Genomic DNA, 57,671 nt, shown 5'->3' with positions numbered 1-57,671 from the left:
ATTGATTTTGCAGGTGGAATGGTTCAAGCAATTGAAAAGACTAAAAAATATCTAAAGGATACACATAGAGACTTGAAAATTATTGTGGAGGCTCGTGATTTAGAAGAGGTTTCTCAAATCTTATCTTGTGGTGGTATACACCGAATTCTATTGGATAATTTTGACTATAACACCACTAAAAAGGCTGTAGAGATGATTGGTGATGCTTGTGAGACAGAATCTTCAGGTAATATTGATCAGACTACGGTTAGAAATTATGCTTTGTGTGGGGTTGATTATGTTTCTTCAGGGGCTTTAACTCATTCGGTTCATAATCTTGATTTGAGTTTAAAGGCGGTGGTTTAATTTTTGTTTTCATGTTTAATTAACAAGATGAAAATAGTTTGATAAAGTGATATAACATATTGTTGTTCATTACATAGAAATAATCAATACCGTTATATGTCAAAAGAGATAGAGGATAAATTAGATAAAATTCCAATTGTAAGCAGTTTGGTTGTTTTAGTGAAAAAAGTCAAACTACCTAAGTTTGAGGGCTATTCATTATACGACCTTTTGGAGTTGTATATTATTGGGATTGTAAAAGGAGCTTTTTCTTATCGAGCGGGCTCTATTGCATTTAGTTTCTTTATGGCTCTTTTTCCTTTTGCCTTATTTGTTTTGAACTTAATTCCTTATATTCCGATTGAAGGGTTTCAAGAAGATTTTATGCGCTTTATTGCAGATTCTGTTCCTCCAAATACCTATGGGGCAATTGAGTCTATTCTAGAAGATATTATGAACAATAGTTATAGATCGTTATTGTCTTCTGGGTTTTTATTATCGGTATTCTTAATGGCTAATGGGGTTTTTGCTATTATAGGCGGATTTGAGTCGGCTTATCATATCACAATTTCCAGAAGTCTTTTTCGTCAATATTTGGTGGCCGTAGCTCTCTCTGTTTTAATGGCAGTTATGTTGATTATTTCTGTGGCTGTATTTGTAACATTTGAGGTGCTTATTCATCAATTGGCGGTTATGGAGATTTGGGTTCAATGGGCTCGGAATATCTTTTTGCTTTTTATGATATTGATGGTTACTTCTACTTTGTATAAGTTTGGAGCAAAGGAAACCAAGCAAGTACCTTTCATTTCGAATGGTTCTATTTTTACTACAATTCTCTATGTTTTAACTTCTTATTTGTTTGGTATTTATGTGTTGAGGTTTGCTCGTTATAACGAGTTATATGGTTCTATTGGGACTTTGTTGGTTTTGATGTTTTACATTTGGATTAACTGTATGATTTTGCTTTTAGGTTTTGAATTAAATGTTGCAATTAGTAAATTGAAGAGGAAAAATCGATATATTTGAGTAACCCAAAAAAATAAATATGAAAAGTAAATTGTTAATTTTGTTGTTTTTTCTAGGAGGAATGGCGACAATTCATGCGCAAAGCATGGTAGGGAGATGGAAGACCATTGATGATAGAACAGGAATAGAAAAGTCTATTGTTGAGATTTTTGAAAAGGACGGAAAGTATTTTGGCAAAGTTCTGAAAATATTAAATCCAGAAAAAGCGAAAGGAACATGCGATAAATGTCCTGGTGTAGATAAGGGAAAACCAATTCAAGGTTTGGTGATTATCAGAGATATGAAAAAAGACGGAAACGAGCTGAGTGGAGGTAGAATTATTGATCCAGAATCTGGAAAGGAATACAAGTGTCACATTAAGTTGAATGGAAGTAATAAACTTGATGTTCGAGGATTTCTTGGGATTTCCTTAGTAGGCAGAACCCAAACTTGGATAAGAGCTTAAATAGAAATATAGAAATAGAATAAGCACCCTATGTTCAGTTAGAATCTGAAGGTAGGGTGCTTTTTTAGTTTAAAGCTAGTATATTTGTTCTTATAAATAGGTTGTAAGATGTATTGTTTTATTGAGGTTGTAGTGCCATTGGCACTAGATGCTACTTTTACTTATCTCGTTTCGGAAACAGAGTTTGATTACCTACAAGTGGGTATGCGCGTAGCGGTACCTTTTGGTAAATCAAAAGTGTATACGGCTTTGGTAATAGAAAAACATCATCGCAAACCTGAGTTATATAAAGCCAAAGAGATTCAAGAAATTTTAGATGGCGGTGTAGTTGTTACTCCTATTCAGATTGAACATTGGAAATGGATTTCTAATTATTATATGTGCTCTATAGGGGAAGTGTATCGTGCAGCCATGCCTTCTCGTTTGTTGTTGGAAAGTGAAACGCTTATTCATTTTAATACAGCTACAACCGTTGATCCAAAAGAACTAAGTGATCAGGAGTTTTTGGTGTATGAGGCCTTGCAGTTTCAAGCTATCTTAAAAGTTGAAGAGATTGTAGCGGTGCTCAACAAAAAAACAGTTTTTCCTATTATTCAATCGCTATTGGAAAAAGGTGTGGTTTATCTTCACGAAGAGCTCATCGAAAGATATAAACCAAAGCAGTTGCGATATATACGACTAACGGAAGCTTATGAAGGTGATGAAGGATTAGCTTCACTGTTAGAGATTGTTTCCCGGGCTGCTAAACAACGAGAGTTTGTCTTGAAGTATTTTCAATTACAAGCTACTTATAAAAAACCTATTTCAGTAAAGGAGTTACAAGAGGAAACGGGAGTTACTCCAAGTGTTATTAAAGCCTTGGTAGATAAAGGGGTTTTTGAGGAGTATTATTTGAATCAAGACAGAGTTGTTTTTCAAGAAGACGAACAAGCGAGTTTTGTTCTCAGTGAGGCTCAACAAGAAGCGATGAGTGAAATTGAAGAACAGTTCGAAAGTAAAGACGTTGTCCTTTTGTATGGGGTAACTGCTTCTGGAAAAACCGAAGTTTATATAAAGCTGATTGAGGAAATTTTAAAACAAGGAGGTCAAAGTCTATTTTTGGTTCCAGAAATTGGATTAACAGCACAATTGGTTTCTAGATTGGTGGCTTATTTTGGAAATCAAGTAGCGGTCTATCATTCTAAATATTCGCAAAATGAACGTGTTGAGGTTTGGGGGCAAATATTGGCTGATTCTGAAAAAGCGCAGGTTATTATAGGAACTAGATCGGCTTTGTTTTTGCCATTTGCCAATCTTAAATTGATTGTTGTAGATGAGGAGCACGAAGCTTCTTATAAACAACAAGACCCTGCTCCTCGTTATCACGCTCGTGATGCAGCGGTGGTTTTGGCAATGCAAAGTAAGGCTAAGGTTTTGTTAGGTTCTGCGACTCCAAGTTTAGAAACGTATTATAATGCGTTTCAATCTAAATATGGTTTGGTTAAATTGACTACGCGTTTTAGCAATGTGATATTGCCTGATGTTGTTTTAGTGGATTTAAAGGAGAAGTACAAGCGCAAGGAAATGACGGGACATTTTTCAGATGTGATGGTCTCTGAAATCAATCAGGCTCTTTCTTTAGGGGAGCAAGTGATACTTTTTCAAAATAGAAGAGGATTTTCACCTGTGGTGGAATGTATGACTTGCGGTGCTGTACCTGAATGTCCGCATTGTGATGTAAGTCTTACCTATCATAAATATAGAAATGAATTGCGATGTCATTATTGTGGTTACGCGAGTGCGATGCCAAAACAGTGCTATCGCTGTCATAGTGTAGATTTGGATACTAGGGGTTTTGGAACAGAACAGGTGGAGGAAGAGCTGTTCTCGCTTTTTCCAAACAAGAAAATAGCCCGTATGGATCAAGATACCACACGGGGTAAATATGGTTTTGAAAAATTGTTAGACGCTTTTCAAAAAAGAGAAATCGACATCATGGTAGGAACTCAAATGCTGGCAAAGGGATTGGATTTCGACAATGTAAATCTCGTTGGGGTACTGAATGCTGACAATAGTTTGTATCATCCTGATTTTCGTGCTCATGAAAGGGCTTATCAGATGTTGACGCAGCTAGGCGGTAGAGCAGGAAGAAAGGAAAAGAAAGGAAGGGTTATTATTCAAACGTATAATCCTTATCACAACATTATACAGCAGGTGACTAATAATGATTATGAAGGGATGTATAAAGAACAAATGTATGAGAGGTATATTTTTAAGTATCCTCCTTTTTATAGGTTGGTGCGCTTAAATTTAAGGCATAGGGAATTTGAAAAATTGAAAGATGCTTCGTTATGGTTGTATAATAATTTAAGAGATCAATTGGCTGTTCCTGTTTTAGGACCAGAAGAACCTGCTATTAACCGTATTCGCAATCAATACATTCGTGTGATATTGATTAAAATACCACAAGACAAACCTTTGGTCTCTACTAAAAAACAAATTCAAAGAATATTGAAGAGCTTTGAAGCTATTGGAGGATACAGATCAGTTAAGGTGACTATTAATGTTGATTTTTATTAAAAATGGTATTTAGTTGATAGGGCATAATATTGTGTGTGAGACTTGTAATGAAGGTTTAGTAGTAAAAAAGGTGATAAAGGTTTTGTATACTATAAATAAAAACGTATTTTTGCACCCAATTTTATAACAAATAAAATATTTTATTTATGAATCATTATGAAACTGTTTTCATCTTGAATCCCGTTTTATCTGAAACTCAGGTAAAGGAAACAGTACAGAAATTTGAGGAATTTCTTACTTCTAGAGGAGCACAGATGGTATCAAAAGAGGATTGGGGCTTGAAAAAATTAGCTTACGAAATCCAAAACAAGAAAAGTGGTTTTTATCATTTATTCGAATACACTGTTCCAGGAGAGGTTATCCTTCCATTGGAAACGGAATTCCGTCGTGATGAAAGAATCATGCGTTTCTTAACTGTAAGTTTAGATAAACATGCTATTTCTTGGGCTGAAAGAAGAAGAGATAAATTAAAATCTAAAAAAGCTTAATTATGGCAAGTGTTGAGCAATCTGCAAAAGGAAAAAAAGACGGAGATATTAGATATCTAACGCCTTTGAATATAGAGACGAACAAAGCAAAAAAATATTGTCGTTTCAAAAAATCTGGAATTAAATATATCGATTATAAAGATCCAGATTTCTTATTGAAATTCGTAAACGAACAAGGGAAATTACTTCCTCGTCGTTTAACAGGTACTTCTTTGAAATATCAAAGAAAAGTTTCTGTTGCGGTTAAAAGAGCGCGTCACTTAGCGTTAATGCCGTACGTAGCTGACTTAATGAAATAATATAATAAATAATTAGAGTTGTTGGTTTTCATCGATGAAACCTAACTTCTTATAAAAAAGGACAACAACATGGAACTTATTTTAAAACAAGACGTTCAAAAATTAGGATTTAAAGACGATATCGTAAATGTTAAACCAGGATACGGTCGTAACTTTTTAATTCCTCAAGGTTTTGCTGTTTTAGCTACTCCTTCTGCAAAGAAAGTATTGGCTGAAAACTTGAAACAAAGAGCGCACAAAGAAGCTAAAGTAATCGCTGATGCAAATGTAATTGCTGATGCATTAAGAGCTTTGGATATTAAAATCACTGTTAAAGCAGGTGGTGAAAAATTATTTGGTTCTGTTACTAATATTAACTTAGCTGAAGAGTTGAGTAAATTAGGACAAAACATCGATAAAAAATTCATTACTTCTGGTGTGATCAAACGTATTGGAAAATATGAGGCTTCTATTCGCTTACATAGAGATGTAATCGTTGAATTACCTTATGAAGTTATTGCAGAGCAAGCGTAAGCTACCCTGTAATTATTTAATATTGAAAAGGGCTAACTCTAACAAGAGTTAGCCCTTTTTTTGTTGTGTACAGATGGGAGTGTTGTAGCTCTTGTTTTTTTTGAACATGCTTTTGCTAAAGCTGTCTAAATCTTTATTGAATTAAGGTTAAACTATTGTATTTTTGGTTTTTTTAAAAGCATATATAATGAAATATACGAGGCTTACAAAGGAGCAGTTTGAAGAATTGCATACAGAGTTTACGAATTTTTTAGCGAGTCAGCAAATTGATAAAGCAGAGTGGGAGATTATTAAGGCAGAGAAACCTCACGTGATGGAAGAGGAATTGGATGTTTTTTCTGATTTGATTTGGGAAGGAGCTTTGAAGAAAGCTAGCTATATGGAGCATTACTCTACTACCCATATTTTTTTATTTTATTTTGATAATGACGCTATAAATACTATTGTGATTAAAAGTTTGAATAGTGGGATTGATTTTATGACGGTTGAAGGTTTACGTTGGTTAAGTGATTCTGTTTTTACTGATGAGGTCGAAATTAAGCATGGAGGGCGTCCTTTTGTGAATGATAGAAATACAGAAGTATTTGAGATTATTAGGCAAGGTGCTATTTTAAGTGATGGAGCTTTGTATGAGCAGTTTAAAGAGATGTTAAAGCTATAAGTTCTAATATATGAATATAGGTGAGGTTATTGAAAAATTAAGGGAAGAGTTGCATGCGCATAATTACAATTATTACGCGTTGGATAATCCTACTATTTCGGACTTTGAGTTTGATCAAAAGTTGAAGGAACTGGAGCGTTTAGAGTTGGAGAACCCTGAGTTTTATGATGAGAATTCACCTACTCAAAGAGTGGGTGGAGTGATAGTGAAGAACTTCGAGACAGTGCCTCATCGTTATAGAATGTATTCGTTGGATAATTCCTATTCTAAGGAAGATTTATTGGAGTGGGAGCAGCGTATTCAAAAGGTTTTGGGAGATGTTGATGTTGAATATGTATGTGAGTTAAAATATGATGGAGCGTCTATAAGTATAACTTATGAAAATGGTGTTATTAAGCAAGCGTTAACTCGTGGTGATGGTTTTCAAGGGGATGATGTTACGCATAATATTAAAACTATAAAGTCGGTTCCTATAAAATTGAAAGGTGATTATCCTGCTATTTTTGAGATTAGAGGTGAGATTGTTTTGCCTTTCAAAGGGTTTGAGCAGATGAATCAAGATTTAATCGAAATAGGTGAAGTGCCTTATTCAAATCCTCGTAACACGGCCTCGGGTAGTTTGAAGTTGCAGGATAGCTCTGAGGTTGCGAAACGTCCTTTGGAGTGTTTGTTGTATAATGTTGTAGGGGTGAATGAGTTGATGGAAAGTCAGTTTTCAAGTTTGGAAAAAGCTCGTTCTTGGGGGTTTAAGGTGCCTAAGGAAGCTGTTTTGGTTAAGAGTATTGAGGAGGTTTTTGATTTTATTAACTATTGGGATGCTCATAGAGTTGGATTGCCTTATGAGACGGATGGCGTTGTTGTTAAGGTGAATTCTTTGTATCAACAAGAGGAGTTGGGATATACATCTAAGTCACCTCGTTGGGCAATGGCTTATAAGTTTCAAGCTGAGCAAGTAGAAACGATTTTAGAGTCGATTTCATATCAGGTTGGGCGTACTGGTGCTATTACTCCAGTTGCTAATTTAAAAGCGGTGCAATTGGCAGGTACGGTTGTTAGACGTGCTTCTTTACATAACGCGGACCAGATTGAAAAGCTTGATATTCGAGTGGGAGATGTGGTTTATGTGGAAAAAGGAGGGGAGATTATTCCTAAGATTGTGGGGGTGAATTTAGAGGCTAGACCTGAGGATTCAGAACCTACGGTTTATATAGATACTTGCCCAGAATGCGGAACTGATTTAGTTCGAAAAGAAGGAGAGGTACAACATTATTGTCCGAATTTTTATGGGTGTGCTCCTCAGATAGTGGGGCGTATACAGCATTTTATTTCACGTAAAGCGATGGATGTTGCAGGTTTAGGAGAAGAGACAGTGAGTTTGTTGTATCAGAGTGGATTGGTGACAACGTACGCCGATTTGTATGAGTTAAAAAAAGAAGAGATTGTACCATTAGAGAGAATGGCGGATAAGTCTGCAGAGAATTTGATTAACGGTATTGAAGAGTCTAAGAAAATACCTTTTGAGCGTGTATTGTATGCTTTGGGAATACGATTTGTTGGTGAAACAGTAGCGAAAAAATTGGCATTTCATTATAAGAATATAGATGCTTTGAGAATGGCTCCTTTAGAAGATTTGATAGAGGTAGATGAGATAGGTGATAAAATTGCACAAAGTGTTATTGCTTTTTTTGAGAATGAGGTTAATATTCAGGTGATTGAGCGTTTGAAAGGATATGGTGTTCAGCTAGAAGTAGTAGAGAAAGAGATGATTGTTCATTCTAATACTTTTGAGGGCAAGACTGTTGTTGTTTCAGGAGTTTTTACTACATTTACTCGTGATGAGATAAAGGTGGCTATTGAAGAGCACGGAGGTAAGGTAGGGAGTTCTATTTCTGCTAAAACTGGTTTCGTGGTTGCGGGTGACAAAATGGGGCCTTCTAAGTTGGAAAAAGCCCAAAAACTTCAGATACCTATTTTAGATGAGATGTCGTTTTTAAAGATGATAGGAGTCAATAGGGATTAATCTAAAAAGAAATACGTGTTTTTAAATATCATAAAATACAAATCATTAAAAAAAGCTGTTAATAAAGCAGTTCAAGCTTCTTTGTCCCAAGTGGACTTTGGGGATGTGCGTACAGTTGGTTTTGTTTTGGATAAAAAAGACTTTAGTAGTATTCATCTTCTGGAGAATGAATTGGTTAAAAAAGGTATCAAAAAGAATAATATTTTCTTTTTAATTTATAGTCGAGAGAAAGGGATTGATGCGGAACGAGAGGTGTTTATGAGAGATAGTGATTTTACTACCTCTGGGGACCTTAAGAATGAGAAAATTGAAATGTTTATCAATAGACCTTTTGACTTGCTGATAAATTACTATGATGTAGAAAGTTTGGTTTTGTTGTGGGCTAGTAGTCATTCTGTAGCGAAGTTTAAGGTTGGATTTAGTTCGATTAAAACACATATTAATAACTTTTCTATTGCTCTAACTACTGATAGGTATAAAGAGTTTATAGATGAGTTGTTCAGGTATTTACAATTGTTTAAAAAATAATTTTATAACATGCATTCATTTAAAGGTACAGGGGTGGCATTGGTTACTCCATTTAAAAAAGATTTGACTGTTGACGTAGAAGCGTTACAGCGTTTGGTATCATTCGTTATTGATGGTGGGGTTGAATATTTAGTGGTGTTGGGTACTACTGCTGAATCTGCGACTTTGAACAAAGAAGAGAAGGAGTTAGTGAAGCGTACGGTTGTAGATGCAAATAATGGTCGCTTACCTTTGGTTTTAGGTTTAGGTGGTAATAATACAATGGAGTTGGTTGAAGAGTGTAAAAACGGTAATTTTGACGGTTTTGATGCAATTTTATCTGTTTCTCCATATTATAATAAACCTACACAAGAAGGGATTTATCAGCATTTCAAACTGATTGCTCAAAATTCTCCATTGCCTATTATATTGTATAATGTACCAGGACGTACAGCAAGTAATATGTTGCCAGCAACAGTTGTTCGTTTAGCAAATGAGTTTTCTAATATTATTGGAATTAAAGAAGCTGCGGGTGATTTAGTGCAAGGAATGGAACTGATTAGACAAAATAGAAAAGACTTTTTGGTAATTTCTGGCGATGATATTATTGCGTTGCCATTAGTGTTAGCGGGTGGTGCAGGTGTAATATCTGTAATAGGACAAGGTATTCCTCAGCTTTTCACAGATATGATTCGCTTTGGATTGAAGGGAGAAGTGAATGCTGCTTTTGAAAATCAATATCAGTTAATGACCATGATTGATTTAATTTTTGAGCAAGGGAATCCTGCTGGAATTAAAGAGGTTTTGAGAAAAGCGGGTGTGTGTGAAGACAATGTTCGCTTGCCATTGGTTAATGTTAACGAAGATTTAGCAAAAAGGATTCAGTTAGAGTACGATAAAATTTTAAATTAGCTTAAAAGGAAAAATTATGTTGTCAATTGATTTACAGGCTGCTTTAAATAAGCAGATAAAAATAGAAGGTGATTCTTCGCAGATTTATTTAGAGATGGCTTCTTGGGCTGAGATTCAGGGGTTTGAGGGTATCTCTGCTTTTATGTATGCGCAATCTGATGAAGAGCGTCAACATATGCTGCGTTTAGTAAAGTATATTAATCAAAGAGGAGGTAAAGCAGAAATTCCTGCAATTACTCAACCTGAACTTGATCATTCTTCTTTCAAGACTTTATTTAAACAGTTGTTTGAACATGAGGTGTTTGTTTCTCAAAGTATTAATGATTTGGTACATATCGCTTTAACTGAAAGAGATTATGCAACTCATAATTTCTTACAATGGTATGTTGCAGAACAAATTGAAGAAGAAGCTACTGCTAGAACAATCTTAGATAAAATCAATCTAATTGGTGATGATAAAGGTGGATTGTATTTGTTTGATAATGATATTAAGAACTTCATACAAACAGATGCTGGAGCATCAACTATTTAATAGATTTAAAAGATTTTGTATAGCTGGTTTAATCTAGTGATTTAAAGAAAGATGTTTATTAAAGGCATCTTTTCTTTTTCGATTGAAAAAAGGTTTTTGTATAAGATTAATTATGCCTAAATTTGCATTTGCTTTTATTGAACTATTTGGTAAAGCTTTTGTTTAAAAATATTATATATGAGAAAATATATCGGATTATCTCTTTTAGCTATTGCAGTAGTAGGCTGTAGCCCACTGCAAAAGGCTCTGAAATCTGAAGATTTAGAATACAAAAAGGAGGTAGCTCAAAATTTATACGAACAAAAGAAGTATAGAAAAGCAATTCGATTATACGAACAGCTTGAAACACCATTTAGAGCACAGCCAACTGCAGAAAATATGTTTTTTGATTTTGCTGAGGCGACTTATCAAGTAAAGGATTATGAATTGTCATCTCATAGATTTAAACTTTTTGCATCGACATATCCTCGTAGTGAGCGTCATGAAGAAGCATTGCTTAAAGAGGTGAAGTCTATAGTAAATACTTTGTTACCATATTCATTGGATCAGGGGAACACGTATATTGCTATTGATAAGTTACAAGCTTTTATAGATCAATACCCAACTTCTTCATTTGCTATTGAAGCGAATAATATTATGGGGGATTTGAATAGAAGATTGGAGAAAAAGGCTTTTGAAAACGCAAAACAATTGAATACAATTGGTGGATGGACTAGAAATTATAATGCAGCCATTGTAGCGTTAGATAATTTTATATATGATTACCCTGGTACTTCTTATAAAGAGGAAGCTTTGTATTATAAGTTAGATTCAGCTTATAAACTGGCTATGAATAGTGTTTATTCTAAAATGGAAGAGCGATTAATTAATGCGAAGACTATGTATGATGCACTGATTCGTTTTAAAGAGGATACCAAATACAAACAAGAAGCCGACCTGATGTTGGCAGATATAAATAAGGAATTACAACAATTTTCTAAATAAGAAATCGAAATGGATTTAAGAAACACAAAAGCTCCAGTTAATACAGTTACTTACGATAAGAGTAAAATCGAAGAGCCTACAGGTAATGTTTACGAAGCTATTACTATTATGGCTAAAAGAGCAAACCAAATCAATATGGAAATCAAAACAGAATTGATTGACAAATTGGAGGAATTCGCTACGTATACAGATAGTTTGGATGAAGTTTTTGAAAACAAAGAGCAAATCGAAGTGTCTAAATTTTACGAAAGATTGCCAAAAGCTCCAGCTTTAGCTGTGGAGGAATGGTTGAATGGAGATATTACTTATAAAGAAGTTGTGAAATAAATTTTACTAGCATGTCTGTTTTAAGCGGGAAGAAAATAATACTGGGAATAACTGGTGGAATTGCCGCGTACAAAACGGCAAGTTTAGTTAGATTACTTATAAAAGCAGGTGCCGAAGTCCAAGTGATTATGACACCTGCTTCTCATCATTTTATTACTCCTTATACTTTATCGACTTTGTCGAAAAAACCTGTGTATACTCAGTTTTTTAACTCGAGTGATCAGGGTGGTACTTGGAATAATCATGTAGATTTGGCCATGTGGGCTGATTTTATATTGATAGCTCCAGCTACTGCAAATACACTCGCCAAGATGACTACTGGCTTGTGTGATAATTTATTACAAGCTGTTTATCTTTCAGCAGACTGTCCTGTTTTTATTGCACCTGCAATGGATTTGGATATGTATAAACATCCTTCTACCTTACATAATTTAAGACAATTAGAGTCTTTTGGAAATCATATTATTCCTGCTGAAAGTGGTGAACTCGCTAGTGGTTTGGAAGGTTATGGGCGTATGGCTGAACCTGAGAATATTCTTTCATTTTTGGAATCAAAGTTTAGTAAGACTCAGCTTTTAATTAAGAAAAAAATATTAATTACCGCTGGTCCAACATACGAAGCGATAGATCCTGTTCGTTTTATTGGTAATCACTCTTCTGGTAAGATGGGATTTGATATTGCTTTAGCAGCAGCAGAGAATGGTGCGGAAGTGATATTGGTGAGCGGACCCAGTAGTTTAAGTATTAGTCATCCTAATGTTCGATTAATTCGCGTGCAAACGGCTGTTGAAATGTTTGATGCTTGTGATAGCGTTTTTGATTCTGTTGATGTGTTGGTTGGTGCTGCCGCTGTTGCGGATTATAGACCAAAGCATGTCGCTGATGAGAAAATTAAAAAGGATGCTGATAGTTTTGTTATAGAACTTGAGAAAAATCCTGATATTTTAGCAACTTTAGGTAATAAGAAAAAAGAGCAGTTTATTGTTGGTTTTGCATTGGAGACTACAAACGAAATTGAACACGCTAAACAAAAAATTGTAAAGAAAAATTTAGATTTGATCGTGCTTAATTCTTTGAAAGATGAAGGTGCAGGTTTTGGTAAACCAACTAATAAGGTTACATTTATAACTAAGAATTTCGATATCGAATCAATGCCTCTTAAAACAAAAGAAGCTGTTGCTAGCGATATAGTAAATAAAATTATTGAACACTATGCGTAAGATCTTTTTTCTGATTTGTTTTATTTTTTCTTCTGCTACTAGTATATCACAAGAATTAAATGCTGTGGTTTCTATTAACCATAGTCAAATTGGAAATAGTAATCAAGCGTACTTTAAAACATTACAAACGGCTTTAACCGAGTTTATTAATAATACTCGTTGGACTACAAAAAATGTATCTAGTCTTGAGAAAATAGATTGTGTGTTTTATTTAAATGTAAATTCCTACGAGTCAAACGCTGTATCAGGTTCTTTGCAGGTTCAATCTTCGAGAGTGGTTTATAATTCTACTTATAACGCTCCTATATTTAATTTTAATGATCGTGATGTGAGTTTTTCTTACACTGAGTTTGAAAATTTGTATTATAATCCAAATAGTTTTGACTCTAATTTAACTTCACTAATTGCTTTTTACGTCAACATAATATTAGGGTTAGATGCGGATTCTTTTGCTAAAAATGGTGGTACTGAGTTTTTTCAGAACGCTTCTAATATTACTTCTTTAGCACAACAATCTGGTTATAAGGGATGGAAACAAGGAGACGGAAATAATAATCGATACTTTTTAGTAAATGATATATTGTCTTCTGCTAACAAATCTTTTAGAGATGCAATCTATGAATATCATAGATTGGGATTAGATGAGATGGCTGATAATTTACAAAAAGGTAAAGATGGAGTTTATTCAAGTTTGAATACTTTATCAGAACTTCATAAAAATAGACCTAATGCTTTTTTAACTCGTGTATTTTTCGACGCGAAAACCGACGAATTGGTTTCAATGTATGGTGGTGTAATGGATTCTAATAAGAAGAAAGTTGTTGAAATATTGAATAAAATCTCACCACTTAATGCTTCTAAGTGGAATAATTTATAAATCTATAACTGATTAGTAAAACTATGTTACGTGCTTTATCAATAAAGAATTTTGCTTTAATTGAAACCTTGGATATGGATTTTTCTGAGGGTTTTTCTATTATTACAGGTGAAACTGGAGCTGGGAAATCTATACTATTAGGTGCACTTGGTTTGCTTCAAGGTAAAAGAGCTGATTTGGGTTCTTTGAAAAATAATACCGAAAAATGTGTAATTGAAGGGCATTTTGTTATTGATAAATACGATTTGAATTCTTTATTCGAACAGTTGGATATAGATTATGAACCTACTACTATAATACGTCGTGAGATTTTACCTTCTGGTAAATCTAGAGCATTTGTAAATGATAGTCCCGTAAACCTTTCCACATTGCAAGAGTTGAGTATGTCATTGATTGATATTCATTCACAGCATCAAACTCAAGAACTTTCGGATGAGAGTTATCAAATTGCTATTATTGATGCAATTGCTGCTAATTCCAAACTTCTGATTGTTTATCAAGAGCAGTTGAAGCTTTTTAAAAAGAACAAATCAGTTTTAAAGAGTTACATCGAAGAGCAAGTCGAGCTTTTAAAAGAGCAGGATTATAATAATTTTTTATTAGAAGAACTTGAAAATGCCAAACTTCAGAATGTTAGTCAAGAGGATTTGGAGTCGGAATATGAGAAGTTGAATAATGTTGAATTTGTAAAAGAGCATTTTAGTCATTCTTGGGCATTGTTGAATGGAGAACATGGTGGTGTGATTCAAAGTTTAAAGGAGGCAAAGGCTGCATTACAAAAGACGATGTCAATTTCTAAAGATTATGAGGGTCTTTTTGAACGTATCTCTAGTTCTGAAATTGAATTGGTTGACATTGCAAATGAAATTGAAGAACAGTTGGAACGAGTTGTACTTGATCCAGAACAACTACAATTAATTCACGAACAATTACAGTTAATATACAATCTGCAAAAGAAGCATCAAGTAAATACTGTTGCTGAATTATTGGTAATAGAAGAAGGGTTAAGTCAGAAGGTCTTTATGGCGACTGATTTAGATGATAAGATTGAAAGAATGCAAAAAGAGTTAGTAGTTCAAGAAGAACAATTGTTGATTCAATGTATTGCGATTCGTGAAAAACGATTGGAAGCTATTCCAAAGCTTCAAAATCAATTGATTGAGATTTTGAGTTTATTGGGAATGCCAAATGCTACTTTTAAAATAGAACTTAAGGACGCTACTGCTTTTACAGCTAGCGGTAAAGATGAAGTAGAACTGTTATTTTCAGCTAATAAAGGTATGAGTTTTGGCTTGTTGAAAAAAGTTGCTTCAGGTGGTGAATTGTCTCGTATAATGCTTGCAATAAAAGCAATTCTAGCTCGTTACTCTAACTTGCCAACTATTATTTTTGATGAAATAGATACTGGGGTTTCCGGTGAAGTTGCTGATAAGATGGGGGATATTATGAAGGAAATGAGTAATCGTATGCAAGTGTTTGCTATTACACATCTACCTCAGATTGCTTCTAAAGGACATCAACACTACAAAGTTTTTAAAACTTCTGATGATGAAACTACAACATCTCAACTAATTCTTTTAGACCGAGATTCTAGAATTAAAGAAATAGCTCAGATGCTCTCTGGAAAAGATATTACGGAATCTGCTTTACAACATGCAGAGGCTTTGTTGAACTGATATTAAACTTTATATTTGTCCCTTCAACTGAATTTAAAATATTAGACATTAAAATCTACCTACTGTAGGTAAATAAATCGATATAGATATGATTATAGAACCAAGAATGCGAGGATTCATTTGTTTGACGGCTCATCCAGAAGGGTGTAGACAAAATGTGAAAAATCAAATTGCATATATACAGTCTAAAGGAACTATTCAAGGAGCTAAGAAAGTTTTGGTAATTGGTGCCTCAACTGGTTTTGGATTAGCTTCTAGAATTACGAGTGCTTTTGGATCTGGTGCTGCTACCATTGGTGTGTTTTTTGAAAAAGAACCTAGTGCTGGTAAAACGGCTACACCAGGATGGTATAATAGTGCTGCATTTGAAGAAGAGGCTCAGAAAGCTGGCTTATATGCAAAAAGTATCAATGGAGATGCATTCTCAAATGAAGTAAAACACGAGGTTGTGGATATGATCAGGGCTGATTTAGGTCAGGTTGATTTAGTAATTTATAGTTTGGCTTCTCCTGTTAGAAAGGATCCTAACTCGGGTGAATTATTTCGTTCAGTTTTAAAACCTATTGGTTCTACTTTTACAAATAAAACGGTTGATTTCCATACTGGAAAAGTATCTGAGATTTCTATTGAACCATGTAGCGGTGATGATATCGAAAATACAATTAAAGTAATGGGTGGTGAAGATTGGGCTATGTGGATGGATGCATTGAAAGAGGCTGGAGTATTAGCTCCAAATGCTTTAACAGTTGCTTATTCTTACATAGGACCTGAATTGACTGAAGCGGTTTACAGAAAAGGTACTATTGGTCGTGCTAAAGATCATTTAGAGGCTACTGCTTTTGAAATTACTGAAAGCTTGAAAGACTTAGGTGGAAAAGCATATGTTTCTGTGAATAAAGCATTGGTTACTCAAGCTAGTTCTGCTATTCCTGTAATTCCGTTGTATATCTCTTTGTTGTATAAAACAATGAAAGAAAAGGGAATACACGAAGGATGTATTGAACAAATTCAACGTTTGTTTTCAGAGCGTTTATATACAGAAGGGCTTGTTGCTACTGATGAGAAAGGTAGAATCCGTATAGATGATCTAGAAATGCGTGAGGATGTTCAAGCTAAAGTAACCGAATTATGGAAAGATGCGACTACTGAAACTTTAGCTGCTCTTGGAGATTTAGAGGGTTATCGTACTGATTTTTACCAATTGTTTGGTTTCGATGTGGCTGATGTTAATTACGATGCCGATACAGAAGAAGTGGTGAAAATTAATAGTATAGGTTAATTATAGTAAGTTCTTAAATATAGACTGTATGTATAATTTATTGAAAGGTAAGAGAGGTATTATTTTTGGAGCTTTGGATGAGAATTCAATCGCTTGGAAAACAGCAGAACGCGTACATGAAGAAGGAGGGACATTTGTTTTAACGAATGCACCTATAGCCATGAGAATGGGTACTATTGATGTATTGGCTCAGAAAACTGGTTCACAAATCATTCCTGCTGATGCTACTTCTTTGGAAGATTTAGAAAACTTGGTAGATCAAGCAGTTGAAATTCTTGGCGGTAAGATTGATTTTGTATTGCATTCTATTGGGATGTCTGTAAATGTTCGTAAGAATATTAACTATACGGATAATAAGTACGATTTTACTCAAAAGGGATGGGATGTTTCAGCGGTTTCCTTTCATAAAGTAATGCAGGTTCTTTATAAAAAGGATGCTATGAGTGAGTGGGGAAGTATTATTGCATTGACTTATATGGCAGCACAACGTGTTTTTCCAGATTATAATGATATGGCCGACAATAAGGCTTATTTAGAGTCTATTGCTCGTAGTTTTGGATACTTCTTCGGAAAGGATAAGAAAGTGCGTGTAAATACGATTTCTCAGTCTCCTACGGCTACTACTGCAGGGCAAGGAGTTAAAGGATTCTCTGGATTTATTGCTTATGCTGATAAAATGTCTCCATTAGGGAATGCTACAGCTGGAGAATGTGCAGATTACGTAGTAACGATGTTTTCTGATTTAACCAAGAAGGTGACACTTCAAAATTTATATCACGATGGTGGATTCTCTAATATGGGGGTTAGTCAAGAAGTGATGGAGGCTTTCGAAAGAGGTTTAGAAGAAGAGAACTAAATAAGTTCGATTGATATATAAAAAAACAGGCTATTCAATTTGAATAGCCTGTTTTTTTATGTCTTTAATATTCTGTAAAATACTTTTGTATCTCTTTGTAATCATTGGTTTTGGTTAATGCTAGCATTAATAGAATGCGCGCTTTTTGTGGGGAAAGAAACCAAGAGGTTGTGAATCCTAATTTGTCGTCATCAATTTCATCCCATTGGGTTGTTGGTCCTAATGGTAATCTAGAAGAGCGTACAACACTTAACTGACGATCTTGGACAGCTTTCGATAATGTATTGATAACCTTGGTCGACATGTTTCCATTGCCTACACCTGCATATATAATACCTTCTATTTTGTGTTCTAATGCTGCTTTAATAAACATATCATCTGCATCTGCATAGCCCATTAAAATTGCTACTTTGGGTAATTGTTTTATATTCTTTACATCAAAGATACTTTCCGTGGTGTGTTTCTTTAACGATTGTCTAAAGAACATGGGTTGCTCGTTATACATTATGCCCAGTGGACCAAAGTTCGGGTTACTGAATGACCCCATCGTTAAGGTGTGGGATTTTTGTATATCATCTGCACCTAAGATAAAGTCATCCATTACAATCATGACTCCTTTTGCTTTTGAAGTTGGAGATGCAGCACAGGCAACGGCATTGAAAAGATTTCGTGGACCATCTGCACTTAATGCATTGGAAGGACGCATGGCTCCTGTTAAAACAACGGGTTTGTCTGTTTTAATTGTTAAGTTTAGAAAATAAGCTGTTTCATCTTGAGTATCTGTTCCATGTGTAATAACAAATCCGGTAATATCTGGGTTTTTAGCTAAATCATTAATGCGGTTCGTCAATTGTAACCAAATTTCTTGGTTCATGTCTTGACTTCCAATATTTGCTATTTGTTCACTTTTAATATTTGCTATTTTATCAATAGCTGGAACTGCCTGAATCAATTGATCAGCGGTTAAACCACCTGCTGTATATGTAGAAGAAGTTTCTGATGTTCCAGATCCTGCAATGGTTCCGCCTGTTGCTAATACATAGATAGTTGGTTTATTTTGCCCCATCATTACTAACGGAGTGAAGAGGCAAATTAAAAGCAATGATATATACTTCATAATTTTTAGTAAAAAAGGTCGTTGTTAAAAGTTCTCTTTTTTCTGAGGGTAAATCATATGTTCTGGTGACAAGATAGTGTCTAATTGTTCTTTAGTTAGAATATTGCGTTCTAAGATTAGGTCATACACGGATCGATTCTTTTCTAAAGCTTCTTTAGCGATTGTTGTACTGTTTTCATAACCGATATAAGGATTCAAAGCAGTGACTATACCAATGCTATTGAGAACAAGTTCTTTTGAGTGTGCTTCGTTAACTGTTATTCCATCAATACAATGTATGCGTAAGCCGTCTAATGCATTACCTAATATCGTTACAGATTCCAAAATGCTGTAAAGTATGATTGGTTCCATTACATTTAATTGTAGTTGACCAGCTTCGGATGCTAGAGTAACTGCTAAATCATTTCCTATTACTTTAAAGCAAACTTGATTTACAGATTCTGGCATTACTGGGTTCACTTTTCCAGGCATAATAGAGGAACCTGGTTGAACACCTGGTAAATTGATTTCATTAAGTCCACATCTAGGTCCTGATGACAACATTCGAAGATCATTCATGAGTCTTGATAATTTTGTTGCCAGTCTTTTAACTGCTGAAGAGTAGCTTACAAAACCAGATGTGTCTGGGGTTGACTCAATAAAGTTCTTAGCTTGTTTTATTGGTAAACCGGTAATTTGAGCCATTTTTTTGGTACATAATTCTGCATATCCAGGTATAGCATTTATTCCTGTTCCAATTGCTGTTGCTCCCATACTAACTTCTAAACAACTTGTTGCTATGGCTTTTAAATTAGCTATTTCAATATCTAAAGTGTCTGCATAGGCATCAAACATTTGACCAAAGGACATAGGTACGGCGTCTTGAAGATGGGTTCTTCCCATTTTTAATACATCGCGGTAAGTGTTTGCTTTTGCTCTGAACGAATTCGAAAGAGATTTTAATTGGTCTACTAGTTTCTCATTGGAGAAATAGATTGCTAAAACTATCGCCGCAGGATATGCGTCATTGGTAGATTGAGAGCAGTTTAATACATCGTGTGGAGAACAATACTGGTAAGCTCCTTTAGGATGCCCCATTTTTTCCAATGCAATATTTGCAATTACTTCATTGGCATTCATATTGGTTGATGTTCCTGCACCTCCTTGAATCATATCAACTGGAAATTGATTGTCATAGGTTCCAGTTAATACTTCTTTACATGCTTCTACTACAGCCGCAACTACTTCTTTGGAGATTAATTCTAGTTCACCATTTGCCTCTACAGCTGCCCATTTTACATAGGCTAGCCCTTTTATGATAGTTGGATAGTTGTATAGTTTTACACCAGAAATATTAAAGTTATTAATACCTCTTTGTGTTTGAATGCCATAATAGGCTTCTGCTGGAATATTTAACTCTCCGATTAAATCGCTTTCTATTCTATACATGTCTTATACTTTTATCAAGATAGTAATCTTTGTTATCAATTTTCCTTCGATGAATTATAATAAAATATCTATTCATCTAATTATTGCAATGCAATTAAGGTTCTTCTATTACAAAGTTACAGTTTCTCAAAATGGAGCAGTGTTGTGTTCTGCTATAATTTTTTGTTAATTCAATGTAGGTATTTTAAGAAATACTTTGAAAAAAGTTCTGGAATGGAATTTCTCTTTGTGAATAAAGTATAATTTATGGTTTAGATTCTAACATTATTTGTCTGAGATCTCCTGTTCATATATGATGTGACTAAGAGTGTGTTTTTTAGTAATTCTGAAATAACCTAAAGCTGGCTTATCTGGATTTGTGGTATTTAGTACATTTCCCTTTATTTTTCCGACTGGTACTTGGAAAGGTCCTCCGCCATTGTTGATAGATTCTATTATCATTCTCAAATAGTGAAAATTGGTCTTGGAAATTTTATAATGATTAAAACGTATGGTGTCATTTACTTTTGAGTCTTCGTCTAAATAAATGCTTTTTAAAGTATTGCCTTTAGTGAGATCATTGTTTTGTATGTGTATTTGAGATTTTGTGTCATTTCTTTTGCGTTCTACCAAATAGTAGTTCAATGATTTATCATTGTTTGAGTCGTCTATAGAATCTTTAAAGTTTAGTGTTACTTCATAGTATTCTTCACCAAATAATGCTTTTTTATTTTGGGTAATAGAAAAGGGGGTAGAATTATTAGGAATATAAGTTTCTATGGCTTTATAAGACTCTCCATTGTATTCAATGTGTAGAGTTAGCTTGTCAAATGGTTGTATTAAAGGTATATCTTTACCTTTATAGATTCCTGTTTCTCCCTCTTCTTCAAAATTGATTATCCCAAATTGTTCATGTTCAATATACACTTTAGCATTAGTAGCTGGATGTATTAGTGCATCGTAAAATGATCCACTCTTTGTGAGTTTAAATTCAAAGTCTTGAGGTTGGTCTGAATCAGAGTCGTAATCTAAGTTAGCTTCAACGACTAGTCTGGGTTCTTTAGAGGGTAAGTCTAAGTCAATGACTTCTTCACATGAAACCAGTGTTAGTATAGATAAGCTAAGGATATATTTGAAAATATTTTTCATGATTTAAAATTTAAAGTTGTAAGAAACACTAGGAATGATTCCGAAGATCGAAAGCTTTACTGCTTCGTTTTGACCTATTATATCACTTTCTCTAAAGCTGATAGAAGCCGCATTTTTTCTATTGTAAATGTTGTAAATACTAAATACCCATTCTCCTTTCCATTTCCTTTCTTGTGCTTTGGTAGGTATATATGTGGCTGAAATATCTAAATGATGAAAAAATGGTAGACTGTATTGATTTCTGTCTCCAAAAAATGGTACCCTGTCTTCAAGGTATTCAAATTGTCCTTCTGGATAAGATACTGGTCTTCCTGATTGTAATGCAAACCCAGCTCCAAAGCTCCATTTTTTATTTAATTCATAGTTAGCCACTATTGAAAGGTCGTGTGTTTTGTCGTAGGGTGTTCTATACCAATTACCATTGTTAATGCCTGATTCAAATTCGTTTCTACCAGGTGTTCTTTGTTCTGATTTCGAGAGTGTATAGGCAATCCAACCATTGAACTTACCAGTGTTTTTTCTTAAAAGAAGTTCTAATCCATAGGCTCTAGATTCCCCTGTTAAAAGAACTGTTTCTAAAGCGTCGTTAGCTATAAGGTCTGCACCATCTATATAGTCTACCGTGTTTTTTCCTTTCTTATAATAACTTTCAGCTTCTAATGTATAAGCACCTTCTTTAAAGTTTTTAAAATAACCAACCGCCCATTGGTTTACTTTTTCAGGTTTTAAATATGGTCCACTAGGTGTCCATATGTCTAAAGGGGTAGGGGCAGCAGTATTTGAAATAAGGTGTAAATATTGGGTCATTTGAGTGAAACTAGCCTTGATAGATTGCTCATTATCTATTGCGTAAGAGGCAGAAATCCTAGGCTCCCAATCGTTGAATGTTGTTATAGACTTTCCTTTTTTATAGATTGTTTCTCCAATTGATGTACCAGGGGTGTAAATTCCTAATTCACTATTGTAATCGACAGCTTGGTTATTTTGATATGTTTGAATTTTTTCAGGACCATAACGATAAAAGGATGAATAGCGAATACCATAGTTAAAGGTTAGTTTAGGTGTTAGTTGCTGTTCAGCTTCAATGTAAATACCATTTTCTAAGGCTTTTTTACCTTGTAGTTTTTTATAGTTAATAAAGGAATCGTCACCAATAGGTTCCAATTCTCCTGGATTAAAAGTATGCTGTATGCTACTAACTCCATATTTTAGAGCAAAACGCTCATTGATATAGTGTGATATGTCGTATTTTAAGTTAATGCTTTTGATGTCTGACTTCCAATTGAATTTTACAAAATCTAACATTAATTCATAGAAGTAATTGGTGTAAGATAGCGTTGCTTTAGCAGTAATGTTGTCGTTAAATTCTCTATCCCAGTTAAGGTTAAAAGCGGTATTTCCAAACTGATTGTTTAAGGCATCTTTAAAATTGAAAACGTCACGACCAAAATAACCTGAGAAACCCAATTCATTTTTGTTATCAATAGTGTAAGAAAGCTTTGTGTTTAAATCATAAAAATATGCTGCATTATCGTTGTTTGATAATTTTAAAAATAGGTGAGCGTAAGATGCTCTTCCTGCTAATAGGAAAGATACTTTGTCTTTAACAATAGGTCCTTCTAGGCTTAGTCTTGAAGAAATAAGACCTATCCCTCCAGTTGCCTTAAAGGTAGTCTTATCTCCATTTCTTTGATTTACTTCTAAAACTGAAGAGGCTCTACTTCCATATCTTGAGGGAATTCCTCCTTTGTAAAGCTTGATGTCTTTGATAACATCTGCGTTAAAAACAGAAAAGAAACCAAATAGATGAGAAGAGCTAAATATAGATATGTCATCTAATAAGACTAAATTTTGTCCTGCCGAACCTCCTCTGACATTAAATCCAGAGGCTCCTTCTCCTGCATTGGTAACACCTGGTAGTTGAAGTATGGATTTTAAAACATCGACTTCTCCCATTACAGCGGGCATTTTTTTGATTTCTTGAGCGGATAATTTATTTACGCTCATTTCAGGTTTTTTAATATCGAGTTTTTTACTGTTTTGAACGATAACAAGTTCATTTAGTAATTCCGTTTGGCTTTCTAGGTAGTTTTTCTGCTGTATGTCACTAGTAACAGTGATTGAGTTAGACTGAGATTTATAGCCTATATATTCGAATTGAAGTGTGTATTTACCTTTTGGTATTTGTTGAAAACTATATTTACCATCAACATCTGTATTGGTGGCTTTGTCTAGTTCGCTAATGTATATAGTGGCTCCTATTAAAGGTTGAGAGTTCTTTTTGTCAAGTAATTGACCTGTGATTTTAAAAACCTCTTGAGCATAGTTTGTTGATGACAGGAGGAGAATAGGTAATATAAATAGTCCCCGAATTACTTTTGATATTTTATTTTTCATTATGGTTTTTGATACCTGTTTAGAATGATGTATTAAGTCTGATATTAATTGGGATTAATATTATGAATAATCCACCGGACTGTGAAATATATTGCTTGTTTTTTTAAGTATAGAACGAAATGAAATGTTAATTAGTATAAAAAAAGGCTGTTTCAGATTTAATGAAACAGCCTTTCGAATATAATATGCTAATTTAGATTACACTAGTGTATCTAAAATAGTGTTTAAAGTTGCACTTGGACGCATTGCTTTTGATGTTAAGTTAGCGTCTGGTTGATAATAACCCTTAATGTCTTGTGCTTTTCCTTGAGCACCAATTAATTCTGCGTTAATTTGATTTTCTTCTTTTATCATAGAAGCTGCAACTGGAGTAAAAATAGCTTTTAATTCAGCATCTTTATTTTGTGAAGCTAGTGCTTCAGCCCAATACATCGCTAGATAAAAATGAGAACCACGATTGTCTATAGAACCAATTTTACGCGCTGGTGATTTATCGTTGTCTAAGAATTTAGCAGTAGCTTCATCTAGAGTTTCTGATAAAATAAGTGCTTTAGCATTATCTTGAGTTTGGCTTAAATGTTCAAATGAGGCACCTAAAGCTAAGAATTCTCCTAGTGAGTCCCAACGTAAATAACCTTCTTCAATAAATTGCTCAATATGTTTTGGAGCAGATCCTCCAGCACCAGTTTCAAATAAACCTCCACCATTCATTAAAGGAACAATTGAAAGCATTTTTGCTGAAGTTCCTAATTCTAAGATTGGGAATAAGTCAGTTAAATAGTCACGTAATACGTTTCCTGTTACTGAAATTGTATCTTCACCTTTTCTAATGCGTTCTAAAGTAAACGTTGTTGCTTCGATTGGGTCAAGAATACGGATATCCAATCCTGTTAAATCGTAATCTTTAAGATACATATTAACTTTCTTAATCATTTCTCTGTCATGCGCTCTGTTTTTGTCTAACCAGAATACAGCAGGAGTTTCTGATAACTTAGCACGTGTTACAGCTAATTTAACCCAATCTTGAATTGGTGCATCTTTTGCTTGGCACATTCTAAAGATATCTCCTGTTTGTACTTTTTGATCAAATAGAACAGTTCCTTCTGAATCAGTTACAATAATAGAACCGTCAGCTTCTGCTTGGAAAGTTTTATCATGAGAACCATATTCTTCTGCTTTTTGGGCCATTAACCCAACGTTTGGTACAGAACCCATTGTAGTAGGATCAAAAGCACCATGTATTTTACAGTCTTCTATAGTTGCAGTATAAACACCAGCATAACAACGGTCTGGTATGATAGCAAAAGTATCTTGTGGTTTACCTTCCTTATTCCACATTTGTCCTGATGTACGAATCATTGCTGGCATTGAAGCATCAACGATAACATCAGAAGGTACGTGTAAGTTTGTAATTCCTTTATCTGAATTTACCATAGCAATTGCTGGACCATTTTCCATAGCAGTTGCTAGTGCATTTTTAATTTCTTCTTCTTGACTGTGTCCTGATATCTTAGCGTATAAATCACCTAAACCATTGTTCGGGCTAATTCCTAATTCTTGGAAAACAGTTGCGTATTTCTCAAAAACGTCTTTAAAGTATACTTCTACTATTGCTCCAAAAATGATAGGGTCAGAAACCTTCATCATGGTTGCTTTTAAGTGAGCTGATAATAATACTCCTGCTGCTTTAGCTTCTTCTTTAACTTGCGAAACAAAAGCTTTTAAAGCATTTAAATTTAATACAGATGAGTCTACAACTTCTCCTGCTAATAGAGGAGCAAAGTTTTTAAGAAGCTTTACTTCTCCATTTGTATTTTTGAATTCAATTTTGAATTGAGTGTCTTTTCCAATAGTTAAAGATTGTTCTGTTGCGTAGAAATCACCTTCAGACATTGAAACAACTTTTGTTTTTGAGTCTTTACTCCATGCTCCCATTGAGTGTGGGTGTTTTTTAGCGTAATTTTTAACCGCTTTAGGTGCTCTACGGTCTGAGTTTCCTTCACGTAGAACTGGATTTACAGCAGAACCTAATACTTTTGCATAAGCTGCTTTTATCTCTTTTTCTTCTTCCGTTTTTGGATCAGCTGGGTAATTTGGAACAGCATAACCATGAGCTTGAAGTTCTTTTATAGCTTCGTTTAATTGTGGTAAAGAAGCAGAGATGTTTGGTAGTTTTATAATGTTTGCTTCTGGTGTTTTTGCTAAATCACCTAACTCAGTAAGAGCATCTCCAATTTTTTGTTCTTCTTTAAGAAACTGTGGGAAGTTAGCTAATATACGTGCTGCTAATGAAATGTTTCTTGTTTCAACTTCAATAGCCGCAGTTTTAGCAAACGCTTGCACAATTGGTAAAAAGGAATATGTTGCTAACATTGGAGCTTCGTCCGTAAGCGTGTAAATGATTTTAGAATTTTTTGTCATTTCGTTGTAGATTTTAAATAAAAACAATCGTTATTCTTGTGTATTGATAAGACTTAAAAGAATAATAGAGCAAATATAGTAAATATAATGCAGTAGAATTGTCTTAAGCTTGCTTCTGTTGCATAATTGTCAAAATGATAGAATGCCTTTGAAATATTGTTATAATGTTATTTTAACCCTCAATTTTTTATCAATTCAACGTAAAAAAAAACAGGTCCCCAATTAAGAAAACCTGTAGATTTATTATTTCATGTTCAAAAGCTTTTTCCACCATGGACGTTTGTCTTTTTCCATGTGTACTCCATAGCCATATCCGTATCCATAACCATATCCATATCCTTTTGTAGTGTCTGTGTCATTTAAAACAATAGACATATTAGGGAGTTTTCCTTGCGTGTATAGGTCATTAGGTAATTTAAGCATTCTCTTATCTAGGAAGTTCGCACGAGCTACATAAATAAAGGTATGTGCATGTTTAGCTATTAACAGAGTATCTGTCACTAAACTAACTGGTGCAGTATCCACGATGATGTAATCATACTCCTTCTTCAATCTGTTAAACAAATCGTCAACTTTCGTACCCATTAGTAATTCTGCCGGATTAGGAGGGATGGTTCCTGCTTGTAGCACATAGAAGTTTGAATAACCGTCAATCTTCTGAATGAATGGATCTATAGAAGCTTCTTTTCCTACTAAATAATCTGAAACTCCTCGACTTGGTAATTGTAAATAATCATCCAAACGCGGATTTCTTAAATCCATTCCTATCAATAATGTTCTTTTGTTTGAAAGTGCTATTGTACCAGCGATGTTTACTGATGTAAATGTCTTACCTTCTTTAGGGAACGTAGATGTTAAGAATATTGTTTTAGCTTCACCTTCTGGCGAATTGTTTAACATGAATTCTAGATTCGTTCTTATAATACGAACTGCTTCAGCAGAACTTGATCGACTGCTTATATCTATGATGCGATCATGTGAATCGGAATGTGGGATATCTCCCAAAAATGGAATATTGGTATTATTCTCAATGTCAAAACGATTCTTAATCTTAGTGTCTAATAGGTTTTTAAGATAGATGATAGCAAAAGGAATTAATCCACCTAATATCAAAGCGGCTAATAAAATGATGCTCTTCTTTGGAGAAACAGGAATTTCTCCTGCTCTTGCTTCGTCTACTACTTTTGCGTTTTGATCAGTAGCTGCTAATGCAATAGCTGTCTCTTCTCTCTTCTGAAATAGGTATAAATAGATAGCTTCTTTTACTTTTTGCTGTCTATCTATTATTCTAAATTCACGCTCTTGCCTTGGGACTTGTGCTAATTTTGATTGTAATTCTTTTTCTTTAGACTCTAATTCTCTTTGGGTAATCTCTAGAGAGCTTTTTAAGCGTGTTAAACTCTCTCTCACTGAATTCTTCATAGACGCTATTTGATCGTCTAATTTAATGACAGCAGGGTTGTTTTCTGTTGAGCTTGCTCTAATTCTATTTCGATCTAAAATCAGTGTATTAAACTGCGTAATTAAACTTGATGAACTAGCATCTGATGAAATTATATTCCCTGGTAATAGCTCATTTGGTTTGCTGTTTTTTAAGAATTCAATCATAGAAATGATAACCTTTAACTCAGTCTCATTTTCGATAATACTCTTTTCATATACGCTTGCATTTTGAAGGTATAGTCCAACCTCCGTAGAAATGTCAGTTAATTTATGTAGGTTTTTATATCCTTCAACTGTTTTTTCTACATCTCCTAATTCCTCTGTTATAAGTGCTAGACGTTTTTCAATAAATTCCGAGGTTTTTTCTGAAACAAATCGTTTGTCTGCAACTGCTTCTTCATTATAAACTGAAATTAAATTGTTCAGGTAGTCTACACCTTTTTTAGGGGTTGGGTCTATTAACGAAAGATCGATAACACTTGAAAACTTATCTGTTGGTGTTACCTGTAGATTTTTCTGAAAATAGGTTACGACCTGATTTACTGGGAAGATTTCGATTATTAAATCTTGACTCTTGTCTGTTTCCTCACTATCTTCAATTTCTGGAGCAATTGTAGGTCTTTGTTTTAATTCGTTTTTAGTTACGATTAATGTACCTAAAAGTGTAGGTATTGAATCTCCATACGCAAACGTTCCAAGTGATTCATCTTTCGAAACTAGTTCAAAAGAAGTATCAGATATGTTTTTTGCATTGAAAGTATAACGAATATTGTCAAAGTCGAATACGCGCTCAACAAAGTTAAAACGTATTGGACTTTCATCATATAATTCACTTTTTTTAACTCGACCTTCATTTATGTAGGCAATGTTAAGTTGTAAACGTCTAACGATTTTTTCAGATATGGTTCTGGATTTTAGTACTTGTGTCTCATTTTCAACATTACTTTTTCCTCCAGAGAACATTCCTAAATCTGAAAAGGCAGCCATTTCGGAAGCTAAACCCCCTCCACGACGTTCATCTTTTACAATTATAGTAGTATTGATTTGATATGTTTTTTCTGCATATCTTAAATAGATGAAAGCTAAAGTAACTATTAATACTATACTGACGAAGAACCATCTCCAATGTATTATGTATTTTTCTAATTCCTCTCGAATGTTGATGTTCGAGTTGTCATTTTGATCAAATTGCTTTTCCATAGAAATTATTTGCGAATCGTTAGAGCTAAAATGGTTACTAACAGAGATAATGCAGAAATACCTACACTAATATTTGGTCCTACTGCGGATGAATTGATTCTCGTTTTGTTTGGCTCTACATATACAATATCATTTTGATTTAAGAAGTAATATGGGGAGTTAAGAAAATCAGCTTTAGTCATATCAACTCGGTTGTATGTTCTTTGTCCATTATTTTCTCTAATAATCAATATGTTCTCTCTTTTTCCGTAAATAGTCATATCACCCGAAAGCGCAAGAGCTTCTGGTAACGTTAGTCTCTCGCTGTTTACTGTATGAACTCCTGGTCTAACTACTTCACCTTGTACAGTGATTTTGAAGTTCATTATGCGTAAGTTTATAATAGGGTTGTTTAAATATCTTTGAACCTTACCTTTTATTAACGAAATAGCTTCACTTCTTGTAAGTCCACCTAAGTTGAGTGTACCTATTATTGGAAATTCAATATTACCCTTAGCGTCTATTAAATACAATTGTTGTTGAACTTGGCCACCTCTTTCAGGGCTATTAGGGTTAGTCGTCATTGAGTTTACTAAATTGAATGGGGCTGCAGATTCAACATCTTCAGCAGATACAATTATCATCAACAAGTCATCTGGCTGCAATTTTGTTTCAAAATTGATTAGCTTTTCATTGTTGTTTAAAACTTCATCTATGTTCTGGTAATATACATTGGTCTTTTTTGGTGCACATGAGCTTAAAACAACAATAGCAATTAAACATAGACTTAAATAGGTGGTTATTCTTCTTCTCATTTTATTTCAAATATAAAATTTGTTTAAAGTTTAGTAAGTTATTACTAGTTTGTTTATTGGATTGCAAAAGTGTTGATTTTGCATAAAAAGCTTGTTGTACCATTTGTTTTTGATTTGAAAGGCACTATTATGAAATTTAGTAAAGGAAGAAGGTGCTAATTTAAACAAGAGATTTACTAAAACTATTGTGTTAATGATATGAACCATAAATAGAGTGTTGTAGTAAAAGTCGAAGATAACCAACAAGCAAATGGTGAAAAGAGCCAAATAACCAACAGGTACTATTGAATAACTCAATAGAGGTATAGCTTTTCCTAAAAAAGAAAAAGGTGTTAAAACTAAATCTAAAGTTTTTTTTAAAAAAATGAAATTCAATGCTACTATTACTTTAGTTCATTTATACTATTTGTTTTTTGGCTTGTTGTTGTTTTATTTTTTTATATTCTAATGAACTTGGCTAGAGTTCAGTTGGCAAATCTAATTTTTTTAAAACTAAAAAGAAAGTTTTAAAGATTAAAACTCTAACTTCTTTTTACGGAGTTCGAAGTTTTGTCCTAGGTATACTTTTCTAACCATTTCATCTTCTGCGAGTTCTTCAGGTATACCTGCCTTAAGGATTCCTCCCTCAAACATGAGGTATGTTTTGTCTGTAATAGCTAAGGTTTCTTGAACATTGTGATCGGTGATAAGAATACCGATGTTTTTGTTTTTCAGTCTTGCTACTATTCTTTGAATGTCTTCTACTGCTACAGGGTCTACTCCAGCAAATGGTTCGTCTAATAATATGAACTTAGGGTCAGTGGCTAAAGCCCTTGCTATTTCTGTTCTTCTTCTTTCTCCTCCTGATAATAAGTCTCCACGGTTAGTGCGTATGTGTTCTAAACTGAATTCTTCAATAAGAGATTCCATTTTGGCGATCTGCTCTTTTTTGGAAAGTTTGGTTAATTGTAATACACTTAAAATATTGTCTTCAATACTCAGTTTTCGAAACACAGATGCTTCTTGTGCTAAATAGCCTATGCCGTGTTGTGCACGTCTATACATAGGGAAATCGGTTATATCAGTGTTGTCGAGATATATAGATCCACCGTTTGGTTTTACTAATCCAACAATCATGTAAAAAGATGTGGTTTTTCCTGCTCCATTAGGGCCAAGCAAACCTACAATTTCTCCTTGATTTACTTCTACTGAAATGCCTTTAACTACTTTTCTGCCTTTGTAGGTTTTTATAAGATTGTCGGCTCTAAGTTTCATAAACGTTGGGTTAAGATTTAACGATGGTTTTTGGTTTTTTTCTTTGTACGAATTTAGATATATAAATACTTAGTTCGTAAAGAATTAATAGGGGAATTGATACTATAATCTGACTAATGATGTCTGGTGGGGTTATTATAGCAGCGACTATTAGAATCAGTACAATTGCGTATTTTCTATATTCTCTTAAAAATTGAGGTGATACTAAATCCATAACAGAAAGAAAATAAATGATTATCGGTAACTCGAATACCAAGCCACAAGCTAAAGATGTAGTTTTGACTAAGCTGATATATGAATTGATGTCTATCTGATTCTTGACTATTTCACTAACTTGAAGATTGGCTAAGAAATTGATTGATAAAGGGGTGATTACATAGTAACCGAAAATTACTCCTAGGAAGAACAACAAAGAAGATATTGCAATGAATAGTTTAGCGTTCTTTTTTTCTTTAGAGTAAAGGGCAGGACTTATAAACTTCCAAAGTTCCCAGAGTAAAAATGGAAACGATATTATGAAACCTGCGGTGATAGAAGTCCAAATCATTACAGAAAACTGACCTTCCATAGTTCTGTTTTGAATCTCAAAGGGTAGTTCTTTATTACAGAAACTATCTTCGAAATTAAAAGTTTTTGATATTTCGCAAAAGAATTGGTAGGTGACAAAATTGCTGTCTTTTGGACCGAAAATAATAGTATTAAAAATGAAATCACTAAAAATAAAAGCAACAATAGCTCCTAGAAGAATGAATATACTTGATCGAATTAAAAGCCATCTTAGTTCTTCTAGATGGTCTAAAAACGACATTTGTTTTTCTGTGTTTTTTTGTTTTGCCATTATATAATTCCTTCTTTTAAAATATCATGTAGGTGAATTACTCCTACATACTCTTTGTTATTGGTGACTAATAATTGTGTGATAGAGTTGTCTTCAAGTATGGATAGTGCTTCGGATACTTTTTCGTTGGCATCTATTGATTTTGGACTTGTGCTCATTATATCCTTTGCGACTATGTCTGTTAAGCTATCTCTGTCTTGTAGCATTCTACGGATGTCTCCGTCTGTTATTATTCCTATTAATCGGTTGTTTTCAACTACCGCAGTTACTCCTAGTCTTTTTTTAGATATTTCTAGTATAACGTCTTTTATACTTGAAGTTGGAGAAACCATTGGCTTCTTTTCTTGATCTAAAATATCTTTTACCAAAAGTAGTAATTTTTTACCCAATGCTCCTCCAGGGTGATATATTGCGAAATCTTCAGTTCTGAAGTTTCTTAACTGCATTAAACATACAGCAAGTGCATCACCAATTACTAATTGGGCTGTTGTACTATTCATAGGGGCTAAATTGTTTGGACACGCTTCTCTATCAACTTTTGATGATAAAACAAAATCAGATCCTTTTGCTAGTGTCGAATCAGAATTTGCTGTGATGCTTATGAGTGTGTTCCCGAAACGCTTTAACAATGGTGTAAGGACTTTTATCTCTGGACTATTACCGCTATTCGAAATGCAGATTACGCAGTCATTTGGTTGTAGTAATCCCAGATCTCCATGAACAGCTTCTGATGCGTGCATGAAAAGTGATGGAGTTCCTGTTGAATTGAATGTCGCTACTATTTTCGTGCCAATTAGTGCGCTTTTACCAATACCTGTTACAACAACACGTCCTTTGCAATTTAGAATTGCATAAACCGCTTTCTCAAAATCTTCATTTAAGTATTGAACTAAGTCCGCAATGCTCTTGCTTTCAGAAAGTAAGGTTTCGGTAGCTGATTTTAGAATGTCTATAGAATTGTTCAAAGTCAAGTAGTGTTAAATGTTGTGTTGGTTGAAAACTTTTTTCTTACCTTTAGGGTCCTGCAAATTTATGTAAAATACCATTAAAAAATAATGAAATCACCCGAAATTGACTTGCATAAAGAATTAAAGAGGTTTTTTGGATTCACTCAATTCAAAGGATTGCAAGAAGACGTTGTTAAAAGTATTATTACTGGGCAAAATACATTTGTTATTATGCCTACAGGAGGTGGGAAATCTCTCTGTTATCAACTGCCCGCATTGGTTTTGGAAGGAACAGCAATTGTTGTTTCACCGCTAATAGCTTTAATGAAGAATCAAGTTGACGCTCTCCGAAGTTTGTCGACAGAGTATGGAGTGGCTCATGTTTTAAATTCTTCTTTGACTAAAACAGAAATTAATTTAGTAAAAGAAGATATAAAAAGAGGGGTTACTAAGTTGCTTTATGTTGCTCCAGAATCTTTGACTAAAGAAGAGTATGTTAGCTTTCTACAAGGAGAGAAAATTTCTTTTGTAGCTATTGATGAGGCACATTGTATCTCTGAATGGGGGCATGACTTTAGACCTGAATATAGAAATCTTCGCAATATAATTCGTCAATTAGGAGATGTTCCAGTAATTGGATTAACTGCTACGGCAACTCCTAAAGTTCAAGAAGATATTTTGAAGAACCTTGAAATGGTTGATGCGAATGTTTTTAAGGCGTCTTTTAATAGACCTAATCTTTATTATGAAGTAAAACCTAAGACGAAAAGCATTGAATCTGATATTATTCGTTTTATAAATCAACACAAAGGAAAATCTGGTGTTATTTATTGTTTAAGTAGAAAAAAGGTAGAGGAGATTGCTAATGTGTTACAAGTTAATGGAGTTAGTGCGGTTCCTTATCATGCAGGTCTAGATGCTAAAACGAGAGCAAGGCATCAAGATATGTTTTTGATGGAAGATGTTGATGTGGTAGTTGCAACTATTGCATTTGGAATGGGGATTGACAAGCCGGATGTTCGTTTTGTAATTCATCACGATATTCCAAAATCCTTAGAGAGCTATTATCAGGAGACTGGAAGGGCTGGGCGAGATGGAGGAGAAGGTCATTGTATTGCTTATTATTCATATAAAGATATTGAGAAGTTAGAAAAGTTTATGTCTGGTAAGCCTATAGCTGAACAAGAAATTGGTTATGCTTTGCTTCAAGAGGTGGTTGCTTATTCTGAAACGTCTATGTCTCGAAGAAAGTTCTTGCTTCATTATTTCGGGGAAGAATTTGACGAGGTGAATGGTGATGGAGCGGATATGGATGATAATGTTAGGAATCCTAAGACAAAAGTAGAAGCTAAAGAGCAAGTGGTTATGCTTTTGAAAACAGTTAGGGATACCAAACAATTATATAAGACCAAGGAAATTGTTTATACTTTAGTAGGGAAGGTTAATGCTGTTATAAAGGCTCATAAAACGAATGTTTTGGAGTTGTTTGGTAAGGGATCTTCTCATGATGATAAATTTTGGACTGCACTAACGCGTCAAGTTTTAGTTGCAGGTTTGTTGCATAAGGATATTGAAAGCTATGGAGTTTTGCGCCTAACTCAGAAAGGAGTGGGGTTTATAGATAATCCAGAGTCATTTATGATGACTGAGGATCATGAGTTTGCAGATGATACTTCTTCTTATGATAGTGCATCTTCAAAAGCTAATAGTGTGGTTGATGAAGTGTTGATTGGTGTGTTAAAAGATCTTAGGAAGAAAGTGGCTAAAAAACTGGAGGTTCCTCCGTTTGTGGTTTTTCAAGACCCTTCTTTAGAGGATATGGCATTGAAGTATCCAATTACCATTGAGGAGATGGGGAATGTTCATGGGGTTAGTGATGGTAAGGCGAAAAAATATGGAAAAGAATTTATAGATGTTATCGCCGCTTACGTCGAAGAAAATGACATAATTAGACCAGATGATTTAGTGGTTAAGTCAACAGGTGTGAATTCTGCTTTGAAGTTATATATTATTCAGAGTGTGGATAGAAAGTTGTCTTTGGTAGATATTGCTTCAGCTAAAGGGTTGAGTATGGATGCGCTTTTGAAAGAGATGGAGCAGATTGTTTATGCAGGGACGAAGTTAAATATTGATTATTGGGTAGAGGATATGTTGGATGAAGAACAGCAGTCAGAAATCTATGATTACTTTATGGAATCTGAGACAGATGCAATCAAAACAGCTTTGGAGGAGTTTGATGGTGATTATGACACAGAAGAGTTAAGATTGGTTCGGATACAATTTATAAGTAAAGAAGCTAATTAGAAATATAAAAAAAGCTGTAATTTAAGAATTACAGCTTTTTTTATAGTGTTTTGCAATATCTTATGATATGCGTTCTCCTCGGTGTGGTTTTAGTATGTCTCTAAGTGTTCTCATTTCTTCTTCAGAGACCACCATGTAAGCAATGGAATGAAAGTCGGATAGTGTTTCATGACCGACTAACTCAATCGAAATGTTTTCTGTCGCAATATATTCTTTAAGGTGTATAAAGTGATGTTCTGCTGTTTTTTGTGCAGCTTCCCCTTTGAAATCCCAAATTAGTTTAATGTCTCTTTTCATAGTCAAGATTTAAAATGTAAAAGTAATATAAACTATCCATATGGGAATTGGGAAGAAAGAACTAAACCATTTCTTTTTTGTATTTTTGGTCAAAACAATATAATTTAAGGTATGAGTGTAGAAAGAGTTATACTGGTGGATGAATTGGATAACCCAATTGGGTTAATGGAAAAAATTGAAGCGCATGAGAAAGCATTGTTACATAGGGCTTTTTCTGTTTTTATATTAAATGAGAATAATGAGATAATGTTGCAGCAACGAGCAGCTGAAAAATATCATTCTCCTTTATTGTGGGCGAATACTTGTTGTAGTCATCAGAGAGAAGGTGAGTCGAATCTAGAAGCTGGACAAAGAAGACTTCAAGAAGAGATGGGTTTTGTAGTTCCTTTGAAAGAACTATTTCATTTTATTTACAAAGCTCCTTTTGATAATGGATTAACGGAGCATGAATTAGATCATGTTATGGTAGGTTATTATAACGAAAATCCTGAAATCAATCTAGAGGAAGTAGCAGATTGGAAATGGATGTCTCTGGAAGATATAAAGAGGGATATGAATGAAAATGCAGATCGTTATACGGCATGGTTTAAAATTATATTTTCTGAGTTCTATCATTTTATAGAGTCTCAAAAACAATAGTATATGAAGGTAACAGTAAGTAGAAAGGCGCATTTTAATGCAGCACATCGTTTGTATAGAAAAGATTGGACAGATGAGATGAATAATCGCGTTTTTGGTAAATGTAATAATCCTAATTTTCACGGGCATAATTATGAATTGATAGTACATGTTACTGGAGATATTGATGTTGAAACGGGGTTTGTTATGGATTTAAAGACTTTGTCTGATATTATATATGATGAAGTAGAGGTGGCTTTTGATCATAAAAACTTAAATTTAGATGTTGCTGAGTTTAGGGATTTGAATCCAACGGCAGAAAATATTGCTGTGGTTATCTGGAGTAAATTGAGGAAAAAGATTGATGATGATAAAAAAATTAAGGTAGAACTATACGAAACCGCAAGAAATTTTGTTTCCTTTGACGGAGATGAGTAAAAAAGGAATGACTTGTTATATTAATTCGTAACTTGCGCCTCTGTTTTTTATATAGAAAAAGACAAAACAATAGCCACAAAAGGCTCATTTTAGATAAGTAAAAATGAGTAATATTTATGAGTTTTAAAAAGTATCCAATAGTTTTCGAACCTATACTTAAAGATAGAATATGGGGAGGAACTAAGTTAAATAGTGTATTAGGGAAAAATCTAAAAGCCGAACAAGTAGGTGAGAGTTGGGAGATTTCTTTGGTGCCAGATAATATTAGCACTGTTGCAAACGGATGTTATAAAGGATTAAATCTAGAAGAGCTTTTATCTAAGTATCCTATTGAGATTTTGGGTGAATCAGTTTATAGCGTTTTTGGTAAACAGTTTCCTTTGTTGTTCAAGTTTTTGGATGCTAAAGAAGATTTGTCGATACAGTTGCATCCTAATGATGAATTGGCAAGAAAACGTCATGATTCTTTTGGTAAGACAGAAATGTGGTACGTGATGCAGGCTAATCCAGGTGCACGAATAGTGGTTGATTTCAAAGAAGGGGTTAATGAGGAGGATTATTTAAAACATATGGAGGCTAAGACTCTACCTTCAATTCTTAATGAAATACCGGTTAAAGAAGGTGATGTTTTTTTTATTGAGACTGGAACTGTTCATGCAATAGGGGCTGGTGTGTTGTTGGCAGAGATTCAGCAAGCTTCGGACATTACTTATAGAGTATATGATTGGGATCGTTTGGATAGTGATGGTAATTCTAGAGAACTTCATATTTCTCAAGCTTTAGAAGCTATCAATTATTCTCCTAAGAATGTTGAGTTGCACTATGAAAAGGAACTCAATAAAGATAATTTAGTGGTCGATTGTCCGTTTTTTACTGTTAATTATGTTCCTCTTTTAGGGACGTATATGCCAAATAAAAAACAAGATACGTTTTATCTCTATGTTTGTACAGAAGGTGCGTGTACAATTATCTTACTAGAGGAGGGTGAGAGTTTTTCATTTAAAAAAGGGGATACTATTTTAATGCCTGCTTCTTTAAATCAGTATAAGATACAAGGAGAGGCTACATTGTTAGAAATATTTATTTCTTAAACAATACTATGGTATTAAAGTTGTAGCTTTGCAAGCACAAATATTTAAAAGTTATTATAATGGCAAGTGTTAAAAATTTAAAAAAAGATATTCACTATGTATTGGGTGATATTATTCAAGCAGTATACATTCATGAATTAGCTGCAACTGAAGGGCCAACTGTTGAATCAAATGCTTTGATTGAAGAGGCTTTGACTGCTTTTGATTCTTTAGTAGAACGCATCAATGCGAAAAATGTTGAAAATAAAAAAGCACATTTCAATCAAATCTATAAAGATTTAGAAGTTGTTGCTGGAGGATTAGTTGAAAAATTAAACGCACTATAATTAAATTACGTTATTGTCACTAAGGTGATTTAATGTTTTTATTATAGGAGTTAAATTGTACTCCGTTAAGATATGAGCCTTCTTGTTTTAAGAGGGCTTTTTTTGTGGCTTTTAAGCACTTTTATTTGAAGGTAGGAGGAAGAAGGTTGATTTGTCAGGAAGCGGTCTGTAAACGGATTCTTTTCTATTATATGGTGTGATAGAGTAGGGAGTTGTGACTTTGTTTTTTAAGAGATAGAAATATTTTACTACATATGTTGTGAAGATAAAATATTTTTTATTTTTTTTAATTGGTATTTTATTGATTATCAAAAGTTAAGAAAATAAGGTCTATTTTTATTTGTAAAATGTTTGATTTTTGTTTGGATAGATTGAAAACTGTGCTATCTTTGCAATCGCAAAATGGGAGTTGCCGGTGTAGCTCAGCTGGCTAGAGCAGCTGATTTGTAATCAGCAGGTCGTGGGTTCGAGTCCCTCCACTGGCTCAGGTTTTAAATGTTTTTTTAATAAAAACTGTAAACTAAAGTCTTTAACAATTTTCATTTTGCCGGTGTAGCTCAGCTGGCTAGAGCAGCTGATTTGTAATCAGCAGGTCGTGGGTTCGAGTCCCTCCCACAAGCTGTAAAAGCTTCCTTGAAAAAGGGAGCTTTTTTTGTTTAATATTGTTTTGTTTATTTGAGGCTGTTTGTAGAGAAAAGTTTTTTCGGTATTGTAAAAAAAACTACATTTGTGGCTCGTTTAGAAAAACTAAGATTGTTTTTTTTTAGATAATGGCTACGTGGAGAAATTGGTAGACTCGCCATCTTGAGGGGGTGGTGTTGAAAGACGTGTCAGTTCGAATCTGATCGTAGTCACATTATTAAAACCTATTGACTTTTTAATTAAAAGTTGATAGGTTTTTTTTATACAACCTGTCTGGCACTTGTTTGATTGGATTTAAATAATCTTCTTTATTACACGAAGTTTGTGTGTGTGTCTGCCAGTATCTACGTTGTAGATTCCTAAGTGATCAAGTCTGTCTATTCTTACTTTTCCGTGTGCATGGATGATGTAGTTGTTTTCCATGATAATTCCTACATGTACAATGTTTCCTTCGTCATTATCAAAAAATGCTAAATCACCTACTTCGCTTTCTTCTATGAAGCTTAATGCTTCTCCAATTAATGATTGCTGTGATGCGTCTCTTGGTATAGAATAGCCGTTTAATTTATATACCATCTGGGTGAAGCCGGAGCAGTCAATTCCAAATGGGGTTTTACCTCCCCATAGGTATGGGGCATTTAAGTACATAAATGCGGTTTCTAATAAATTGGATTTGGGTTTTAGTCCTTGTGTGCTGTTTCCATCAAATTCGAACAGCTGTGTGTTTATTTTAGGTTTTGATAGATGGTTTAATAAGCTACCTAATGGAATAGGTAGTAAACTATGATTTGGAGAGCTTATGAAGTCTATCAGGTCTGCACTATAGATTGGGGTCTCTTTGTTTAGGTTTAAGTATTCTTCTTCTGTAATAGATTGGAATTGCTTATTGTCTATCCATCCTTGATATTTGTCAAAGCTTAGTTCTATTTTAGACCATTTTGGGGTTTGTTCTAAGATGGTGAAATATTCACCAAAAAGAACTTGGGTAACCATTTCACTTACGTCTGTGGGTTCTAATCTAAGTGGTACGATAGCAAGGTTGCAAATGGCAAACATAAAATTCTGATTTTATTACAAAAGTAAAAGATGAGTTTTGATTTCCAAAACTCATCTTTTATTAAATATTAAAAATAAAGTTTAACTAGATTCTTTCAATTACAATAGCAGAAGCGCCACCACCACCATTACAGATTGCAGCAGCTCCAGTTTTAGCATTGTTTTGTTCTAGAACGTTTAATAATGTAACTACTATACGAGCACCTGAGCATCCTAGTGGGTGACCTAATGCTACTGCTCCTCCATTAACGTTAACTTTATTGTTATCTAAGTTAAGGATTTTAGCATTTGCTAACCCAACAACTGCAAAAGCTTCGTTGAATTCAAAGAAATCTACATCACTAATTGAGATATTTGCTTTGTCTAGTGCTTTTGGAAGTGCTTTTGCTGGAGCAGTTGTAAACCATTCTGGTTCTTGTGCCGCATCAGCATATCCAGTAATGTAAGCTAATGGTTTTAGTCCAAGAGATTTTGCTTTTTCTTCACTCATTACTATTACTGCTGCTGCTCCGTCATTAATAGTCGATGCGTTTGCAGCTGTAACCGTTCCTTCTTTGGTGAAAGCTGGGTTAAGAGAAGCTACTTTTTCTAATTTAATATTAGTGAACTCTTCGTCTTTAGAAACGATGATAGGTTCACCTCTGCGTTGAGGTACTTCAACTGGAACAATTTCATTGTCGAATTTACCTTCTTCCCATGCTTTAGAAGAACGAGTATAAGATTGGATAGCAAAAGCGTCTTGTTCTTCACGAGTGATTTCGTATTTAGAAGCACATAGATCTGCAGAAACTCCCATAGCGTTATTGTCATATGCATCGGTTAGACCGTCTTTTTGCATTCCGTCTACTAAAGTTGATGGGCCAAATTTGTTTCCAGTTCTCATTTGAACGTAGTGAGGAATCATGCTCATGTTTTCCATACCACCTGCAACAATTACTTCAGCATCTCCTGCAGCGATTGCTTGAGCAGCCTGCATGATAGCTTTCATTCCAGAAGCACATACTTTATTAATAGTAGTACAAGGAACATTTTTTGATAATCCAGCAAATAATGCAGCTTGACGAGCTGGAGCTTGTCCAACTCCTGCTTGAACAACATTCCCCATTATTACTTCATCAACTAGATTTATATCTAAATTGATTTTGTCTAAAGCACCTTTTATAGCTGCTGCACCAAGCTTTGGAGCAGGAACTGTAGAAAGTGATCCCATAAAGCTCCCTATAGGAGTCCTTGCTGCTGAGACAATTACAATTTTTTTATTCATAATTAATAGTATTTAATAAGTTTGAACTGCGAATTTAGTGATTATACTGAAATAAACCTTATATTTGCAATCTTAAAAGTTCATATCACATAGTGCGTCATACTTGATTAACAGTAGCGAAAATAAAGTTTAAAAAATATTTAAACCCTATTTAGTTGAATGTTAATAGCTTTGCTGAGAGTTTTAAAAAAAGATTATTTTTTTTTAAAAAAAGCTTGCAAAGTATTAAAAGTAGTACTAGATTTGCAACCGCAAAAGAGAGTTAATCTCTAGAGCAAAAGCGGAGAGGTGCCGGAGTGGTAACGGAGCAGATTGCTAATCTGTCGACGGGTGACTGTCGCCAGGGTTCGAGTCCCTGTCTCTCCACTTGTTTTCGGGGTGTAGCGTAGCCCGGTCATCGCGCCTGGTTTGGGACCAGGAGGTCGCAGGTTCGAATCCTGCCACCCCGACAAAAAAATCCTAACAAAATAGTTAGGTCCAGTAGCTCAGCTGGATAGAGCAACTGCCTTCTAAGCAGTAGGTCCCAGGTTCGAATCCTGGCTGGATCACCACTAAAGCCCTTGATATTCAAGGGCTTTTTTGTTTTCTATACTTTCCGTTTTTCTTTAAAAATTCTCTTAAAGTGGGGCTTATGGGATTGTATAAATCAAAAGGTGTTTGAGAATGAGTTTTTTGCTCAATAAATGAGTAATAAAATATTAGGCTGTCTATTTATTAGGTAGTGTATCATTTGTACTTGTTTTCTCTGTTGGAGGTGCTCTCTAATGTTTTAATTTGCTTTTATGGACTATTTAATTTCTCGATTAGGGTAGAGTGTGGATAAGTCTAGTTCTTTTTTCTGAGTAAGTTGAATAGCTAAGAATTGATGGAATGCCAATTTTCTTCAGATCAATTCTGAATTTTCCTTTTAAATAGTGAGATTGTCCTGTAAGTCCTTTCTGAATCTTTCATTGTGTTAAGTTTTGTTGATTAGAACATTGTAATCATAGCTGCATAGTGGAAACTATTAATGATCCTATAGCGACTATTTCGATTTGATATTTATTGCTTCTCTCCGTTTTAAGGTACAATTTTTTTTGTAATTTATTCGTAATGAGTTTGATGAAATATTAGTCCTATAGTGTGGATTGTTGATGTAAAAATCATATATTTGAGTTTAACCTAAAATTCATTAATTATGAAAAAATTATTTTTATTGACCTTTGTCATGTTTTCGTTCGGCACTTTTGCTCAAAGTGGTGGGGGATTTAATCCAAACACATCAGTAACTCACATGATTATTGCTGATTTTATTCCTAAATGTACTGATGGGTCTCTATTGCCTATTCAGTTTTCAGGTGTAAAATATAAGCTGTCTTTTTATATGGGGCCAGATATTCATTGGTATGAGGGATCGGCTAGAGCTTATATTCAAGGTTATCTATGTGATAATGGTAAGTTTCCATCTACGGTAAAAGTATTGAGTGCTACTCCGATTCTTTATTGTCACACTTGTCCAGGAAATGACGATTTTTTTGTGGTTAGTGGTGCAGAATAGTAATATTGAGAAGTCCCTTTAGAGGGACTTCTTTTGGTTTAAAAGGGGTGTGCACTTGTAAAATAGTTATTAATAATCGATTCGTTTGTAATATGATAACTGATAATTTGCTACTTTTATTTTTTCTACATGATCTTCAGTTTACTTTATTGCTTTAATAATTCTTGTTAGATGAATTGTTTTTTCTGGTTTATCTCATGTGAAATCAGTTCTTATTTTTAAAAAACGATATTCTATATCTAACATGATTAATACTATTGTTGAGGTGAAATTTTAGTAGAAGGTCTATTATTAATAATATTATCAGACACCTCAAATCTTTTCTTTTTGAAAGATGATTCATCAAACAGGATTAATATCAAAAGTGAATCTGTTTTTAGATGGTTTATCAGAATATATTTCAATACTTTTTTACCTTTTAGTTTAAATTTATCGCTTAGAAATCAGAATTCTTCCTTCAAATATATTGCTGTGTTTACAAGGCTTTTACCTAAAAAAACCGTTAATTTGCGTAAATTTTTAATAAGTTAGTTTGAGTATGAATAGTAGGTATAAAGGCATTGTTAAAAGAGTCTTGTTGGTGTTGATTGGCCTTGTTGTTTTGTTATTAGGCCTGATGTTTATAGTCCCTAAACTTTTTATCGATAGGATAAATGATGAGGTAAGAGTTCTTATTAAAGAACAAATAAAAGGAGAGGTAGAGTTTGAAAGAATCGACTTGTCATTTTTTAAAGAGTTCCCTACTTTAACCGCTACTATTGAAAACCCTGTTATTGGAGGTGTTGTTTTAGATGAAACAATGACTGAACCAATGTTTGAAGCTAAATCATTGAGTTTAGGAATCGACTTGATGGGACTTTTTAAAAGTGCTTTGAACTTTGATAAAATCTTTATTGAAGAACCTTCTATTCGAATTTTAGTGACAGAAGAAGGATTAGCTAATTATGATATTTTCAATACACAAGATGAAAAAGAAGAATCAGAAGGGGCGTTTGATTTAAAAATTAATCAAATATACATTAAGAGTGCAAATGTTATTTACAATGATTTAGCAGGGAAAATAAGTTTTGTTGCAGATGATTTTGAATATGTTGGGAGCGGGAATATGAGTGATGCTGTTTTCGATCTAAAGAGTAAAGCACTTATTAAGTCATTTGATTTCAATTTTGATGGTGTTCACTACATAAAAGAAAAACCCATTGCAGCTGATTTAGAAACTACTGTAAATACTGAATCTTTGCGCTTTGGATTTAATCGAAGTGATATTAAAATTAAAGAGCTTCCAGTAAATTTTAAAGGATTTTTTGGATTTATAGAGAATGGGTATGATATGTTGTTCGACATTCAAACTACGAAGGCTAATCTAGTTGAATTGTTTTCACTAGTTCCTCCTGAATATCAAGAGTGGTTGGACAAAACAAAAATAGAAGGAAAAGTTGAAGCTAATTTTAAATTAGAAGGTAAGTATGTTATAGCAGATAGTTTAAGTCCTGACTTGGATTTTGGATTGACTATTGAAAATGGTTTCTTTCAACATGGGGAATTAAATAAGCCTTTAACTAATTTGAATTTCACGGCTAGTTTTAAAATGCCGAGTTTAGATTTTCAAAAGAATAGCATTGATATCCCATCCCTTTCTTTCAAGCTAAATGGAAAGGAAAGTAAATTACAATATCAATCTACTGGACTAGATCGTTTGGAACTTAAAACGGATGTTTCTGTTAATACCGATTTAGAGCTGTTTACAAAAGCGGTAGGATTAAAAGGTTTTGATATGAGTGGCGAATTACTCCTTGAGGGAACCGCAGAGGGTGTTTATACGAAAGGAATCCAAGAGAAGAAATATTTAAGGAAAACGGTTCGAGATACAATTATTGCTAGTATTCCTAAATTTGATTTTAATTTAAAACTCGATAAAGGTTATTTTAAATTCGAACAGCTACCTGAAGCGATAAAAGAGGTAAATCTAGATGTTACTGCTGTTGCTAAAGATTCGCTTATTAAAAACATAACAATTGACTTGGCTAACTTAGAGTTGTTGGCTATGGATAATCGAATCAATGCACAAGGAAAGATAAAGAATCTTCGAAATTTTGATATGGAAGGGTCTTTAAAGGCAAAAGTAGATTTAGATAATCTTAAACAATTTATGCCTATTGAAGGAATAGAGTTAAAAGGGTTAATAGATGTTGATGGTTCTATAAACGGTTCTTTTGAACCAAAAAGAAAAAGATATCCAATAGTCAACGTAGAATTCAAAATGGAGAATGGAATGATTAAGTTCGATCGTGTTCCAGATCTGCCAATTGAAGATATTCATATTCATACCATTGTTAATAGTAAAAGAGGGTCATTAAGAGATTTGACTATTAGAGTCTTGCCGATTAATTTTAAAATTGGAGGAGAACCTTTTGAGTTAGCAGCAAGTCTCTATAATTTAAATGACCTGAATTACAATGTTCGTTCAAAAGGAACATTAAACCTAGATAGTTTCTATAAGCTATTTAAGATAGAAGGACTTGATATTAAAGGGAAGTTGATAACTAACTTGTTTTTAAGTGGACTTCAAAGTGATGCTATAAATGGAAACTTTGACAAATTGAAAAATGGAGGTAGTTTTGAAGTATCGAATATATGGGTCGAATCTGACTTGTTTCCCAATCCACTTTGGGTTAAAAAAGGAAAGTTTAAATTCTTCAAAGAGAAAATGAAGTTTGAGCAGTTTGAAGCGCAATACGGTAGTTCTAAGTTTAGCATGAATGGATATTTAACTAACGTTATAGATTATATGTTCAATCAAGATACATTAAGAGGAGAGTTTAACTTAGAGACAGCCTATATGAATGTTGATGAATTTATGGTTTTTGCAGATCCGAAAAGCTCATCAAAATCAAGTACAAGTGTTTCATCGGCAGGTTCAGGTGTGATTCAAGTCCCATCAAATTTGAATATAAACTTTCATGCAAAAGCAGATAAGATAAAATACACAGACTATTTGTTGACAGATTTTACTGGAGACTTAAAGTTAGATGGTGGAAGAATAGTTTTAAAAGAAACTATTTTCGGACTAATTGGAACTAAAGTGAATATGTCTGGGGATTATAAGCCAGAAGGACTTAAAAAAGCATCATTTAACTATACTATTAAAGCATCCGAATTCGATATTCAACGAGCATATAATGAGATTGCTTTATTTAGAGAAATGGTAAGTATGGCAAAAGATGCTTATGGACAAGTTTCCTTAGACTATGCATTAGGCGGAGGATTAGATAAGAATATGATGCCAGTTATGAATAGCTTAAAAGGAGGGGGAACATTGAGTTTAGATAACATTCAATTTAAAGGATTTAAGCTTTTAGGTGCTATTGGTGAAAAAGCTGAAAGTTCTTCTTTTGAAAATGGAGAAGTATCTGATGTTGCTATTCTGTCTACTATTGAAGATAATGTTTTAACTATAGATAGAACCAAAATGAAAATGGCAGGGTTTAGACCTCGTTTTGAGGGACAAGTGAGTTTGGATGGTGAATTGAACATAGGATTGCGCTTAGGACTACCTCCGTTGGGAATCATTGGAGTACCAATGCGTATTACGGGGACATCAGATAATTTTAAAATTAAGATAGGTAGATACAAGCCAAGTGATGTTTTAGGAAAAACAGACTATGATGATGAAGATGACGCAGGTAGTGATGTTGAATCAATACACGACATACCACCTACATTGCCTGAAGAAACAGGAGTAGAGAAACAAGAAGCTTTGAATCCAAAGACTGAAGAAAGAGAGAATAGTCAAGTAATTTCTTCTGGTGAAAAGGAATAATGTTTAATTTTATTGTAGGAGCATCATTGCTTACAAATTATAGACAAGAATACAAAAGATATGAAAACCTATATCCCTATTAGTACAGCGGAAAAAAACCTTATTCTATCTGGTGATAAGAGCGAACCTTTACGTGTTTTACAAACTTCCGATGAACAAGATTTAATAGTTTTAAGAGCAGATAACTTAGAGTTAGATCCTAAAGATACTGTTTTGAAGGAGTTGATAAATCGTATGCTTCAAACGGTGACAGATGAAAACAAACCTGGAGTAGGAATTGCGGCACCACAAATAGGCATTAATAGAAGAGTGTTTTTGGCACAACGATTAGATAAGCCAGAACAACCTTTTGAATTTTTTGTAAACCCTGAAATAGTTTGGTATTCAAAGATATTAAGAAAGGGAGAAGAAGGTTGTTTGTCTATTGCAGAAGCCTATGATACAGTTTATAGAAGTTATGCCATTCAAATCACGTATTTTGACTTAGAGGGGAAACATTTTCAAGAAGTTGTAGAGGGTTTTACAGCTGTAATAATGCAACATGAAATGGACCATCTTAATGGGATATTATTTACAGATCATGTTGAAGAACAAAGAGAGAAGGAATATGAAGACGCTTCTACGAAAAATGTATTGGTATATTTAAAGTAGTTTGTATTGATAAATCTGTTTTTTATTGACTAGGAGGTTTAAATAAAAGAATTTAAATAGATTTACTTTTATAAAATTAGAATGCCCAAAATAGATTTGACTTTTTTGGGCATTTTTAATTAATAATAAAATTCTTTTGTAACGTTTCTTCTTTTTGTGTACTTACTTCTTAGAAAGAATAATTTAAAAGTCTTTGAATGATAAAGGACAATTATTTGTAGACTTATATAAAATAGAATAATCAATCTTAACCATACGTGGATAAAACTGTTGAACAAGATTTTTTTAAATCAGATACAACTACACAAGGGAATTTTATATAAAATGGATACAGTAGTTGAACAAGAACACCTATATCAAGAAATCTTGTATCAATTATGGAAATCGTATAAAAACTTTAAAGGAGATAGTAAGTTCTCAACCTGGATGTATAGAGTTTCCATTAACACCGCGATTTCTTATTTCAAAAGGATAAGAAGGCCTTTTTAAAGAAAAAGAGGCTGTCCAAAAAAGGGCAACCTCTTGATTTAAATTATATTATTTGATTCTAGAAAATTGAATACGAACAGAGTTGAGTATTGCAATTAGTGATACACCAACATCAGCAAAAATAGCCGCCCAAAGATTTGCTTCTCCCAATGCACCTAAAGCCAACACGATTACTTTTACACCAATGGCTAACGTAATGTTTTGAATTACGACTTTTCTCGTTTTCTTGCTTATTCTTATGGCTAGCGGAATACGACTCGGTTGGTCGTTTTGAATTACAATATCAGCGGTTTCAATGGCAGCATCACTACCTAAACCTCCCATTGCTAATCCCGCATCTGAAAGCGCTAATACAGGTGCATCATTGATTCCATCTCCTGTAAATGCTATTTTTCTTCCCTGTTTTTTTAGTTCTTCTACATGTCTAACTTTGTCATCAGGCAATAAGTTTCCAAAGGCAGTGTCTATGTTTAATTCTTTGGCAACTTTATCGACAATACTGGTTTTATCTCCACTTAACATAACCGTTTTAATACCCATGGCGTGAAGTTGTTCAATAGCTTCTTTGGAATCATCTTTAATTTCATCCGCTACTGTTATATAACCTGCATAAGTTTGGTTTATTCCAACAAGTACGATGGATTCCACGATATCTTTTACCTCGTCTGGATAAGTTATTCCAAACTTGTCTAAAAGCTTTGCATTTCCCGCTAAAATTGTTTTTCCGTCAATAGTACCCTTTAATCCATGTCCAGCAATCTCTTCAATCTCCTTTGCTTCGAATGAATTGTTTGGATATAGTTTTTTTACATAAGCTGTAATTGCAGTTGCAATCGGGTGTGTAGAATGCTCTTCTAAACTTGCTGCGAATACTAAGAGTTCTTCCTGTGAATAGTTCTTTGGATTTACCTCTTGAACGGTAAATACTCCTTTTGTCAGTGTTCCAGTTTTATCCATAACAACCGTATCGATTTCAGTCATAACATCTAAATAGTTACTCCCTTTAAAAAGAATACCGTTGCGCGAAGCGAGTCCAATTCCCCCAAAGTATCCTAATGGAACAGAGATTACCAAAGCACATGGACAAGATATTACCAAAAATACCAATCCTCTATAGAGCCAATCTTGAAAAACATAGTTCTCTACAAATAATGCAGGTGCAAATGTTAGTATAGTTGCGAGTAGTACTACTATTGGTGTGTATATTTTTGCAAATCGAGTAATAAATAACTGAGTCTTAGATTTTTTAGCCGTAGCATCTTGAATCATCGTAAGAATCTGTGATAGTTTAGTATCAGCATATGCAGCGGTTACTCTTACTTCACAAACAGTGTTGAGGTTAATCATTCCAGCTAAAACACTTTCCCCTGTTCTTTTTGTATCAGGTTTACTTTCTCCTGTTAGCGCTGCTGTGTCAAATGCGGCTTCTTTAGATAGTAATACACCATCTAAAGAAACTTTTTCTCCTACTTTGATTCTAATGATTTCATCTGTCTCAACTTCTTTTGGATCTACTACAATTGCTTCTCCATTTCGGATTACGGTAGTTTCATCTGAGCGAATATCTAAAAGCGCTTGGATACTTGATTTAGCTTTATTAGCTGCTGCCTCTTGAAATAATTCTCCTACAAAGTAAAAGAGCATTACCGCAACACCTTCGGAATATTCCCCAATGGCAAATGCTCCAATGGTGGCAATACTCATTAAGAAAAACTCATTAAATACCTCTCCTTTTAGTATGGATTTATATGCTTTAATAATAACAGATAGTCCAACATAAAGATAAGCGACTAAATACCAAGAGAATCGTAAGAAACCTTGAAAAAAGCTTATTTCTAATTGATCCATAACGATACCAGTAATCATTATAATAAAACTGATTATGCCGGGTAAGAAATCTTTAAATCCTAAAGTAGCTTCTTGTTCATCAAAGTTAATCTCATCATGGCTATGATCGTGTCCGTCATCCATAGAGTGTTTTTTATGATCTTTATGTCCATGATTGTGAACTTGAGAACGTTTTTTATTTTCTTTAAACATAATTAGCAGTTTTAAAAGTATATACAAATATACCGTCTCTAGAAACAATAGACTAGTGTCAATGGATGTTTGCAACGATGTTGCACTGCTTATCGTTGAACGTAATCTCGTTTAAAAATATACATAAGAGGAAAGCTTCTACATGCCATCCATACAGCAAAAGCAAACCAAACACTATATAGTTTAAAATCTAAATAATCAAATAGTAATAGGGTAGGGATGAAACCACAGAAGGTGGCAAAAAACAAGTTGTTTCTCAAAAGTTTAGCATCACCCATTCCTTTAAAAATCCCGTCATATATGTAGGCGAGCGTATTTATAGGCTGCATGATTAAGACAATCCAAAACACAGTAGTAAAAATGTGAATCACCTCTGGGTCTTGATTAAAAAGCAAGCCAATTGGTTTATAGAAAACAGCACATAATAAAATTAATACAACAGAAACTATGATAGAATATCGACTGATGCGTTTGCTTAAATTCCACAAACCCATATAATTATTTTGACCTACTAACTTTCCTGCCATTGCATTCCCCGCACTTGCATAACCGTCGATAAAGAAAGAAAAGAATAACCATATATTCATTAGAATACTTTGTGCGGCGATGTATTCTTTACCATAACCAGTTGCATAAGCATTTGCCATATATATTGCAATATTGAGAGTGGCTGTTCTGAGAATAAAGTTAAAGCTCATTATAATCAATGGCTTAAGAGAAGGGTTTATTTTTTTACGCAGTTTTAGAGTAAAAGGAGTTTTGTATAGATAGTAATAAAGAGCCATGGCAAACATTACAAATTGGGCAATTAAACTAGCATAGGCTGCACCTTTAAGATGCATTGCGGGAATAAAACCATCTATTCCAAAAACGAAAGCAAAGTCTAGAATCACATTTAAAAAAGCTCCTACTAAGCTACATTTCATAGCCCATAGGGTGTTTTGCAAACCTCTAAAAACACCATAAAGAGCAAATGTTATTAGTGTTAGCGGAAAGCCCAAAGCTCTTATATTATAGTAATCTACTGCATATTCTAATATTAAACCTTCCGCATTATAGGCTTTAAAGATTAAATTTGAAAATAGGGTAGTACTTATTAAAATTGCAATGCTGAGTATAAAATTAAAAGCAATGGCTTGAGGAACGAGGGTTTTTACAGCATAAATGCGATTGGCCCCCAAATGTTGTGAGACCGTTGCAGAAATGGAAGTTTTGGTTTGAGCGACCACCCAGATAATCGCTGTTAGAAAAGAACCCACCAAACCGGCAGCAGCCAATGCTTCGACTCCATTTTCTTTTATATTACCCACAATGGCAATATCAGTTAAAGAGATTACTGATTCTGAAATACCTGCAAAAATGGCTGGTATTGCTAAAGCATTGATGTTTTTGAACGAAATCTCTTTTCCCATTTCTCATTTTTAATTTCGAAGCAAACTTCGGGAAAATTAGCTAGAATAAAAAAGATCGCTGTAAAAGCGATCTTTAAAAAAACAATGGTAATAATCTAAAAACAACTAGAATCTCATTCCTAGGCCGAAACCTAATAACATAGGGTCTAGTTTTACTTTTGCAGGTATGTTTAGAGCTGCTCCACCATTAAGGTTAGAAGCATCTACTGTAACATCTGTTTCTAAGAATAGTTTTTTGAAATCTAGATTGATAAAGAATTTGTCGCTTAAATCAATGTCAAAACCTATTTGAAAACCATAACCAAATGCGTTGTCATAAGTAATGCCATTTGCTACTCCTGATTTTTCATTGTAAAAAACAGTATAGTTAGCCCCAACTCCAACATAAGGTTTGAAAACCTCTCCTGCTTGAAGGTGATATTGAATCATTAAAGTAGGAGGAAGTAAGTAAACCGAACCTAAGTCTAAATCACCGACTGCAGTTTTATTTGCCTCAACAGAATGTTTTGTAGTTCCTAATATTAATTCTGCTGCAATGTTTTTTGTAAAAAAGTAAGTGAAATCTAATTCAGGAATAAAGTTGTTTGAAACATCGATATTTCCTCCAATAACACCAATATCTGCTCGATTGTGTGGAATTACTCCGACTCCTCTAAGGCGCATTTGCCATCTGTCAAATTCCTTTTCTGAATTCTCTTTTTCTTGTGCGAATCCTGTACCTATTGTAAATAAGCACAAGCTAATTGCTGTCAAAATAATTTTCTTCATAGCGAATTTTTTTAATTTGATGTAAAATTATAGCCAGCCCATTTAATAACATATGATAATTGTCATAGTGTATAAATAATTAAAAAAGACTGCTTCGAAAAGTCATGTAAGATCAAGCGTTTTCATTTTAAAAGACTCTCTTTTTTCGAATTTTATATTTATTGAATTGTAGAATATTCTGTAACTTTAGGGATAAAAGAATTCATTATGAAAAAGACATTAGTTATAGGAGCTTCTACAAATCCTGAAAGATATTCGTTTAAAGCGATTTCTATGCTTAGAGAGTTTAGACACCCAGTTGTAGCAATTGGACTCAAAAAAGGTGAAGTAGCAGGTGTGTCGATTGAAACAGAACCCCTTTCGTTCGAAGGAGTTGATACAGTTACACTCTATTTAAATCCCAAAAGACAAGTGGATTATTATGATTATGTCTTAAGTCTAAAACCAAAACGAGTGGTGTTTAATCCAGGTACTGAAAATCCTGAGTTCTATAAAAAATTAGATGAAAAGGGTATATCTTATATAGAAGCCTGTACTTTGGTTCTATTGCGTATTGGACAGTATTGATTAGGAGATAAAAATTAGGTACAGAGGACAACAGTTTACTATTTTCCATTGGCTTCGTTATCCAAAGTGAGTCTAGTGGGGAGGTTGTGTCATTGGATAATTGAAAGTAGAACTGTTTTTATTCTCACTAGTCATTACGGGCTTGACCCGCAATCTCAATTATTTCTGTTCAGACATCATTCTCTTACTACTCACAAGAAGCAAAAGAAACGTAATACTTCCATTTACTATGATGAGTTCATTGTCGAAGACATAGTTGCCAAAAAGGATGTTTGAATTGCTGCTTATCCAAAGTGTGATTAGGGGAGAAACGATACAAATAGCAGGGACAAGAACGTCGCGAACTCGTCTGTGTTTAAAGAATATCGCAAATGCAAATAAACCTAATAGTGGACCATAAGTATAAGAGGCTATTTTGAAAATCATACTGACTACAGAAGCGTCATTGATGATATTAAAGATGATTATTACCAAAAACATTAAGAAAGAAAAACTAAGGTGTACCCATTTTCTTTTCCAAACATTAGATGTCTTATGAACATTTTCTGGTTTATCCATTCCTAAGAAATCAATACAAAAAGAGGTGGTTAAGGCCGTAAGAGCTGAATCGGTTGTCGCGAAAGTAGCTGCCGTTAGACCAAGTAAGAATATAATGGAAGGAATTAAACTTAAGTGGTTGAAGGCTATTTCCGGGAAAAGTAAATCTGTTCGCGGTTTTCCTGTAATGGTATCTACTGGAACTTCTATTCCTTTCTGAGAGGCATAAACATATAATAAAGCTCCAACACCTAAAAAGAATAGGTTGATTACTACAAAAATGGCAGTGAAAGAATACATGTTTTTTTGTGCTTCTTTTATGTTTTTACAACTTAAATTCTTTTGCATCAAATCTTGATCTAAACCTACCATTGCTAGAGTAACAAAAACACCCCCTAGAAACTGTTTGACAAAATGGTATTTACTTCCCATAAAATCTTCAAAGAAAAACACCTTTGAATAGTTGCTTTCTTTAATAGTTTCGAAGGCTTCAAGCGCATTCAAATCAAGGCTGTGACAAATGAAAATTATGGTAAAAATAACCGATGATACCAAGAAAAATGTCTGTAGCGTATCGGTGATTATAATGGTTTTCAAACCTCCTTTATAGGTATAAGCATAAATCAATGCAAGTGCTAAAAGAACAGTTGCAAAAAATGGAACTCCAAAATGGTCAAATACATAGCGTTGGAGAACAATAACCACTAGATAAAGTCTAAAGGCAGATCCGATAGTTCGACTGAGTAAGAAGATAGTAGCGGCTGATTTATAGCTGTAATAACCTAGCTTTTGCTCTATATAAGTGTAAATAGATACTAAATTATATTTGTAATATAGCGGAAGTAAAACTGTAGCTGTAATTAGAAAACCTACAGCATTACCAAGTATGAATTGAAAGTATTTAAATTGCTCTCCACTTGGAGCACCAACTTCTCCAGGCACTGATATGAAAGTAACGCCTGAAAGCGCTGTTCCGATCATTCCAAAAGCAACCAAATACCACTTGGCATTTCTATTTGCCATAAAAAAAGCATCGTTACTACTGTCCTTTCGACTGATGAAATGCGATATAAACAATAGCATTCCGAAATAAATAACAATGATTAAAATAATGGTGGTTGGTGTCATAGCGGTTTTTCTAATGTCAATTCTCAAAAATACTTATTTTTAAGGTGTATAGTAGGCTTTTCTGCATTTTTGTGTTTCTGAATTCTTCTAGCTTAAAATCGGAGATTGGAAGGGAGTATACAAGATAGAGTTTCGAGTTTTTAATTATCTTTGCAGCATGGAATTTCCTTCAAAATTATTAGAAAAAGCAGTAGACGAAATGTCGCAACTTCCTGGAGTTGGGAAAAGAACTGCTTTGCGATTGATGTTGCATTTATTAAAGCAGAATCCAGATCGAACTACACATCTTGCCGAAGCACTTATGAAGATGAGACACGATATTAAGTTCTGTAAAAGTTGTTTTACAATTTCGGATATAGATATGTGTGATATTTGCTCAAATAATCACCGTGATCATCAGACTATTTGTGTAGTGGAAGATGTACGTGATGTTATGGCATTGGAGAATACACAATTGTATAAAGGTGTTTACCACGTGTTAGGTGGAAAGATCTCTCCGATGGATGGGATTGGTCCAAGTCAGTTAAATATTACTTCATTAGTAGAAAAAGTAAAAGCAGGTAATGTAAAAGAGATTATTTTTGCATTAAGTTCTACTATGGAAGGAGATACTACTAATTTTTATATTTTTAAGCAGATAAAAGATTGTAATATCATCACTTCTACTATCGCTAGAGGAATAGCGGTGGGAGATGAATTGGAATATGCTGATGAGGTCACTCTTGGAAGAAGTTTGATGTATAGGGTTCCATTTGAGAATGCTTTTAAAAATGTTTAAAAAATTATATAAACTGGAACCATCCTTATTAAGGATGGTTTTTTGTTTCTAGTAGGTAGTGTAGGATAGAGGAGGTTATAGTGAAATAATAAAACACACTAAATATTTTATTAGACAAGTCTAATTTTGTAATTTTGCAGAACTAAAACATAAGCAATGTTATTGTCTGCATTAAAGAAAGGTGAGAAGTCGAGAATAGTTAGTATAGATACTAACTGCACAAACGAGGTCTATCAACGTTTTTTGGATTTGGGTTTTGTGCCTGGTGCTTTGGTGGAATTACAAAACATAAGTCCCTTGGGAGATCCAATGGCTTTTATGATTCATAATACCCTGATTTCTTTGAGAAAAATAGATGCAGATAAAATTATTGTTGAGAATGGAAAGGAGGAAACATCATGCTAAAAAATGCTTGTGAGGTTTGTGAACTTAATACTACTTCGGATTTACGTCCATTAGGGGAGAGTTCTTCTAAATATGATTATACCATTGCTTTAGCGGGAAATCCAAATACAGGAAAAAGCACCATTTTTAATGCTTTAACTGGCTTAAAACAACATACGGGAAACTGGCCTGGAAAGACCGTAAGCAGTGCTAAAGGAAATTTTTCTTATAAAGAACACGAATATCAATTGGTTGATTTACCAGGAACTTATTCTTTGCTTTCTAACTCGGAAGATGAAGAAGTCGCGAGAGATTATATTCTGTTTGGTAAGCCAGATGTTACGGTAGTAGTAGTGGATGCAGGAAGATTAGAACGTCATTTGAGCTTGGTTCTACAGATTCAAGAAATCACCTCAAAAGTGGTGGTTTGTTTGAATTTAATAGATGAAGCAACTAGACATGGAGTAGTGGTTGATGTGCGTAGTTTATCTAAAGATTTAGGAGTCCCTGTGATTGCTACTTCTGCTAGAAAAAAAGAAGGAATTTCCGATTTATTATTGGCAATACATCAAGTGGCTACTGGTAAAATAGTACCAGAGAAACATGAAATAAAAGGTATTCCGAGTGAAATGCAAAAAGCGTTATATGAGGTGAGTAATGCTTTGTATAGCTTAGATAATACATTGCCAAGTCGTTCTTGGTTAGCAATGAGATTGCTTCAGAATGATGAGAGCATTAGTACAGCCTTGAGCTCTGGGAAGCTTTCTACGAAAATAAATAAGGATAACTTTCGACCGGTTTTAGATTTAGCTATTGCTTATAGAGCTGAAGATGGTATGCAGTATTCAAGAAAGTTTTCAGAGGCTATCTTCAATACCGTTTTTAAAATAGTTAAGACCACCGTACAATCCGATGAACAACAGAGAGCCTTTAGAGTGGACCGTGCTATTGATAATATAGTGACGAGTAAGTATTGGGGGTTTCCAATAATGCTCTTAATGCTTGGTGGAATATTGTGGTTAACTATTATAGGGTCTAATTACCCATCTAGTGCATTATCTTATCTCTTGTTGGATCAGTTATACCCCTTGCTGAAAGAAGGGGCTGTTTCTATTGGTTTTCCTTGGTGGTTGAGTGGATTTTTAATTGATGGAGTGTATTTAGCTACAGCGTGGGTTGTAGCGGTTATGTTACCTCCGATGGCTATTTTCTTTCCGCTTTTTACCCTTTTAGAAGATTTTGGATATCTTCCTAGGGTTGCTTTTAATCTAGACCGTATTTTTAACAAAGCTGGAGCTCATGGTAAGCAAGCTTTAACTATGAGTATGGGATTTGGATGTAATGCAGCTGGTGTTGTTGCTACTCGTATTATCAATAGTCCACGTGAGAAATTGATTGCTATTATTACTAATAATTTTTCTTTGTGTAACGGACGTTGGCCTACTCAGATATTAATGGCAACTATTTTTATAGGAGCATTGGCGCCTAGTTATATGTCACATACAATTTCTACTTTAGCTGTTATTGCAATTGTAGTGTTGGGAATTGGATTTACATTTTTTACATCGTGGATGTTGTCTAAAACCTTGCTTAAAGGGCAGTCTTCGTTTTTTACATTGGAATTACCACCATATAGACCGCCTTCCGTTCTTCAGACTATTTATACTTCTCTGATCGATAGAACTCTAATTGTTCTTTGGAGAGCTATTGTATTTGCAGCTCCAGCGGGTGCAATTATTTGGTTGATTAGCAATTTGCATATAGGAGACACGAGTATTGCAGTTTGGGCAATTGATGCCTTAAATCCAATCGCTGTAATTATAGGATTAAATGGAGTGATACTTTTAGCCTATGTATTGGCTATTCCTGCGAATGAAATTGTGATTCCAACAATCCTCATGTTAACGGCTATGACTCTTGGAGATGCTACTTTAGGTGAAGGAGCTGGTGTGATGTTTGAAGTGTCTGATGGAGAAATAGCTAACATACTTAAAATGGCAGGGTGGACGACCTTAACAGGGATCAATTTAATGCTGTTTAGCTTGTTACACAATCCTTGTAGTACTACAATCTATACAATTTATAAAGAAACCAATAGCCTTAAATGGACAACAGTTGCTACTTTTTTACCTATTGTATATGGAGTATTGGTTTGCTTTCTAGTAACAGTTGCTTGGAACTTTTTTAGTTAATCTATATTGATGACGATAAAAAATAATTATATAAAAACAGGCTGTACGATGTTATTCATACAGCCTGTTTTGTTTTAAATATTCACTTTATAATAAAGAGTAATAAGTGTGAAATTGTTATTTTTTGAACAATGAAATTCCTAGTTTATTAGAAAGGTCTTCTAAGATTTTAGAACCTATTAAAGAATTTCCATGAGAATCTAAAGCAGGACTAAAAACAGCAATTCCATATCCTGTTTTCGGGTCAGCAGCAATGATTCCTCCCCCAACACCAGATTTTGACGGTATGCCTATTTTTCTAGAATAAGCACCACTGTAATCATACATTCCTGCGGTTAGCATTTGTGAAAGTAGTAGTTCACTAATTGAACTGTTTTTGTATTTGTTGTCTCCGTCAAATCGAGTACATTCATTTGCAAAGAAATAAGCGATTTTAGCCAAATCTTCTGTATCTATTTCTATAGAACATTGCTTAAAATAGTTGTTTAAAGCCTCTTCGTCTTTGTCTATTAATTCTTTGTTTTTCAATAGGTGAAACATACCTCTGTTGCGATGTCCTGTTTCTTTCTCGGATAAATAGACTGCTTGATTTATTTTAATAGTGTTGTTGTTTGTAATGTATCGAATGCGTTCTAGTATGCGTTGGTAGCCTTCGTCTCCTTCTCCTTTAATCATCGCTGTGGTTACTAAAGCACCTGCATTCATCATTGGATTCAAGGGTGTTGGCATGGTTTCTAAATGCGCGAATTCATTAAAGGCTAAACTAGTTCCATAATAACCTACGCGCTCAAAGACCTTTTCTTCTCCCCAATCTTCGACCGCTATCATTAAGGCTATCAATTTTGATATACTCTGTACTG

The 57,671-nt window shown here is 34.1% G+C and carries 50 protein-coding genes and 6 tRNA genes (2 of these 56 cut by a window edge); 38 read left to right on the top strand and 18 right to left on the bottom strand.

Translation table 11 applies throughout. The features are described from left to right. The 19 genes from nadC to BM024_RS03925 all read left to right on the top strand — a co-directional run. Positions 1 to 345: the 3' end of a carboxylating nicotinate-nucleotide diphosphorylase gene (nadC, locus tag BM024_RS04015; protein WP_090678174.1), read on the top strand. It extends 516 nt beyond the left edge of the window; 345 of the gene's 861 nt are visible here — the last part of the coding sequence; its start codon lies beyond the left edge, outside the window; the stop codon is at positions 343 to 345. Between the two features lie 96 nt (positions 346 to 441). Next, positions 442 to 1,350: a YihY/virulence factor BrkB family protein gene (locus tag BM024_RS04010; protein WP_090678173.1), complete on the top strand. Its 909-nt coding sequence runs from the start codon at positions 442 to 444 to the stop codon at positions 1,348 to 1,350. Between the two features lie 19 nt (positions 1,351 to 1,369). Next, on the top strand, positions 1,370 to 1,795 hold the full coding sequence (locus BM024_RS04005; protein WP_090678172.1) for a DUF2147 domain-containing protein: 426 nt from the start codon (positions 1,370 to 1,372) through the stop codon (positions 1,793 to 1,795). Between the two features lie 108 nt (positions 1,796 to 1,903). Then, complete coding sequence (gene priA, locus BM024_RS04000) at positions 1,904 to 4,354, top strand: replication restart helicase PriA (protein ID WP_090678171.1); 2,451 nt, start codon at positions 1,904 to 1,906, stop codon at positions 4,352 to 4,354. 146 nt (positions 4,355 to 4,500) lie between these two features. Then, a complete protein-coding gene (gene rpsF / locus BM024_RS03995; protein WP_090678170.1) occupies positions 4,501 to 4,842 on the top strand; it encodes a 30S ribosomal protein S6 in 342 nt (113 codons plus the stop codon). Between the two features lie 2 nt (positions 4,843 to 4,844). After that, positions 4,845 to 5,141 carry a 30S ribosomal protein S18 gene (rpsR, locus tag BM024_RS03990; protein WP_090678169.1) on the top strand — a complete coding sequence of 99 codons (297 nt, stop codon included), beginning with the start codon at positions 4,845 to 4,847 and terminating at the stop codon, positions 5,139 to 5,141. Between the two features lie 69 nt (positions 5,142 to 5,210). Then, positions 5,211 to 5,654 (top strand): 50S ribosomal protein L9, encoded by a 444-nt coding sequence (gene rplI, locus BM024_RS03985; protein ID WP_090678168.1) that lies wholly within the window; start codon positions 5,211 to 5,213, stop codon positions 5,652 to 5,654. Positions 5,655 to 5,841: 187 nt separating this feature from the next. Next, complete coding sequence (locus BM024_RS03980; protein WP_090678167.1) at positions 5,842 to 6,315, top strand: DUF6495 family protein; 474 nt, start codon at positions 5,842 to 5,844, stop codon at positions 6,313 to 6,315. A gap of 10 nt (positions 6,316 to 6,325) precedes the next feature. Further along, on the top strand, positions 6,326 to 8,335 hold the full coding sequence (gene ligA, locus BM024_RS03975) for an NAD-dependent DNA ligase LigA (protein ID WP_090678166.1): 2,010 nt from the start codon (positions 6,326 to 6,328) through the stop codon (positions 8,333 to 8,335). Between the two features lie 15 nt (positions 8,336 to 8,350). Continuing rightward, on the top strand, positions 8,351 to 8,863 hold the full coding sequence (locus BM024_RS03970) for a DUF6913 domain-containing protein (RefSeq protein WP_090678165.1): 513 nt from the start codon (positions 8,351 to 8,353) through the stop codon (positions 8,861 to 8,863). A gap of 9 nt (positions 8,864 to 8,872) precedes the next feature. Next, complete coding sequence (gene dapA, locus BM024_RS03965; protein ID WP_090678164.1) at positions 8,873 to 9,754, top strand: 4-hydroxy-tetrahydrodipicolinate synthase; 882 nt, start codon at positions 8,873 to 8,875, stop codon at positions 9,752 to 9,754. A 16-nt stretch (positions 9,755 to 9,770) separates the two neighbouring features. Beyond that, the gene (locus BM024_RS03960; RefSeq protein WP_090678163.1) at positions 9,771 to 10,286 is read left to right on the top strand and encodes a ferritin; all 516 of its coding nucleotides are present in this window, start codon (positions 9,771 to 9,773) and stop codon (positions 10,284 to 10,286) included. 177 nt (positions 10,287 to 10,463) lie between these two features. Continuing rightward, entirely contained in the window at positions 10,464 to 11,270 is an 807-nt protein-coding gene (locus BM024_RS03955) for an outer membrane protein assembly factor BamD (RefSeq protein ID WP_090678162.1), read from the top strand. Between the two features lie 9 nt (positions 11,271 to 11,279). Beyond that, positions 11,280 to 11,597, top strand: coding sequence for a DNA-directed RNA polymerase subunit omega (locus BM024_RS03950; RefSeq protein WP_090678161.1), 318 nt, complete (start codon positions 11,280 to 11,282; stop codon positions 11,595 to 11,597). Positions 11,598 to 11,608: 11 nt separating this feature from the next. Further along, the gene (gene coaBC, locus BM024_RS03945; RefSeq protein ID WP_090678160.1) at positions 11,609 to 12,817 is read left to right on the top strand and encodes a bifunctional phosphopantothenoylcysteine decarboxylase/phosphopantothenate--cysteine ligase CoaBC; all 1,209 of its coding nucleotides are present in this window, start codon (positions 11,609 to 11,611) and stop codon (positions 12,815 to 12,817) included. Continuing rightward, positions 12,810 to 13,694: a type IX secretion system protein PorD gene (gene porD, locus BM024_RS03940; RefSeq protein ID WP_090678159.1), complete on the top strand. Its 885-nt coding sequence runs from the start codon at positions 12,810 to 12,812 to the stop codon at positions 13,692 to 13,694. The genes coaBC and porD overlap by 8 nt, the downstream gene beginning before the upstream one ends. A 23-nt stretch (positions 13,695 to 13,717) precedes the next feature. Continuing rightward, entirely contained in the window at positions 13,718 to 15,370 is a 1,653-nt protein-coding gene (gene recN / locus BM024_RS03935; RefSeq protein WP_090678158.1) for a DNA repair protein RecN, read from the top strand. Positions 15,371 to 15,458: 88 nt separating this feature from the next. Continuing rightward, positions 15,459 to 16,649, top strand: coding sequence for an enoyl-ACP reductase FabV (gene fabV / locus BM024_RS03930; protein ID WP_090678157.1), 1,191 nt, complete (start codon positions 15,459 to 15,461; stop codon positions 16,647 to 16,649). A gap of 28 nt (positions 16,650 to 16,677) precedes the next feature. Next, entirely contained in the window at positions 16,678 to 17,505 is an 828-nt protein-coding gene (locus BM024_RS03925) for an enoyl-ACP reductase FabI (RefSeq protein WP_090678156.1), read from the top strand. 64 nt (positions 17,506 to 17,569) lie between these two features. Here BM024_RS03925 and BM024_RS03920 read toward each other — a convergent pair whose 3' ends face one another. The 10 genes from BM024_RS03920 to BM024_RS03875 all read right to left on the bottom strand — a co-directional run bounded on the left by BM024_RS03920 (position 17,570) and on the right by BM024_RS03875 (position 32,490). Next, a complete protein-coding gene (locus BM024_RS03920) occupies positions 17,570 to 18,622 on the bottom strand; it encodes a type II asparaginase (protein WP_090678155.1) in 1,053 nt (350 codons plus the stop codon). A 24-nt stretch (positions 18,623 to 18,646) separates the two neighbouring features. Then, positions 18,647 to 20,050: an aspartate ammonia-lyase gene (locus tag BM024_RS03915; RefSeq protein ID WP_090678154.1), complete on the bottom strand. Its 1,404-nt coding sequence runs from the start codon at positions 20,048 to 20,050 to the stop codon at positions 18,647 to 18,649. A gap of 264 nt (positions 20,051 to 20,314) precedes the next feature. Beyond that, entirely contained in the window at positions 20,315 to 21,178 is an 864-nt protein-coding gene (locus BM024_RS03910; protein WP_090678153.1) for a DUF4249 family protein, read from the bottom strand. 3 nt (positions 21,179 to 21,181) lie between these two features. Further along, positions 21,182 to 23,575: a TonB-dependent receptor gene (locus tag BM024_RS03905; RefSeq protein ID WP_090678152.1), complete on the bottom strand. Its 2,394-nt coding sequence runs from the start codon at positions 23,573 to 23,575 to the stop codon at positions 21,182 to 21,184. A 198-nt stretch (positions 23,576 to 23,773) separates the two neighbouring features. After that, positions 23,774 to 25,996: an NADP-dependent isocitrate dehydrogenase gene (locus BM024_RS03900; RefSeq protein ID WP_090678151.1), complete on the bottom strand. Its 2,223-nt coding sequence runs from the start codon at positions 25,994 to 25,996 to the stop codon at positions 23,774 to 23,776. 243 nt (positions 25,997 to 26,239) lie between these two features. Then, on the bottom strand, positions 26,240 to 28,639 hold the full coding sequence (locus BM024_RS03895; protein ID WP_090678150.1) for a GumC family protein: 2,400 nt from the start codon (positions 28,637 to 28,639) through the stop codon (positions 26,240 to 26,242). 5 nt (positions 28,640 to 28,644) lie between these two features. Continuing rightward, complete coding sequence (locus BM024_RS03890; RefSeq protein ID WP_090678149.1) at positions 28,645 to 29,433, bottom strand: polysaccharide biosynthesis/export family protein; 789 nt, start codon at positions 29,431 to 29,433, stop codon at positions 28,645 to 28,647. 513 nt (positions 29,434 to 29,946) lie between these two features. Next, on the bottom strand, positions 29,947 to 30,687 hold the full coding sequence (gene lptB / locus BM024_RS03885; protein ID WP_090678148.1) for an LPS export ABC transporter ATP-binding protein: 741 nt from the start codon (positions 30,685 to 30,687) through the stop codon (positions 29,947 to 29,949). A 10-nt stretch (positions 30,688 to 30,697) separates the two neighbouring features. Beyond that, positions 30,698 to 31,525: a twin-arginine translocase subunit TatC gene (gene tatC / locus BM024_RS03880; protein WP_090678147.1), complete on the bottom strand. Its 828-nt coding sequence runs from the start codon at positions 31,523 to 31,525 to the stop codon at positions 30,698 to 30,700. Next, positions 31,525 to 32,490: a KpsF/GutQ family sugar-phosphate isomerase gene (locus BM024_RS03875; protein WP_090678291.1), complete on the bottom strand. Its 966-nt coding sequence runs from the start codon at positions 32,488 to 32,490 to the stop codon at positions 31,525 to 31,527. The genes tatC and BM024_RS03875 overlap by 1 nt, the downstream gene beginning before the upstream one ends. Positions 32,491 to 32,580: 90 nt before the next feature. Here BM024_RS03875 and BM024_RS03870 point away from each other — a divergent pair, with 90 nt between their 5' ends. Continuing rightward, on the top strand, positions 32,581 to 34,776 hold the full coding sequence (locus tag BM024_RS03870) for an ATP-dependent DNA helicase RecQ (protein ID WP_090678146.1): 2,196 nt from the start codon (positions 32,581 to 32,583) through the stop codon (positions 34,774 to 34,776). Between the two features lie 60 nt (positions 34,777 to 34,836). Here the strand turns inward: BM024_RS03870 and BM024_RS03865 are convergent, their stop codons facing one another. Then, entirely contained in the window at positions 34,837 to 35,073 is a 237-nt protein-coding gene (locus tag BM024_RS03865) for a hypothetical protein (protein ID WP_090678145.1), read from the bottom strand. Between the two features lie 111 nt (positions 35,074 to 35,184). Between BM024_RS03865 and idi the strand changes: the two genes are divergently transcribed. From idi to BM024_RS03830, 7 genes are all read left to right on the top strand, one after another. Continuing rightward, positions 35,185 to 35,712, top strand: coding sequence for an isopentenyl-diphosphate Delta-isomerase (idi, locus tag BM024_RS03860; protein ID WP_090678144.1), 528 nt, complete (start codon positions 35,185 to 35,187; stop codon positions 35,710 to 35,712). 3 nt (positions 35,713 to 35,715) lie between these two features. Next, positions 35,716 to 36,129, top strand: coding sequence for a 6-pyruvoyl trahydropterin synthase family protein (locus tag BM024_RS03855; RefSeq protein ID WP_090678143.1), 414 nt, complete (start codon positions 35,716 to 35,718; stop codon positions 36,127 to 36,129). 116 nt (positions 36,130 to 36,245) lie between these two features. Continuing rightward, positions 36,246 to 37,220, top strand: coding sequence for a type I phosphomannose isomerase catalytic subunit (locus BM024_RS03850; protein ID WP_090678142.1), 975 nt, complete (start codon positions 36,246 to 36,248; stop codon positions 37,218 to 37,220). A 59-nt stretch (positions 37,221 to 37,279) separates the two neighbouring features. Continuing rightward, positions 37,280 to 37,546, top strand: a complete 267-nt coding sequence (locus BM024_RS03845) for a hypothetical protein (protein ID WP_090678141.1) — start codon at positions 37,280 to 37,282, stop codon at positions 37,544 to 37,546. 411 nt (positions 37,547 to 37,957) lie between these two features. Next, positions 37,958 to 38,031: transfer RNA gene (locus tag BM024_RS03840), tRNA-Thr, on the top strand. Between the two features lie 65 nt (positions 38,032 to 38,096). Continuing rightward, positions 38,097 to 38,163: transfer RNA gene (locus tag BM024_RS03835), tRNA-Thr, on the top strand. A gap of 155 nt (positions 38,164 to 38,318) precedes the next feature. Next, a tRNA-Leu gene (locus BM024_RS03830) sits at positions 38,319 to 38,400 on the top strand. Positions 38,401 to 38,482: 82 nt separating this feature from the next. On the opposite strand, the gene BM024_RS03825 is transcribed toward BM024_RS03830, so the two are convergent. Both BM024_RS03825 and BM024_RS03820 read right to left on the bottom strand, forming a co-directional pair. Then, complete coding sequence (locus BM024_RS03825) at positions 38,483 to 39,244, bottom strand: C40 family peptidase (RefSeq protein ID WP_090678140.1); 762 nt, start codon at positions 39,242 to 39,244, stop codon at positions 38,483 to 38,485. Positions 39,245 to 39,329: 85 nt separating this feature from the next. Next, positions 39,330 to 40,508 (bottom strand): acetyl-CoA C-acyltransferase, encoded by a 1,179-nt coding sequence (locus BM024_RS03820; RefSeq protein WP_090678139.1) that lies wholly within the window; start codon positions 40,506 to 40,508, stop codon positions 39,330 to 39,332. Positions 40,509 to 40,790: 282 nt separating this feature from the next. Between BM024_RS03820 and BM024_RS03815 the strand changes: the two genes are divergently transcribed. The 7 genes from BM024_RS03815 (at position 40,791) to BM024_RS03785 (ending at position 47,005) form a co-directional block, all read left to right on the top strand. Beyond that, positions 40,791 to 40,874: transfer RNA gene (locus tag BM024_RS03815), tRNA-Ser, on the top strand. 8 nt (positions 40,875 to 40,882) lie between these two features. Continuing rightward, positions 40,883 to 40,957 (top strand) — tRNA-Pro (locus BM024_RS03810). Between the two features lie 25 nt (positions 40,958 to 40,982). Further along, a tRNA-Arg gene (locus tag BM024_RS03805) sits at positions 40,983 to 41,059 on the top strand. Positions 41,060 to 41,685: 626 nt separating this feature from the next. Continuing rightward, positions 41,686 to 42,045, top strand: a complete 360-nt coding sequence (locus BM024_RS03800; RefSeq protein ID WP_090678138.1) for a hypothetical protein — start codon at positions 41,686 to 41,688, stop codon at positions 42,043 to 42,045. Positions 42,046 to 42,583: 538 nt separating this feature from the next. Then, complete coding sequence (locus tag BM024_RS03795; RefSeq protein WP_090678137.1) at positions 42,584 to 45,865, top strand: AsmA family protein; 3,282 nt, start codon at positions 42,584 to 42,586, stop codon at positions 45,863 to 45,865. 60 nt (positions 45,866 to 45,925) lie between these two features. After that, positions 45,926 to 46,516, top strand: coding sequence for a peptide deformylase (def, locus tag BM024_RS03790; protein WP_090678136.1), 591 nt, complete (start codon positions 45,926 to 45,928; stop codon positions 46,514 to 46,516). 324 nt (positions 46,517 to 46,840) lie between these two features. After that, a complete protein-coding gene (locus tag BM024_RS03785) occupies positions 46,841 to 47,005 on the top strand; it encodes an RNA polymerase sigma factor (RefSeq protein WP_090678135.1) in 165 nt (54 codons plus the stop codon). 48 nt (positions 47,006 to 47,053) lie between these two features. Here BM024_RS03785 and BM024_RS03780 read toward each other — a convergent pair whose 3' ends face one another. The 3 genes from BM024_RS03780 to BM024_RS03770 all read right to left on the bottom strand — a co-directional run bounded on the left by BM024_RS03780 (position 47,054) and on the right by BM024_RS03770 (position 51,225). Beyond that, positions 47,054 to 49,045, bottom strand: a complete 1,992-nt coding sequence (locus BM024_RS03780; protein ID WP_090678134.1) for a heavy metal translocating P-type ATPase — start codon at positions 49,043 to 49,045, stop codon at positions 47,054 to 47,056. Positions 49,046 to 49,134: 89 nt separating this feature from the next. Then, on the bottom strand, positions 49,135 to 50,457 hold the full coding sequence (locus tag BM024_RS03775) for an MATE family efflux transporter (RefSeq protein WP_090678133.1): 1,323 nt from the start codon (positions 50,455 to 50,457) through the stop codon (positions 49,135 to 49,137). A gap of 105 nt (positions 50,458 to 50,562) precedes the next feature. Further along, positions 50,563 to 51,225, bottom strand: a complete 663-nt coding sequence (locus BM024_RS03770) for an OmpW/AlkL family protein (RefSeq protein WP_090678132.1) — start codon at positions 51,223 to 51,225, stop codon at positions 50,563 to 50,565. Between the two features lie 207 nt (positions 51,226 to 51,432). On the opposite strand from BM024_RS03770, the gene BM024_RS03765 reads away from it, so the two are divergent. Further along, on the top strand, positions 51,433 to 51,792 hold the full coding sequence (locus tag BM024_RS03765) for a CoA-binding protein (RefSeq protein ID WP_090678131.1): 360 nt from the start codon (positions 51,433 to 51,435) through the stop codon (positions 51,790 to 51,792). Between the two features lie 159 nt (positions 51,793 to 51,951). On the opposite strand, the gene BM024_RS03760 is transcribed toward BM024_RS03765, so the two are convergent. Next, positions 51,952 to 53,457, bottom strand: a complete 1,506-nt coding sequence (locus tag BM024_RS03760; protein ID WP_090678130.1) for a sodium:solute symporter — start codon at positions 53,455 to 53,457, stop codon at positions 51,952 to 51,954. 157 nt (positions 53,458 to 53,614) lie between these two features. On the opposite strand from BM024_RS03760, the gene recR reads away from it, so the two are divergent. The 3 genes from recR to feoB all read left to right on the top strand — a co-directional run bounded on the left by recR (position 53,615) and on the right by feoB (position 56,811). Beyond that, positions 53,615 to 54,235: a recombination mediator RecR gene (recR, locus tag BM024_RS03755; protein ID WP_090678129.1), complete on the top strand. Its 621-nt coding sequence runs from the start codon at positions 53,615 to 53,617 to the stop codon at positions 54,233 to 54,235. Positions 54,236 to 54,391: 156 nt separating this feature from the next. Beyond that, a complete protein-coding gene (locus BM024_RS03750; protein ID WP_090678128.1) occupies positions 54,392 to 54,640 on the top strand; it encodes a FeoA family protein in 249 nt (82 codons plus the stop codon). Continuing rightward, a complete protein-coding gene (feoB, locus tag BM024_RS03745) occupies positions 54,634 to 56,811 on the top strand; it encodes a ferrous iron transport protein B (RefSeq protein ID WP_090678127.1) in 2,178 nt (725 codons plus the stop codon). Before BM024_RS03750 ends, feoB begins: the two co-directional genes overlap by 7 nt. A gap of 117 nt (positions 56,812 to 56,928) precedes the next feature. Here the strand turns inward: feoB and glsA are convergent, their stop codons facing one another. Continuing rightward, positions 56,929 to 57,671: the 3' portion of a glutaminase A gene (gene glsA / locus BM024_RS03740; RefSeq protein ID WP_090678126.1), read on the bottom strand. 259 nt of this gene lie beyond the right edge of the window; 743 of the gene's 1,002 nt are visible here — the last part of the coding sequence; the start codon falls outside the window, past its right edge; it ends in the stop codon at positions 56,929 to 56,931.

Origin of the sequence: Myroides guanonis, from assembly GCF_900114085.1 — a bacterium.
In the GTDB taxonomy this organism is placed as follows: Bacteria; Bacteroidota; Bacteroidia; order Flavobacteriales; family Flavobacteriaceae; genus Flavobacterium; species Flavobacterium guanonis.
The sequence above is the reverse complement of the archived record's forward strand: the minus strand, read 5'-3'. Positions and strand labels throughout refer to the sequence as shown.

Bases quoted from the DNA above. Each gene is read 5' to 3' on its own strand.
- BM024_RS03955 (WP_090678162.1), top strand. From the start codon at position 10,464: ATGAGAAAATATATCGGATTATCTCTTTTAGCTATTGCAGTAGTAGGC.
- BM024_RS03785 (WP_090678135.1), top strand. From the start codon at position 46,841: ATGGATACAGTAGTTGAACAAGAACACCTATATCAAGAAATCTTGTAT.
- BM024_RS03910 (WP_090678153.1), bottom strand. From the start codon at position 21,178: ATGAAAAATATTTTCAAATATATCCTTAGCTTATCTATACTAACACTG.
- ligA (WP_090678166.1), top strand. From the start codon at position 6,326: ATGAATATAGGTGAGGTTATTGAAAAATTAAGGGAAGAGTTGCATGCG.
- fabV (WP_090678157.1), top strand. From the start codon at position 15,459: ATGATTATAGAACCAAGAATGCGAGGATTCATTTGTTTGACGGCTCAT.
- BM024_RS03920 (WP_090678155.1), bottom strand. From the start codon at position 18,622: ATGAAGTATATATCATTGCTTTTAATTTGCCTCTTCACTCCGTTAGTA.
- BM024_RS03925 (WP_090678156.1), top strand. From the start codon at position 16,678: ATGTATAATTTATTGAAAGGTAAGAGAGGTATTATTTTTGGAGCTTTG.
- recR (WP_090678129.1), top strand. From the start codon at position 53,615: ATGGAATTTCCTTCAAAATTATTAGAAAAAGCAGTAGACGAAATGTCG.
- BM024_RS03775 (WP_090678133.1), bottom strand. From the start codon at position 50,457: ATGGGAAAAGAGATTTCGTTCAAAAACATCAATGCTTTAGCAATACCA.
- BM024_RS03870 (WP_090678146.1), top strand. From the start codon at position 32,581: ATGAAATCACCCGAAATTGACTTGCATAAAGAATTAAAGAGGTTTTTT.
- BM024_RS03850 (WP_090678142.1), top strand. From the start codon at position 36,246: ATGAGTTTTAAAAAGTATCCAATAGTTTTCGAACCTATACTTAAAGAT.
- BM024_RS03890 (WP_090678149.1), bottom strand. From the start codon at position 29,433: ATGAGAAGAAGAATAACCACCTATTTAAGTCTATGTTTAATTGCTATT.
- dapA (WP_090678164.1), top strand. From the start codon at position 8,873: ATGCATTCATTTAAAGGTACAGGGGTGGCATTGGTTACTCCATTTAAA.
- recN (WP_090678158.1), top strand. From the start codon at position 13,718: ATGTTACGTGCTTTATCAATAAAGAATTTTGCTTTAATTGAAACCTTG.
- rplI (WP_090678168.1), top strand. From the start codon at position 5,211: ATGGAACTTATTTTAAAACAAGACGTTCAAAAATTAGGATTTAAAGAC.
- BM024_RS03950 (WP_090678161.1), top strand. From the start codon at position 11,280: ATGGATTTAAGAAACACAAAAGCTCCAGTTAATACAGTTACTTACGAT.
- BM024_RS03845 (WP_090678141.1), top strand. From the start codon at position 37,280: ATGGCAAGTGTTAAAAATTTAAAAAAAGATATTCACTATGTATTGGGT.
- BM024_RS04010 (WP_090678173.1), top strand. From the start codon at position 442: ATGTCAAAAGAGATAGAGGATAAATTAGATAAAATTCCAATTGTAAGC.
- rpsR (WP_090678169.1), top strand. From the start codon at position 4,845: ATGGCAAGTGTTGAGCAATCTGCAAAAGGAAAAAAAGACGGAGATATT.
- BM024_RS03820 (WP_090678139.1), bottom strand. From the start codon at position 40,508: ATGAATAAAAAAATTGTAATTGTCTCAGCAGCAAGGACTCCTATAGGG.
- porD (WP_090678159.1), top strand. From the start codon at position 12,810: ATGCGTAAGATCTTTTTTCTGATTTGTTTTATTTTTTCTTCTGCTACT.
- coaBC (WP_090678160.1), top strand. From the start codon at position 11,609: ATGTCTGTTTTAAGCGGGAAGAAAATAATACTGGGAATAACTGGTGGA.
- def (WP_090678136.1), top strand. From the start codon at position 45,926: ATGAAAACCTATATCCCTATTAGTACAGCGGAAAAAAACCTTATTCTA.
- BM024_RS03905 (WP_090678152.1), bottom strand. From the start codon at position 23,575: ATGAAAAATAAAATATCAAAAGTAATTCGGGGACTATTTATATTACCT.
- tatC (WP_090678147.1), bottom strand. From the start codon at position 31,525: ATGGCAAAACAAAAAAACACAGAAAAACAAATGTCGTTTTTAGACCAT.
- BM024_RS03980 (WP_090678167.1), top strand. From the start codon at position 5,842: ATGAAATATACGAGGCTTACAAAGGAGCAGTTTGAAGAATTGCATACA.
- rpsF (WP_090678170.1), top strand. From the start codon at position 4,501: ATGAATCATTATGAAACTGTTTTCATCTTGAATCCCGTTTTATCTGAA.
- BM024_RS04005 (WP_090678172.1), top strand. From the start codon at position 1,370: ATGAAAAGTAAATTGTTAATTTTGTTGTTTTTTCTAGGAGGAATGGCG.
- BM024_RS03780 (WP_090678134.1), bottom strand. From the start codon at position 49,045: ATGTTTAAAGAAAATAAAAAACGTTCTCAAGTTCACAATCATGGACAT.
- BM024_RS03960 (WP_090678163.1), top strand. From the start codon at position 9,771: ATGTTGTCAATTGATTTACAGGCTGCTTTAAATAAGCAGATAAAAATA.
- priA (WP_090678171.1), top strand. From the start codon at position 1,904: ATGTATTGTTTTATTGAGGTTGTAGTGCCATTGGCACTAGATGCTACT.
- BM024_RS03915 (WP_090678154.1), bottom strand. From the start codon at position 20,050: ATGTATAGAATAGAAAGCGATTTAATCGGAGAGTTAAATATTCCAGCA.
- BM024_RS03770 (WP_090678132.1), bottom strand. From the start codon at position 51,225: ATGAAGAAAATTATTTTGACAGCAATTAGCTTGTGCTTATTTACAATA.
- BM024_RS03900 (WP_090678151.1), bottom strand. From the start codon at position 25,996: ATGACAAAAAATTCTAAAATCATTTACACGCTTACGGACGAAGCTCCA.
- feoB (WP_090678127.1), top strand. From the start codon at position 54,634: ATGCTAAAAAATGCTTGTGAGGTTTGTGAACTTAATACTACTTCGGAT.
- BM024_RS03750 (WP_090678128.1), top strand. From the start codon at position 54,392: ATGTTATTGTCTGCATTAAAGAAAGGTGAGAAGTCGAGAATAGTTAGT.
- lptB (WP_090678148.1), bottom strand. From the start codon at position 30,687: ATGAAACTTAGAGCCGACAATCTTATAAAAACCTACAAAGGCAGAAAA.
- BM024_RS03760 (WP_090678130.1), bottom strand. From the start codon at position 53,457: ATGACACCAACCACCATTATTTTAATCATTGTTATTTATTTCGGAATG.
- BM024_RS03865 (WP_090678145.1), bottom strand. From the start codon at position 35,073: ATGAAAAGAGACATTAAACTAATTTGGGATTTCAAAGGGGAAGCTGCA.
- BM024_RS03855 (WP_090678143.1), top strand. From the start codon at position 35,716: ATGAAGGTAACAGTAAGTAGAAAGGCGCATTTTAATGCAGCACATCGT.
- BM024_RS03800 (WP_090678138.1), top strand. From the start codon at position 41,686: ATGAAAAAATTATTTTTATTGACCTTTGTCATGTTTTCGTTCGGCACT.
- BM024_RS03795 (WP_090678137.1), top strand. From the start codon at position 42,584: ATGAATAGTAGGTATAAAGGCATTGTTAAAAGAGTCTTGTTGGTGTTG.
- BM024_RS03765 (WP_090678131.1), top strand. From the start codon at position 51,433: ATGAAAAAGACATTAGTTATAGGAGCTTCTACAAATCCTGAAAGATAT.
- BM024_RS03825 (WP_090678140.1), bottom strand. From the start codon at position 39,244: ATGTTTGCCATTTGCAACCTTGCTATCGTACCACTTAGATTAGAACCC.
- BM024_RS03895 (WP_090678150.1), bottom strand. From the start codon at position 28,639: ATGGAAAAGCAATTTGATCAAAATGACAACTCGAACATCAACATTCGA.
- idi (WP_090678144.1), top strand. From the start codon at position 35,185: ATGAGTGTAGAAAGAGTTATACTGGTGGATGAATTGGATAACCCAATT.